This is a genomic window from Streptomyces sp. NPDC005483 (assembly GCF_040606035.1).
Lineage (GTDB): Bacteria > Actinomycetota > Actinomycetes > Streptomycetales > Streptomycetaceae > Streptomyces.
This window is the reverse complement of record NZ_JBEXEA010000028.1, coordinates 1-57,158: the sequence shown is the minus strand read 5'-3', so window position 1 is coordinate 57,158 and position 57,158 is coordinate 1. Positions and strand designations below refer to the sequence as shown.

The window sequence follows — 57,158 nt, the reverse complement described above, 5'->3', positions numbered from 1 at the left end:
GCCCGGATCAGCTCTCCGCCCGAGGTGTCCCCGCTCAGCTCCCAGAAGAAGGTGCCGCCCAGGCCCTGCTGGTTCTTGTACGTCATCTTCGTCGCGATGGTCGCGGGGGTGTCGTAACTCCACCAGTTGTTCCCGCACTTGGCGTACGCGGTGCCGCCGACCGTCCCCGTCGCCGGGCACTTCGCCTTGAGCACCTTGTAGTCGTCGATGCCCTGCTCGTAGGTGCCCGCCGCCGGGCCCGTCGCGGTGCCGCCGGGCGCCGACTGGGTCACACCGGTCCAGCCGCGACCGTAGAAGCCGATGCCGAGCAGCAGCTTCGAGGCCGGGATGCCGAGGCCCCTGAGCTTGGCGATGGTCGCCGAAGTGTAGTAACCCGCCCTGGGGATCCCGGAGTAGGAGTTCAGCGGCGAGTGCGGGGCCGTCGGTCCTGACGCGTCCCAGGCGCCGAAGTAGTCGTACGTCATGGGGTTGTACCAGTCGACGTACTGGGCCGCGCCCGCGTAGTTCGCCGCGTCGATCTTGCCGCCGGCCGTGGCGTCCGCGGTGATCGCGGCGGTGACCAGCGAACCGCTCCCGAACTTCGAACGCAGCGCCGCCATCAGCTTCTTGAACGCCTCTCGGCCGCTGGTGTCACAGGTGTTGCCGCAGGCGTTCGGGTACTCCCAGTCGATGTCGATGCCGTCGAAGACGTCGGCCCACCGGGAGTTCTCGACCAGGTCGTAGCAGGACTGCGCGAACGCGGCGGGGTTGCGGGCGGCCTCACCGAAGCCGCTCGACCAGGTCCAGCCGCCGAACGACCAGATGACCTTCAGACCCGGATGCTTCTTCTTCAGCTCGCGCAGTTGGTTGAAGTTGCCCCGCAGCGGCTGGTCCCAGGTGTCCGCGACCCCGTCCACGGATTCGGCCGCCGTGTAGGTCCGGTCGGTCGCCGCGTAGGCGTCGCCCATCGCGCACTTGCCGCCGGTGACGTTGCCGAAGGCGTAGTTGATGTGGGTCAGCTTCGCCGCCGAGCCGGAGGTCTCGATGTTCTTGACGTAGTACTTGCGGTCGTAGGTGCCCCATTCGGTGAAGTAGCCGACGACCTTGGAACCGGCCGCCTTCGGTGTCGCCCGGGGGGTGGCTGAGGGGGCGGCCGCGGTGGCGTTGCTCGCGCCGGCCAGCAGGCCCGCGCTGAGGACCGCGCAACACGCGGCGGAGATCAGCGCCCGGAAGCGGGCGCGGTGGGGAAAGTGCATCGGTGTCTCCTCGTGGGGGAGAGGGGAACGCCAGCCGATTGGCATGAACGCGGTGAAGCGTTGCGGGAACAGTAGGAGGACTAGACCACCTCGTCAATGGTTCGGACCAATACCGGGTGGATGCGAGGCCGGTCGCCATTGCGCCGGTATATCTTGAAGTGAGCGGTCGTTAACCAGTGACCGGGTGTCTCCTTTCGGGCATACTCACAGGGCGCAGCCGCTGGTCAGCAGCTTCCGTGACCCGGGAGACGCGAGCAGCGACCGGCGCCCAGTGAGACCTGCGGAGCCGCCCCACCCCACGGCGTGCGCCCGCCAGCGCCCTACAGGGAGGAGAGCGTCGCCATGCCCGACCGCGCCCCGCAGCCGGTGGACCGGCAACTGCCCACGGATGAGGCCCGGGACCTGATCTCGCTCGTGCGCGACATCGCGCAGCGTGAGATCGCCCCCGAGGCGGCCGAGGAGGAGGACGCCGGGCACTTCCCGCGCGAGGTCTTCACCCTGCTCTCCCGGACCGGACTGCTCGGTCTGCCCTACGACTCCGAGCACGGCGGGGCCGACCAGCCGTACGAGGTCTACCTCCAGGTCCTCGAAGAGCTCGCCGCGGCCCGCCTCACCGTCGGCCTCGGTGTCAGCGTGCACACCCTCGCCTCCTACGCGCTCGCCACCTACGGCACCAAGGAGCAGCAGGTCGAACACCTGCCCGCGATGCTCGGCGGCGGCCTGCTCGGCGCCTACTGCCTCTCCGAGCCCTCGTCCGGCTCGGACGCGGCCTCGCTGCGCACCAGAGCGATGCGGGACGGCGCCGACTGGGTGATCACCGGCACCAAGGCCTGGATCACCCATGGCGGGGTCGCCGACTTCTACACCGTCATGGCCCGCACCGGCGAGGAGGGGGCGCGCGGGATCACCGCGTTCCTGGTGCCCGCGGACGCGGAGGGCGTGAGCGCCGCGGCCCCGGAGAAGAAGATGGGCATGAAGGGCTCGCCCACCGCCCAGGTCCACTTCGACGGGGTGCGCGTGCCGGACGGGCGGCGCATCGGCGACGAGGGGCAGGGCTTCGCGATCGCCCTGTCCGCGCTCGACTCGGGGCGGCTCGGCATCGCGGCCTGCGCGATCGGAGTGGCCCAGGCGGCCCTCGACGAGGCGGTCGGCTACGCGACCGGGAGACTGCAGTTCGGGCGGCCGATCGCCGACTTCCAGGGGCTGCGCTTCATGCTCGCCGACATGGCGACCCAGATCGAGGCGGGCCGGGCGCTGTACCTCGCGGCGGCCCGGCTGCGGGATGCCGGACGGCCCTTCGCCAAGCAGGCGGCCATGGCCAAGCTGCACTGCACCGACACCGCGATGAAGGTCACCACCGACGCCGTCCAGGTCCTCGGCGGCTACGGCTACACCGCGGACTTCCCGGCCGAGCGGTACATGCGCGAGGCCAAGGTCCTGCAGATCGTCGAGGGCACCAACCAGATCCAGCGGATGGTCATCGCCCGTCACCTAGCGGGTCCGGAGACGCGCTGAACTCACCCGGTCTGACCTGCGGCGCCGCGAGCCGTGCCCACTCCGGGTCGTGGCGCCCCGGCAGGGTCCGGCCGCGGGTGGCCCAGGTGTGCATCAGGTCCCGGTAGATGGGCGGGTCCTGGAGCGGCGGCGGGGCCGGACGAAACGGCGACGGGGCCGACGGGGCCGACGGGGCCGACGGGGCCGATTCTGCGACCGGTGCATACGTACGGGTCATACCGGGGCAACGCGAAGTTGGCTGCCGGGTCACCGGTGTCCGCAATCGAGCGTGAGTTCACGGACGTCCGGCCGGACATCTGGCCACGCACGGCGGTCTGACGTACCGTCAGCCAACCGCAGGCAGGGAGGTTGGCCATGACCGACGACCGCCCCGTACCGCTCGACGAGTACCCCGTGCACCAGGTGCCCCTGTCCATGAAGTACGTGGCGACGGGGGACCGCAACGCCTACGACCGCTGCATCTTCCATGTCCTCGACCACGACGGACGCGCCCTGCTGATCCTCGGGCTCGGCGTGTACCCCAACCTCGGCGTGATCGACGCCTATGCGACCCTGCGCCTCGGCGACACCCTCCACGCGGTCCGCGCCTCGGACGCCCTGCACGACGACTCCCGGACGAACCTGGCCGTCGGCCCCCTGCGCATCCTCGTCGAACGCCCCCTGCGCGACTTCGTGTTGAGCTGCGATGCGGACCCGGACGACCCGGACGGGCTGTCGTACGAGATCAACTGGACCGCCGACTTCCCGGCCCTCTGGGAGCCGCACCACCTCCAGCGCCGGGGCGGCCGGCTCACCCTGGAGGGCAGGCGGTTCGTGCAGGCCGGGCACTGCGACGGCTGGATCCGGGTGGGCGGGCGTGAGCTGCGCGTGCGGGGCTGGACCGGAACCCGGGACCGCAGCTGGGGGGTGCGGCCGGTGCCGGGGGAGGAGGGGGGCCGGTTCGCCGAGGAACATCCGACCTCGGGTTTCCACTGGATCTGGTGCCCGGTCCGCTTCGAGGACCGCTTTCTCATGGTGATCGTCCAGGAGGACGCCGACGGCCACCGCTCGCTCAACGACGCGACCCTGGTCCGCCCGGGCCACCGCGACCGTCAACTCGGCTGGCCCCAGGCCGAGATCACCTACCGCTCCGGTACCCGCCACCCCGAACGCGCCCTCGTCCACCTCGGTGACCTCCGCAAGCCCATGGAGCTGGAGGTGGAGATCCTCACCTCCTCACCGCTCGCGCTCGGCGCAGGCTACCCGCCGGCCGACGACTGGCAGCACGGCACCTGGCAGGGCCGCGACTGGACCGACCGCCGCGCCTATGACCTGACCGAGCCGCACCCCCTGGCCGCCTTCGGCGTCACCGACCACGCCGCCCGCTTCCGGCTGGACGGCCGGATCGGACACGGCATCTTCGAACACGGCTCGTTCGGACGGCACGAACCGAGCGGCTTCACCGGTTTCGACTCGGTGGCCCCTTGAAGCAGCCTGGTTCGTAAGGGAGTTGACGACATGGCCACGGCACCCCGCCCCCGCACCACCACCCGCGACCCGGAGGAACTCGCCCACCGTCTCACCGCCTGGCTCGCCGAACGCCTGCCCGGCGCGAAAGCCGTCGGCCTCACCGTCCCCGCCGCGAACGGCCTGTCCAGTGAGACCCTGCTCTTCGACATCGAACACCCCGAACCGCCCCTGCGGTCCTGCGCGTTGCGGCTCGCCGCGGACCCCTGGGCGTACCCGGTCTTCCCGGTCTACGACCTGGCCCGCCAGTACCGCACGATGCGGACGGTGTCTCGCTGCACGGACCTTCCCGTGCCGAAGGTGCGGTGGCTGGAGGAAGACCCGGGTCCGCTCGGGGCGCCCTTCTTCGTCATGGAGCGCGTGCGGGGACGTGTACCGCCGGACGTCATGCCCTACACCTACGAGGGCAACTGGCTGCATGCCGCGAGCGACGCCGAGCGAGAGCACCTGGAGGCGGCCACGATCGGTTTGCTGGCCCGTCTGCACGACCAGGTCCCCACGGCTGAAGCCGAGTTCCTGGAACAGCCCGGCGAGGGAGACGCGCTGCGCCGCCATGTCGCCGCCCAACGCGCCTACTACGACTGGGTGGTCGAGGGACTCGCCCGCTCACCCCTCATCGAGCAGGCCTTCGACCGGCTGGAGGAACTCTGGCCGCCCGACCCGGGGCTACCCGTCCTCAACTGGGGCGACGCACGCATCGGCAACGTGATCTACGACGGCTTCGAGCCCGTCGCCGTACTGGACTGGGAGATGGCGGCCCTGGCCCCGCGCGAGGTCGACCTGGGCTGGACCGTCTACCTGCACCGCTTCTTCCAGGACCTGACGGTCGCCTTCGGCCGGCGCGGACTGCCCGACTTCCTGCGCCGGGACCGGATCGAGTCCCGCTACGCCGAACTCACCGGCCACACCCCGCACGACATGGACTTCTTCACGCTGTACGCCGCGCTGCGGCACGCGATCGTCATGCTGCGTATCGCCTACCGCCAGGCGCACTTCGGCGAAGTGGCCGTACCGGCGGACCCGGACACACTGATCCTGCACCACGGCAGCCTGCGGGCCATGGTGCAGGGCAGCTACTGGGGCTGAGCGCGGTGGCTCAGGCGGCCTGGCGGCGCATCACCGGCATGCGCATGGGGCGCGAAGCCGGGCCACCGACGTGCGAGAACGGCTGGGTCCGCCAGTCGAGTCCCTGAGGGAGCGTCAACAGCAGGGCCGTGTCCTGCTCCTGGGGCTCAGCCGACTCGTCCGCCGACCGGGCCTCGGCGGCCTTGCGACCCGTACCGGCGCAGACCGTGAGGCCGAACGGATTCCACGGCGAGGCGCACAGCGCGTGCTCCGGCAGCACCTCCTCGTCCGCCAGTAGGGCGATGGGCTGCGCGCAGTCCGGGCAGATCACCCGGTACATCTCGAAGGTGTCGTACGCGTCGAACTCCTCGTCGAGAACGTCAGGTTCGACACTCTCCGGCTCGGACTCGGCAACCGCCTGGAGGCGCTTGGGCGCGGTGCGACCAGGACGCTGAAGACTCTGCATTGGGTTCTCCCCCTCGGACTGGGCCGTGAAGGCGCTGCGGCCTCGACCACAGCAAGCACTTCCCGTCCCGTCATGGCGGTAATCACGAGAACATCACGGAGGCCCTCGCGGGGGTGTGGCCTTCGTCACATGCCACTCGCAGATGCCCGTGGCGGCCCGTTTGTCCCTCAGGCGACGCACAGGCACCTCGCCGTCACATCACGAACCGGGCATGACCTGGGGCACTCAGGTATCCGAGGAGATCAGGCGCACTGTAGGTTCTTGCGCCATGGAGGAGCTGGACCGACAAATCGTGCAGCTGCTCGTCAAGGACGGGCGGATGAGTTACACGGACCTGGGCAAGGCCACGGGCCTGTCCACCTCGGCCGTGCACCAGCGGGTGCGACGGCTGGAGCAGCGGGGTGTCATCCGCGGGTACGCCGCGGTGGTCGATCCCGAGGCGGTGGGCCTGCCCATGACCGCCTTCATCTCGGTGAAACCGTTCGACCCCAGCGCCCCCGACGACATCGCGGACCGCCTGGCCGGCGTCCCCGAGATCGAGGCGTGCCACAGCGTGGCGGGCGACGAGAACTACATCCTCAAAGTGCGGGTGGCGACTCCGCACGAGCTGGAGGAGCTGCTGGCTCGCCTGAGGTCGCTCGCGGGCGTCTCGACGCGCACGACGGTGGTGCTGTCGACCCCGTACGAGGCAAGGCCGCCTCGCATCTGATCAGGCGGTGTCCGTTCCCTTGACCGGGCAACCCGCGCCCCGGAGGCGGGACGGCCCCTGGAACACTGTCCCTCATGAGTGAACCGAACACCGTCCTCCTCCGCCGCGGCGAGGTCCACAGCCCCGCCGACCCTTTCGCCACCGCGATGGTCGTCGAACGCGGACAGGTGGCCTGGGTCGGTTCCGAGGGTGCCGCCGACGCCTTCGCCGACGGTGTCGACGAGACCGTGGACCTGGACGGAGCTCTGGTCACCCCCGCGTTCACGGACGCACATGTGCACACCACCGCGACGGGGCTTGCCCTCACCGGCCTGGACCTCTCCGACGCCCCCTCCCTGGACGCGGCGCTGACCCTCGTACGGGAGTTCGCCGCCGCCCGCCCCCACGACCGCGTCCTCCTCGGCCACGGCTGGGACGCCGCCCGCTGGCCCGAGAACCGGCCGCCCGCACGCGAGGAACTCGACGAGGCCACCGGCGGCCGCCCCCTCTATCTGAGCCGCATCGACGTCCATTCGGCGGTCGCCACGACAGCCCTCCTCGACATGACGTCCCTCGGGGCGGTGGACGGACCCCTCACGGCGGACGCCCACCACACGGTCCGTGCCAAGGCTCTCGGCTCCGTCTCGCCGGTCCAGCGCGCGGAGGCGCAGCGCGCCGCCCTCACCCACGCCGCCTCCCTCGGCATCGGCACTCTTCACGAATGCGCAGGCCCCGAGATCTCCTCGGAGGACGACTTCACGGGGCTGCTGCGGCTGGCGAGTGAGCAGCCGGGCCCGAGGGTGGTCGGCTACTGGGCGGAGCAGGACGTCGACAAGGCGCGCGAGCTCGGCGCGCTCGGCGCCGCCGGAGACCTCTTCGTCGACGGCGCCCTCGGCTCCCACACCGCGTGCCTGCACGAGCCGTACACCGACGCCGACCACACCGGCCTCGCCTATCTGGACGCCGCCGCCGTGGCCACCCATGTCGCGGCCTGCACCGAAGCGGGCCTGCAGGCCGGCTTCCACGCGATCGGTGACGCGGCGGTGACCGCGGTGGTCGACGGCGTCCGCGCCGTGGCGGAGAAACTCGGCCTCGCCCGCGTCCGGGCCGCCCGGCACCGCGTCGAGCACGTCGAGATGCTGTCCCCCGAGGCCATCGCCGCCTTCGCCGAACTCGGTCTGACCGCCTCCGTTCAGCCCGCCTTCGACGCCCTGTGGGGCGGCGAGGACGGCATGTACGCCCGGCGCCTGGGCCGGGAGCGGGCGAGCCGTCTGAACCCCTTCGCGGCCCTCCTGCGCGCCGGTGTCCCGCTCGCCTTCGGCTCCGACAGCCCCGTCACCCCGCTCGACCCGTGGGGCACGGTCCGCGCGGCCGCCTTCCACCGGACCCCCGAGCACCGCGTCTCCGTGCGCGCCGCGTTCACCGCGCACACCCGCGGCGGCTGGCGGGCGGTCGGCCGGGAAGACGCGGGCGTCCTGGTGCCCGGCGCCCCGGCCGACTACGCCGTGTGGCGCACCGGCGAACTGGTCGTGCAGGCCCCTGACGACCGGGTCGCCCGCTGGTCCACCGACCCCCGCTCCGGCACCCCCGGCCTGCCCGACCTGACGCCGGGCCGTGACCTGCCCGTCTGCCTGCGGACCGTGGTCGGCGGACGGACGGTCTTCGTACGGCCGGGCGAGTGATCTCCGGGGGTGGCGGGGTGACGATCGCCCGCCGTCCCGCTGTCGCGCGACCTGCGCATCCTCCGCCCTGACCAGCGGGTTGTCTGCAGATGTGCAGGTCGAACGACTGTTGACAGCCGACGGCAGGGGGCCGGTAGGTTCGGCCGGGTCCACCACCGGACGCCCGACCGGGGAACCTCCGCCCAGTCGTCGCAGCGCCGCTGGGTCAGGGACGGTGTGCCGCACCGGAACACCGCCACTGGGAGCCAGGCTCAGCGCTTGCGCCACGGCGAGGGAACGTTCTGTCCGGCCGGGGAGGTGTGACCCGGGTGGGGCCCGGGCGCTCAGTAGACAACGGCTTTCGGTCGACCCGCAGCCAGCGGGCCCCAGGTCGGCCCGAAGGGCGCCGGGCCCCCATCCGCAGCGAGGGCGGCAATTCCGCCAAGGTGGCCGAAAAGTCCTATCCTTACCCCGCTCTTGTGGAAACGACACCAGCATACGAACGCCTTGTCACGTCATCGCAGGCCGTGCGCACTATGGTGGACGCCTGCGCATTGACTCGAAGGGGCAGCAGTGAACGACGGTGACGGGACCCACACGGGCCAGGAGAGGCGATTCGGCCCGCTCGGCACGGCGTTGGTGATCATTCCGACCTACAACGAGGCGGAGAACGTCAAGGCCATCGTCGGCCGCGTCCGCAAGGCCGTCCCGGAGGCACACGTCCTGGTGGCCGACGACAACAGCCCCGACGGCACCGGCAAGCTCGCCGACGAACTGGCCGTCGAGGACGACCACGTCCAGGTCCTGCACCGCAAGGGCAAGGAGGGCCTCGGCGCCGCCTATCTCGCGGGCTTCCACTGGGGTCTGGAGAACGGCTACGGCGTCCTGGTCGAGATGGACGCCGACGGCTCCCACCAGCCCGAGGAACTGCCCCGCCTGCTGACCGCCCTCAGGAGCGCCGACCTGGTCCTCGGCTCCCGTTGGGTGCCCGGCGGCCGGGTCGTGAACTGGCCCAAGTCCCGCGAGTTCATCTCCCGCGGCGGCAGCCTCTACTCGCGCGTCGCCCTCGACCTGCCCCTGCGTGACATCACGGGCGGCTACCGGGCCTTCCGCCGCGAGACCCTCGAAGGTCTCGGCCTGGACGACGTCGCCTCCCAGGGCTACTGCTTCCAGGTCGACCTGGCCCGCCGCGCGGTAAAGGCCGGCTACCACGTCGTCGAGGTGCCCATCACCTTCGTCGAGCGTGAACTCGGCGACTCCAAGATGAGCCGCGACATCCTCGTGGAAGCCCTGTGGCGGGTCACCACCTGGGGTGTGGGGGAGCGGGTCGGCAGGATCACCGCACGCGGGAAGCGCGCACAGCCGTAGGCCTACGACCTCACAGGCGTGGTTGATCGTCCCCTTATGCCGTGTTGAGCCGCGCCCAGGCACACTGGACGCATGACGACAGGCGCTCCGACCCCCACCTACCCCGCCCGGCCCCGCCGCTCCCGTGTGCGCACCTTCCTGCCGCTGGGCCTCGCCGCCTGGCTGGTGCTGGAGATCTGGCTGCTGACCGTGGTGGCGGGCGCGGCGAGCGGATTTGCGGTGTTCCTGCTGCTGGTCGCCGGCTTCGTACTCGGCTCGGTGGTCATCAAGCGGGCCGGCCGCCGCGCCTTCCAGAACCTGAACGAGGCGCTCCAGCGGGGCGGGGCCCCGTCGAGCTCCGGCAGCGGTGGCAACGGCCTGATGATGCTGGGGGGCCTGCTCCTGATGATCCCCGGCCTGCTCTCCGACGCGGTGGGACTGCTCCTGCTCGTCCCGCCGGTCCAGAGGGCCGTCGGCCGCTACGCCGAGCGCACCTTCGACCGCAGGCTCCGCGCCGCCGCCCCCGGCACCCTGGGCGACGCGTTCCAGCAGGCCCGTATGCAGCGCCCGGACGGCAAGGTGGTCCAGGGCGAGGTGATCGTCCGGGACGAGCCGGGCGACGACACCCCGCAGGGGCCGCGCCCGCCGCTCACCCGCTGACGCGGGGAAGCCGGCCGGGGGCAGCCGCAAGCAGCACAAACCGCGGGCGCGGTACGTGAATCACGTACCGCGCCCGCGGTTACTTGTATGCGCTGTGTTCCCGCTCAGGCCGACTTGCGGCTGTCCCGGGGATGAACAGCGATGTTCATCGCGCCGGAACGCAGAACCGCCAGACGCTCCTCAAGGACCTCTTCGAGTTCCTCTCGGGTGCGTCGCTCCATCAGCATGTCCCAATGCGTACGCGCGGGCTTGGCCTTCTTCTCTTCAGGGCCGTCGCCGTCCACGAGGAGTGCCTGGGCCCCACAGACCTTGCACTCCCACTCCGGCGGAATCTCCGCCTCGACCGAGAAGGGCATCTCGAAGCGATGTCCCTTCTCGCATGCGTACTCCACGGCCTGGCGCGGGGCCAGGTCGATGCCGCGGTCCGTCTCGTAGCTGGTCACCACGAGGCGCGTGCCGCGAAGAGCTCGCTCACTCATGAATCGTGCCTCCCGGGCTTGTCGCCCACAGGACAGGTGTCGCTGTCGTCGTCATACCGGTCAACGTCCGGTCGGCGGTAAAGATTCCCGTTCCGGGTCCCGTCCCGGGCAATGCGTCGCCGTCGTAGCCGCCCCTTGTTGTACCCACCAGCGCCCGGTTTGTCACATCTGCAAGCAGATGTCACCCAGCGTTTCGTCATCTTTGACGCGCAGTAACGGTACGCCTGGCAGGCCAAACGCGTACACTACAGCGCTTTGGTGTTGAACGCTAAATCCTTTCGGGTACAGGGTTGCCCGCGTCGCTGATCGCCCGCCGTACCGGAACCCGCGCGAGCAGGGCGAATCCGATGACGAAGAAGGCCACCAGCGAGATGATCGCGTCCCGATAACTTCCCGTCAGCTGGTAGGTGATCCCGAACAGCAGCGGGCCCAGCCAGCTCATCCCGCGGTCGCTCATCTCGTACGCCGAGAAGTACTCGGCCTCCTTGCCGGGCGGGACGAGATGGGAGAACAGGGAGCGGGACAGGGCCTGGCTGCCGCCGAGCACGAGCCCGATGCCGGCGGCCAGCACGAAGAACCACCCGGGCGCGCCCGCGGGCAAGAAGAACCCGGCCCCCAAGACCACCGCCCAGGCGACCAGCGAGCCGAGGATCGTGCGCTTGGCCCCGTAGGTCCGCGCGAGCCGGCCGAGCGCCAGCGCTCCCGCCACCGCGAGCACCTGGACCAGGAGCACGGCCGCGATGAGCGTCGACTGCCCGAGATCCAGTTCCTCGGAGCCGTAGAGCGAGGCCTGGGAAATCACGGTCTGGATGCCGTCGTTGTAGATCAGGTACGCCAGGAGGAAGGCGAGCGTGAGCGGGTGGCGGCGCATGTCGCGGACGGTGGCGGCGAGCTGGCGGAAGCCAGGGGCCGTGGACTCCTTCGCCTCCCGCGCGACCGGCCCGCGGTCGCGCAGCCGGCGCAGCGGAATCAGCGCGAACGCGCCCCACCACAGCCCCGCCGAGGCAAGGCAGATGCGGACGGCGGCGCTCTCGGAGAGGCCGAAGGAGTCGTGGCCCATGTAGAGAACGAGGTTCGCGACCAGCACCAGGGCGCCCGCGGCATAACCGAAGGCCCAGCCCTTGGAGGAGACGGCGTCGCGCTCCTCGGGCGGGGCGATCTGCGGGAGGTAGGAGTTGTAGAGCATCGTTCCGACCGACTGCGCCGCGTTCGCGACGACCAGGAGGACGCCACCGAGGAGATAGCGGTCGCCGCCGAGGAAGAACATGCCGGTCGTCGCGGCGGCCCCGGTGTAGGCGGCGGCCGCCAGGAGGGGCTTCTTGCGGCCGCTGCGGTCGGCGGCGGCACCCACCAGGGGCATCACCAGCACGGCCACGATCACCGACAGGGACACCGAGTACGCGAAGAAGGAGCCGGCCCGCACGGGGATGCCCAGGGGATGGACGTATCCGTCCGCGTCCGCCGCGTGCTTCGCGACCGACGTCAGATAGGGGCCGAGGAACACGGTGAGCACGCTCGTCGAGTAGACGGAGCACGCCCAGTCGTAGAAGTACCAGCCGCGTTGCTCACGCCGCCGGTCGTCGGCCGCGTCGGCCGCGTCCGCCCGCACGGTGTCGGTGCCCACCCGTGCCCTCGCTTCCCCGTGAAGTGCCGTGCGCGGACCGGGGAACGAGCGGGTCGGACGTGGGTCAGACCCAGACGCCCCGGTCCTCCATGACCTTGCGCAGTGTGTCGATGTGATCGGTCATGATGCCATCCACTCCCAGGTCCAGAAGCCGGTGCATGCGATCGGGCTCGTTGATGGTCCACACATGCACCTGCAGCCCGCGCGCGTGGGCGGCACGCACGAAGCGGTGGTCGACCACCTGGATGCCGGACTGTGCCTCGGGCACCTGGGCGGCGACCGCCGAGCGGCGCAGCGCGGCCGGGACTCCCCACGAGCGCAGCCGCAGGTTGAGCACCCCCCGGATGCCGTACGACGTCGCCAGGCGTGGTCCGGCCAGCCGCTGGGCGCGCATCACCCGCGCCTCGGAGAAGGAGCCGACACAGATCCGGTCCCAGGTGTTGGTGCGCTCGACGAGGTCCAGCAGCGGCTGGAGGGCCGGTTCGGCCTTGAGGTCCACGTTCCAGCGGGCGTCGGGGAAGGTCTCCAGGAGCTCCTCGAACAGTGGCACGGGCTCCTTGCCCGCCACGCGCGCGTGACGTACCTCCGCCCAGGACAGATCCGCTATCCGGCCCGCCCCGTCGGTCACCCGGTCCAGGGTCTCGTCATGGAAGGCGACCAGCTTGCCGTCCGTCGTGGCGTGGACGTCGGTCTCCAGGTACCGGTAGCCCGCCTCGACCGCCCGCCGGAACTGGAACGCGGTGTTCTCCAGGCCGTCCGCCGCCCCGCCCCGGTGGGCGAAGGGGATGGGGCCGGGATGGTCGAGGTAGGGGTGGCGTATCCGCGAGGTCACGGACGCAGTATCGCTCCGCGCGGTTGCCCGGTGGCAACGACCGTGCTGCCGTCGGATGCCGGGGGAACGGCGAACACGCGCAGGAAGACCTGGGCGAGCGGGCCGATCGACACCGCGTAGAGGACGGTTCCGACGCCGATGGTGCCGCCGAGCGCGAATCCCGTGACCACGACGGCCACTTCGACCGCGGTACGCATCAGCCGGATCGAGCGTCCCGTCCGCCGGTGCAGCCCGGTCATCAGACCGTCCCTCGGGCCCGGGCCGAAGCTGGCGGCGATGTAGAGGCCGGTGGCCACACCGTTGAGCACGATGCCGACCATCAGGAGAGGGACGCGCACGGCCAGACCGTGCAGGTCGGGGACCGCGGCGAGGGTGGCGTCCATGGCGATGCCGACCACGAAGACGTTGGAGACCGTGCCGAGGCCCGGCCGCTGGCGCAGCGGGATCCACAGGAGCAGCACCGCCGCCCCCACGATGATCGACACGACACCGATCGACAGCCCCGTCAGCTCGGCGAGCCCCTGGTGCAGCACGCCCCAGGGCTCGAGGCCGAGGCCCGCCTCGACGAGCAGCGCCGAGCTGGCCCCGTACAGGGCGAGTCCGACGTACAGCTGGATCAACCGTCGTCCCAGACGGCTCTGCGTGGACAAGGCTGGTCCCCCTGTGGTGGTAGTGGCCTGACGCATGACACCCTGTGGCTTGGGATGACACGCCATCCATGGCCAATTCGGGGAAGGTGGACTGATTTCAGTGGCGCAGTGGACCTCGGCGGTGGGTGCGGCGCAGCTCGCCCGGCTGCTCAACTCTCAACAGGACCGGCCGGCGGGCCCCGGCACGCGCCGCCCGCCGGCCTATCGCGCGCTCGCCGACGGCATCCGCCTGCTGGTCCTGGAAGGGCGAGTTCCGGTCGCCGCCCGGCTTCCCGCGGAACGGGAGCTGGCCCTCTCCCTGTCCGTCAGCCGTACGACCGTGGCGGCGGCCTACGAGGCGCTGCGGGCCGAGGGCTTCCTGGAGTCCCGGCGCGGCGCGGGCAGCTGGACGGCCGTACCGGCCGGGAACCCGCTCCCCGCGCGCGGTCTCGAACCCCTCCCGCCCGAGGCCCTCGGCTCGATGATCGACCTGGGCTGCGCGGCACTGCCCGCCCCCGAACCGTGGCTGACGCGTGCGGTGCAGGGGGCCCTGGAGGAACTGCCGCCGTACGCCCACACGCACGGGGACTACCCGGCGGGTCTGCCGGCTCTGCGCGCGATGATCGCCGAGCGGTACACCGCGCGCGGGATCCCGACGATGCCCGAGCAGATCATGGTCACGACCGGGGCGATGGGCGCGATCGACGCGATCTGTCACCTCTTCGGGGGCCGGGGCGAGCGCATCGCGGTGGAGTCCCCGTCCTACGCGAACATCCTCCAGCTGATGCGGGAGGCGGGCGCCCGGCTCGTGCCGGTCGCGATGGCGGAGGGGCTGACCGGCTGGGACATCGACCGCTGGCGCCAGGTGCTGCGGGACGCGGCGCCGCGGATCGCCTATGTCGTCGCCGATTTCCACAATCCGACCGGTGCGCTGGCCGGCGAGGACCAGCGGCGGCAGTTGGTGGAGGCGGCGCGGTCCGCGGGGACCGTGCTGGTGGCGGACGAGACGATGAGCGAGCTGTGGCTGGACGAGGACGTCTCGATGCCGCGGCCGGTGTGCGCCTTCGACCCCGCCGGATCCACCGTGGTCACCGTCGGCTCCGCGAGCAAGGCGTTCTGGGCGGGGATGCGGATCGGGTGGGTCCGGGGGGCACCGGACGTGATCCGCAGCCTGGTCGCCGCGCGGGCCTACGCCGACCTCGGGACGCCGGTCCTCGAGCAGCTCGCCGTGAACTGGCTGTTCAGCACCGGGGGGTGGGAGCAGGCGGTCGAGCTGCGGCGATGCCAGGCCCGGGAGAACCGGGACGCGCTGGTGGCGGCGCTGCGCAAGGAACTGCCCTCATGGGAGTTCGAGGTACCGCAGGGCGGCCTGACGTTGTGGGTGCGGGCCGGGGGCTTGTCCGGGTCGCGCCTGGCGGAGGTCGGTGAGCGGGTGGGCGTGCGGGTGCCGTCGGGGCCGCGGTTCGGGGTCGACGGCGCTTTCGAGGGGTATGTGCGACTGCCGTTCACCGTCGGGGGTGCGGTGGCCGACGAGGCGGCGGCCCGCTTGGCCGCTGCGGCGAGGGTGGTGGAGAGCGGCGGGTCGGGGGCGGGGGAGCCGCCTCGTACGTTCGTGGCTTGACTCGGGTGATCGGACGCGTTCAGGGGCGCGGGGCTGCATCGATTTGCAGCTCCGCTGCGGGGCGCGAGAAGGCCCGCGCACCGGTAGCCGCCCGGACAACCCCCGGAGTCACGGTGCTTCCGCGACCATCGCTTCTGAGGGCGCGGCTTCCGAGGGCGCGGCTTCCGGGGGCGCCGCTTCGGAGGGGACCGTCTCCGCATCGGCCGGAGTCGTCCGCTCCGGCAGCAACGCCAGCACCGCCTGCCGGTCCGTCTCGCTCGTCGCGTCGTCGTACGGATCCGGAGTCGCCGGCACCTGGAGGCGATGCACGGGCCCCGTACCGAGCCGGGCGTAGCCGCGGCCCGGCGGAACCTGGGACACCGGGGTGGTGTGCGGAGGCGCCCCCAGGACGGCCTCCAACTGGTCCGACGTCGCGGGCCCCAGCACGACACGCGCGCGCGTGTGCTGTCGTACCGGATCGCTCAACGCCTCCGCGCTGTCGAACTGGTCGGCCACCACCACCGTGACGTTCGCCGCACGCCCGTGTCGCAGCGGGACCTGGAGCAGGGACTGCGGATCCTTGCGGCCGTCCGCGGCCGCCAGGTGGGTGAAGGCGCTCGGACGGTCCAGGAGGATCCACAGCGGGCGCTTGGTGTCGTCGGGCGCCGGTTGGCCGGCCTGCCGGGCGCGGTTGGTCGCGATCAGACGGCGCTCCGTCTCGGTCGCCGCCCACTCCAGGCTCGCCGTCGCTCCCGCCAGCCCGCACTCGACCGCGAGGACCCCGTCCCGTCCGGTCAGGCACGCGTACTCGCCGGTGGCGCCGCCGTCGACGATGACGACGTCGCCGTACTGAAGAGCCTGGATCGCGATCGAACGCAGCAGGGTCGAGGTGCCGCTGCCCGGCTGGCCCATGACCAGCAGATGCGGCTCGGTGGAGCGGATGCCGGTGCGCCAGACGACCGGCGGGACGTCGCGCTGCCCGTCGCCGTAGCCGAGCGGAAGCGTGCGCTGGACCTGGGTGGGGTCGGTGAAGCCGAGGACCGTCTCGCCGGGGGCGGTGACGAAACGCTGGGCGGCGATGTCGGTGGGCAGCGGGGTGAGGACGGTGACGGTGAGTTCGTTGCCCTCCTCCTCCCAGCTGAAGTGGTACTCGCGGCCGCGGCCCGACTTGGCGTGCAGCAACTGCTCGATGCGGGCCCGGGACTCGGCCTCGCCGTCGGTGAAGTACGCCGGGTAGCGGACCAGCAGGTGGGTGATGCGGCCGGTGCTGTCGAAGTCGTACGCGGGGAAGGCCTTGTCCCACTCGCCGCCGTGGGTGTACAGCGGGGCCGGGTCCTCGGCCGCCGAGAAGTACGGGACGAGTGCTTCGTACAGCGACTGGAGGCGCTGTGTCTGCGACTCGTCGGGTCCGTCCGGCTCCGGCGGCTTGCGGTCCCGGCCCTGCCAGGCTGCCGCCGCCATCAGGCTGATGACGGCGAGCAGCGGACCGTACGGAGCGAGCGCCACGACCAGGATCACCGAGGCCACCAGGAACAGCAGCGGTCCGCGCCTGTCCTTGGGGGTCTCCGCCCACCTGCGCCGCCCGGCCGAGGCCAGCCGGCGCAGACCGCGAGTGATCGTGATCAGCGGGTGGAGGACGTCGGTGGCGCTGTCGGCCGCCGTCCGGGCCAGCTCCCGGCTCCGGGCGATCTGCGCGCTGCCTGTGCTCAGGATGCGGGGGAGGGGGCGGCGGACCACTGCTGTCTCCTGGAGGTGCGTACGGACGGGAGGGGCGGTGTCAGAACTTGATGCCGCCGAGGAGGCTCGCCAGGCTCTCGCCGCCGGCCTTGATGCTCGGGGCGATGGCCGTGCTGGCCAGGTAGAAGCCGAACAACGCCGAGATCAGGGCGTGGGACCCCTTGAGCCCGTCCTTGCGGAAGAAGATGACGACGACGATGCCGAGCAGTACGACACCGGAGATGGAGAGGATCATTGCGGTGCTCCTGGTTCGTGGGGACAGTCACCATGAGTACTTCCAGCATCACAGCATGTATCCATACGATAAAAGGTGCAAATGGATGGATTTCTCGCGATTTCACTTGGTTGGCGGAGTCGTGGTGATCCCTACCTCCGGCACTTCGGGTCATCTGCCGTGCGAGCCAGTACCCTTGCGATTCACCTGAACGGTTGTATGAGAGGCGGTCCGGCCGATGACTGAAGCCCCCGACCCCGAGGTCGTGGAGCTGGCGACCAAGATCTTCGATCTGGCCCGGCAGGGGCAGTCCGAGGCGCTCGTGGCGTACGTCGACGCGGGGGTTCCGGCAGGCCTCACCAACGACCGCGGGGACTCGCTCGTGATGCTCGCCGCCTACCACGGTCACGCGGACGCGGTGCGCGCGCTCGTCGCCCGCGGGGCGGCGGCCGGCGGGGTCAACGACCGGGGGCAGACGCCCCTCGCCGGGGCTGTATTCAAGGGCTCCACGGATGTCATCGAGGCCCTGCTGGAGGGCGGCGCCGATCCGGCCGAGGGCACCCCCTCGGCGCTCGACACGGCCCGGATGTTCGGCAGGGCGGAACTGCTCGAGTTGTTCGCCGCACACTGATACGTATGTTCTGACCAGCGAAAACACAGACAACGGGGGAGGCGGTACAGGGCCGCCGAAATTTCGGTCGCGGCAGACGGAAGTGCCGGGTCATCATGACCTCGTGGTTCACGGACGTGATGGCAGGGCAGGTGATGCCGCACCGCGCGGACCGTGACGCGGGTCCGCATGGGCCACCGACGAGAGGCAGAGGAAGATGGCTTACAGCAAGCAGGAAACGGCGGGCGCCCCGACGTGTTGTCACGCGGCCAGGTAATGCAGGTCCCCGGTTGCGTCGACGCTTGATGTGAGGCTGTTTCCCATGTTCGATCCGGTCATAGCGCCCAGCGGTACGCTGCTCGGCCTGCTCCAGCGGGGCCGCGGCGACGGCACACTGCACGCGCTCACCGCCCCGCGCGCCGAAGCGCTCGCGGCCCTGAACCACTGCGTGCTGCGCGATCCCCGCCACGACTGGCAGGTGGAGAACCGCTCGCTGTACTACGCCCGTCTCTTCCTCGACCTTGGTGGTGAGCTGGACGAGATCGAGGCACACCTCTTCGAGGTGGACGACGTCTTCGACACCGAGGAGTCACGCACGGGCCTCGCCCTCGCCGTCCTCGGCCACCTCGCCTCCTACGGCAGGCGCGACGCGCTCGAACTGCTGCGCAGGTACGCCGCCTCGGGCTCCAACTGGGCCTGGGCGCTGGACGAACTGGCGTTGCGGGACGACGACGCCGGTCTGCGTGCCCTCGCCGCGCCCGTGCTCGCACGCTTCGCGACCGATCCCGAGGGCGAGGCCGAACTCGCCGTCACGGTCCGCGACGCCTTCGAGCCGAGGCCATGGCGGCTCTGGGCCGACGATCCCCGCGAATCCGTCTCCACCCGCGTGCGTGCCGCTCAGGAGGCCGGCTGTTTCGACCGCTGGCAACGCCAGATGCGACCCGCCGGACCCCGCCCGGGCTGGAGCGTGCAGGCCGTCTTCGAATGGGCCCAGCAGGGCATCGAGCGGGGCGCCGCGCTCCATGTGCCGGCCGCCCGCTGTCTGACCGCCGTCGCCGGGCCCGAGGACCGGCAGGAGATCCTCATGGCGGCCAAGGACGGCACCGACGGGGCGCGGTCCACCGCGCTGCGCTATCTCGCCGACAGCAATGATCCCGACGCCTTCGATCTGATCGAGTCGGCCGTCGCCACCGGCTCGCCGACCGTGGTGGAAGCCGCCCTCGACTCATTCGAACGCATGCGCAGTGTCGCCGCCGTCGACCGCGCGCGCGGCTGGGCCCGCCGACCCGATCCGCTGGGCGCCGCCGCCGGACGCATGCTCGCCTGCCTGGGCGGAGCCCAGGACCGGGACCCCGTGCTCGCGGCCCTCCGGGAGGCCGTACGGGGCGAGGGCCCCGACGCGCCGACCCTGTGGACCCTCGTCGACGGCACCGGACGGCTCGGCATCGTCTGTGCCGCGCCCGTGCTGCGCCACATCTACCGGGAGACGGCCTCCTCCCACCTCCGCGGCCGCGCCGCCCGCGCGCTCGCCGCCACCGACCCCTCCTTCGCCACCGGCTTCGCCGTCGAATGCCTCTGGGACTGCGAGGAGACCACCCGCGAGATCGCCGCCCGGCATGCCGAGACCGGCGACGCCCGGGTCGTGGAGCGACTGCGCCGGCTGGCCGCCGACCCGGCCGAGGAGGCCGAGGTCCAGACGGCCGTCCGCAGCCGTATCGGACCGGACGCCGCAGCCATGTGAGACATGTGGAACCACCCTCGGGTGTGAATCTCCGGGGCCTGTCACACCCGTCCGGTGAACTCGGGGTGACCCGCGGGTCAGGTCGGCATGGACACGGCCTGACCTGCTCGGGTGTGCAGCGCAACGCTCACGGGACGTTCATCGTTCGCAAAGATCCACGTTGACGCGGGCACGTCCAGCGCGGCGAGAACACCCGTATGCGTGTCGTCATAGTGACCGAATCCTTTCCCCCCGATGTGAACGGCGTGGCCCACTGCGCGCTCCAGACCGCCCGGCACCTCGTAGATCGCGGTCACCTTCCGCTCGTCGTCGCGCCGGCCACCGCCGCCGGTCCCGGGTCCGGTGTGGACGCCCTCGCGCCGTGCCCCGTCGTCCGTGTCCCCTCCCTCCCCCTCCCGGGCTACCCCCAGGTCCGCGTCGCCCTCCCCAGCAGGCGCGTGGCCGCGGCGATCGCCGAGCACCGTGCCGACGTCGTCCACCTGGCCAGCCCCTTCGTCCTCGGCGTGCGCGGCATGGCCGCCGCCGCCCGGCTCGGCATCCCCGCCGTGGCCGTCTACCAGACCGACCTCGCCGGATACGCCCGCACCTACGTGCACGCGGGAGAAGCCGCCGCCTGGCGCCGTATCCGCTCCGTCCACGCCGCCGCCGACCTCACCCTCGCCCCCTCCAGCGCCTCCCTGCACGACCTGGCGGCGCACGGCGTGCCCCGGGTCAAGCTGTGGCCCCGGGGCGTGGACACCGTCCGATTCCGCCCCGACCTGCGCGACGAGGCGCTGCGCCGCCGACTCGCCCCGAGCGGCGAGACGATAGTCGGCTACGTCGGCCGGCTCGCCCCCGAGAAGCACATCGAACTGCTGGCCGACGCGTCCCGTCTGGAGGGCGTCAAGGTCGTGGTGGTCGGCGACGGACCGAGTCAGCCGCATCTCGAACAGGCGCTCCCCGGCGCGGTCTTCCTGGGCCGGCGCACGGGCGATGAACTGGCCCGGATCTTCGCCTCCTTCGACGTCTTCGCGCACACCGGCCCCTTCGAGACCTTCTGCCAGACCGTGCAGGAGGCCATGGCCAGCGGTGTGCCGGTCGTCGCACCCGCCGCCGGCGGTCCCCTGGACCTGGTCGCCCACGGGCGCACCGGGTTCCTGGTCCCGCCGCGCGACCCGGCCGCCGTACGGGACGCCGTGTGGTCCCTGGCCGCCGACCCCGAGATGCGCGCCTCGTTCGGCGTCGCCGCGCGGGCCATGGTCGAGGGGCGCACCTGGGCGGCCGTCGGCGACCAGCTGATCGGGCACTACGCCGCCGTGCTCACTGGCCGGAAGACGGCGGTGGCGGCATGAGCGGACAGTCACTGCGGATCGTTCGACTCGCCAACTTCGTCGCTCCCGCCTCGGGCGGCCTGCGCACCGCCCTGCGCGAGCTCGGCAAGGGCTATCAGGCGGCCGGACACGAGTCCGTGCTCATCGTGCCCGGCGACCGCGCGAGCGACCGCCGGACCGAGCAGGGCCGGATCATCACCCTGCCCGGCCCGCTGCTGCCCGGCACCGGCGGCTACCGCGTCCTCGCCGACAAACGGCGTGTGGCCCGGCTCCTGGAGGAGCTCGCCCCCGACCGCCTGGAGGTCTGCGACCGTACGACCCTCAGGTGGACCGGCAAATGGGCCCGGCGCGCCCGCGTCCCCGCCGTGATGGTCTCCCACGAGACCGCCGACGGCGTGCTGCGCACCTGGGGCCTGCCGGAGGGCGCGGCCCGGCGTACCGCCGACACCCTCAACGTCCGGACGGCGCACACGTACGCGCGCGTGGTGTGCACCACCGAGTTCGCGGAGCGGGAGTTCGTGCGGATCGGCGCGCGCAATGTCGTACGGGCCCCGCTGGGCGTCGATCTGGTGGAGCGGCGCCCGGCGCTGCGCGACGCGGGACTGCGGGCCCGGTACGCCCGCGAGGACGAGACGCTGCTCGTGACGTGCACCCGGCTGTCCGTCGAGAAGCGGCCCAGCACCGCGCTGGACGCCCTGGAGTCCCTGGTACGCCGGGGGCGGCGGGCCGTGCTCGTGGTGGCCGGAGACGGGCCGCTGCGGCCGCGCCTCGAACAGCGGGCGCGGGAGCGCGGGCTGCCGGTCACCTTCCTCGGGCATGTCTCCGACCGCGGGCTGCTCGGTGCGCTCCAGGCCTCCGCCGACGTGTGCCTGGCCCCTGGGCCGGCCGAGACGTTCGGGCTGGCCGCGCTGGAGGCCATGGCGTGCGGCACGCCGGTGGTGGTGAGTGCCTCCTCCGCGCTGCCGGAGGTCATCGGATCCGCCGGGGCCGTCGCCGCCGACCGCGGGGAGGCCTTCGCGGACGCCGTGGACATGCTGCTGGAATGCTCCGAGATCGAGCGGCGCGAGACCGCACGCGCGCGTGCGGAGTGCTTCGGGTGGGACACGGCGGTCCGGGCGTTCCTCGCCGCGCACGACGCGGACGTCTTCGTACGGCCCTCCGTGCCCGGAGGCGTGGCATGAGCGGGGACACGTCATGAGCGGGAGCGTGTGCGTGAGCGGGTGCGCGTCATGAGAGGCCCGCGTTTCGTCGCCCTCGGTGACTCGCTCACCGAGGGCGTGGGGGATCCCGTGGGCGACGGATGGCGCGGCTGGGCCGCGCTGCTCGCCGACGGGCTCTCCCGCGAGGACGTGGAGTTCACCAACCTCGCGGTGAGCGGGGCGCAGACCCGGGACGTGCTGGAGCGGCAGCTGCCCGCGGGGCTCGCAGGGCGGCCGGATGTCGTGTCCGTGGTCGTCGGCGTCAACGACACCCTGCGCTGCACCTTCGACATCCACGCCGTGGCCGCCCGGCTCGACACGATCTACGCGGCCTTCCGAGCGCAGGGCGCCGTACTGCTGACTGCCTGTCTGCCGGACCCGGGCACGATGCTCGGTCTGCCCGGGGCGCTGGCGCGGCCCCTGGCCCGGCGGCAGCGGGCGGTGAACGCCGTGGTGCACGCGTTGTCCGAGAGGTACGGGGCGGTGCATCTGCATGCCGCGGAGGGGGGTTGGACCACCGAGCGGGCGATGTGGAGCTCGGACCGGTTGCATCCCGGCGAGCGCGGGCACCGGCAACTGGCCGTGCGGTTCCATGAGTTGCTCGCGGAGCGGGGGATCGCGACCGGAGTCGCGCCCTCGGCCGAGCCGGAGTTTCCCGTGCCCGCCAGGTCGGCGAGTCTGCGGTGGCTGGCCACGGCGGGGACGGGGTGGGTGGTGCGGCGCTGTACCGATCTGCTGCCTCAGCTGGTGACCCTGGCCGCGGACGAGATGCGGCATCGGGCGCGAGGGACGAGCGGGCGGCTCGATCTGCGGGCGGCGCATGCGGTGTCCATGGCGTTGGCCGCGCTGTCCGTGCAGGAGCGTCCGGCCGAGGCGGCTTGAGCGCGATGCCGGGTGCGGGTGCGTGGGTCGAGCAGTTCTCCGCGCTCCTGGGTGGGTCAACGGCGGCGTACCTCCACGAAGCGCACCGGGGTTCCCGGCACGGCCTGGGCCGCGGCTGGGAGGTCGCTCTCGCGGACCACTCCGATCACCGGGTAGCCGCCGGTCGTCGGGTGGTCGGCGAGGAAGATCACCGGCCTGCCGTCGGGCGGTACCTGGACCGCGCCCAGGACCATGCCCTCGCTGGGGAGTTCGCCCGTCAGAGCCCTCTCCAGGGCGGGCCCTTCCGTCCGCAGGCCGATGCGGTTGCTCGCCGCGGACACCTGGAAGGCGCGCGAGGTGAAGACCCGCACCGCTTCCGGTGTGAACCAGTCGTCACGAGGGCCCAGCGTGACGCGTAGGACCAGTTCCGCGGGGGGTGCGGGCTGCGGTGCCGCGTCCACGCGTGTGTGGAGCGGTGTCGGTGCGCCAAGAGGGAGTACCGCGCCGTCGGTGAGGGGAGTCGGGCCCAGGCCGGACAAGAGGTCCGTGGAGCGGCTGCCCAGCACCGGCTCCACGGCGATCCCGCCGGAGACGGCCACATAGCTGCGTACGCCTTTCAGGGCCGTCCCGATGGTCAGGAGTGCCCCTGCCGGTACGTGCACCGGTGCGCTCCAGGCCGCTGGTCGCCCGTCGACCGTCACGGGGCAGGGGGCCCCTGTCACGGCCACGGTCACCGTCGAACGGGGCCGTAGCGCACAGCCGTTGAGCGTGGTCTCCAGGACGGCCGCCTCGGGGCGGTTGCCGACCAGACGGTTGGCGAGGTCGGCCGCCGGACCGTCCAGGGCGCCCGAGTGCGGGACGCCGAGATGGGCGTGGCCCGGACGGCCCCGGTCCTGGACGGTGGTCAGTGCTCCGGCCCGGACGACGGAGAGGGCGCGGTCCGTCATGCCGCCCCCACGAAACGCACCCGTGTCCCCGGCGACAGCAGTGCGGCCGGCACGCGCGCGTGGTCCCACAGAACGGCGTCCGTGGTCCCGATGAGCTGCCAGCCGCCCGGCGACGAGCGCGGGTAGACGCCGGTGTACGGGCCCGCGAGCGCCACCGAACCCGCCGGGACGGCCGTGCGCGGGGTGGCCCGGCGCGGGACGTCGTAGCGGGCGGGCAGGCCCGTGAGGTAGCCGAAACCGGGCGCGAATCCGCAGAAGGCGACCGTGAACTCGGTCCCTGAGTGGATGCGGGCCACCTCCCGGCAGGAGACGCCCCAGTGCGCGGCCACGTCGGCCAGGTCCGGGCCGTCGTAACGCACCGGGAGTTCGATCACCTCACGCGCGCGTGAGGGAGCGGGCGGTACCTCGGAGGCGGTGAGTTCGGCGGCCAGGCGGGCCGGGTCGGTGAGGCCGTCGAGGAGGACCGTGCGGGCTGCGGGGACGATCTCGCGGACCGACAGCGAGCCCTCCGCGCGGCGGCGCACCAGCTCGGCGTGCAGCGCCTGGGCCTCCTCGCCCGAGGACACCTCGACGAGCAGGGCGCGGTCCCCGACCGGCAGAGTCCTCATACGAAGGCCTCCACCCGGATGCCGGAGGTCTCCAACCGCTCCCGGACCCGTCGGGCCAGCTCCACCGCGCCCGGTGTGTCGCCGTGCAGGCACAGGGAGCGGGCCTCGACCTCGATACGGGCGCCGGAGCGGGCGGTGACCGAGCGGTCCCGGGCCAGCCTCAGGGAGCGTTCCACGACCGTCTCGGGGTCGGTGACCACCGCGCCCTCCTGGCCGCGTGGCACCAGCGTGCCCTCCTCGGTGTAGGCGCGGTCCGCGAAGGCCTCCGTGACGCCGGACAGGCCCGCCTTGCCCGCCGCCTCCAGCAGACGCGAGCCGGGCAGGCCGAGAACGGGCAGGGTGGCGTCCGCGAGGAGCACACCGTCGACGACCGCTGCGGCCTGCTCCTCGTCGTGGACGACCCGGTTGTAGAGCGCGCCGTGCGGCTTGACGTACGACACGCGCGTGCCCGCCGCGCGGGCGAAGACCTCCAGGGCGCCGATCTGGTAGGCCACCTCGGCCGTCAGCTCGGCGGACGGCACGTCCATCGCGCGCCGCCCGAATCCCGCGAGGTCCCGGTAGGAGACCTGGGCGCCGATCCGGACCCCGCGCGCGGCCGCCAGCTCGCACACCCGCCGCATGGTGGCCGCGTCCCCGGCGTGGAACCCGCAGGCCACGTTGGCGCTGGTGACGACGGAGAGCAGTTGCTCGTCGTCGGTCAGCTGCCAGCGGCCGAAGCCCTCGCCGAGGTCGGCGTTCAGATCGATCGAGGTCATGACGGTTTTGTGGCTCCTTCCATCGCTTTTCGGCCATTCTCAGTGGTTTTCGATGGTTTCATCGGTTTCACGCCACTCGGTACTGTTCGTCGCGTGCGTCCGTCAGGAACATCTGCCCCGGCGCGTGGGTGATGGCGAACGGTGGGCGCGAGGCCATCACCGCGGCCTGCGGGGTCACACCGCAGGCCCAGAACACCGGGATGTCGTCCGGTTCGGCGTCCACCGGATCACCGAAGTCGGGGCGGCCGAGGTCGTCGATGCCCAGCCCGGAGGGATCGCCGCAGTGCACCGGGCTGCCGTGCACGGCCGGGAGCAGACTGCTCTCGCGCAGGGCTGCCGCCAGGTGCTGCGGCGGCACCGGGCGCATGGAGACCACCATGGGTCCGTGCAGCCGCCCCGCGGGACGGCACTGTCGACTGGTCATATACATGGGAACGTTCCGGCCCTGCTCGATGTGCCGGATCGGGACGCCCGCCTGCGAAAGTGCCCACTCGAAGGTGAAACTGCACCCGATCAGGAACGAAACGAGGTCGTCCCGCCAGTGTGCGCGCACGTCCGTCGGCTCGTCCACCAGCACGCCGTCCTCCCACACCCGGTAGCGAGGGAGATCGGTGCGCAGATCGGCGCCCTCCGCGAGGACGGTGGTCCATTCACCGGCGTCCGTGACATCGAGGACCGGGCACGGCTTGGGGTTGCGCTGGCAGAACAGCAGCATGTCGTACGCCCAGTCGGCGGGCACCGAGATCAGGTTGACCTGGGTGTGGCCGGCCGAGACCCCGGCGGTGGGGCCGGTCAGGCCCGCCCGGAAGCGGGCCCGTGCCTGGGCCGGGCTCCACGCGTGCGCGTGCTCGTCGACGAGGGTCAGCGGACGGTCTTCCGTGCGGTTCACGCGAGTTCCTTCCCACGGGTCTCCGGCAGCCCGAGCAGGGCCAGTGCGGCGATGCCGTAGCCGATGGCGCCGAAGACCAGCGCCCCGCCCACGCCCCAGCTGTCGGCCAGGAAGCCGACGGTGGTCGGGAAGACCGCGCCGACCGCGCGGCCCGCGTTGTACGTGAAGCCCTGTCCCGAACCGCGCACCGCCGTCGGGTACAGCTCGCTCAGATAGGACCCGAAGCCGCTGAAGATCGCCGACATGCAGAACCCGAGGGGGAAGCCGAGGACCAGGAGCCAGGTGTCGGCTCCGCTCGGGATGTTGCCGTACGCCACGATGCAGACGGCCGACAGGAGGGCGAAGAGCCAGATGTTGCGCCGCCGGCCCAGTCGGTCGGTGAGGTAGCCGCCGGTGAGATAGCCGAGGAACGCGCCGGAGATCAGGAAGGCCAGATAACCACCGGTGCCGACGACCGACAGTCCGCGATCGCTCTTGAGGTACGTCGGCACCCAGGTGGCGAGCGTGTAGTAACCGCCCTGGACCCCGGTGGACAGCAGCCCCGCGAAGATCGTCGTGCGCAGCAGGTCCGGCTTGAAGATCGCTGTGAACGACCCCTTCCCGGCACTCTTCTCACGCACCGCGATCGCCTCGGGGGCGTCCTGGACCTGGCGCCGCATCCAGACGACCAGCAGGGCGGGCAGCGCACCCGTCCAGAACATCACGCGCCAGGCCATGTCGGCGTCGAAGACCGAGAAGACCAGCGTGTACACGATCGCGGCCAGCGCCCAGCCCACGGCCCAGGAGCTCTGGATCGCGCCCAGGGTGCGGCCGCGGTGCTTGGCGCTCGCGTACTCGGCGACCAGGATCGCGCCGACCGCCCACTCGCCGCCGAACCCGAGGCCCTGGAGGGCGCGGAAGACCAGCAGCGACTCGAAGTCGGGCGCGAAGCCGCAGGCCACGGTGAAGATCGCGTACGTGACCACCGTGATCATCAGCGCCCTGGCCCGGCCGGCCCGGTCGGCCAGCACCCCCGCCAGGGCGCCGCCGATGCCGGAGGCCAACAGGGTGACGGTGGTGAAGAGACCTGTCTGGCCGCTGTCCAGGCCGAAGTAGGCGGCCAGCGCGACCATGCTCAGCGGGAGCGTGAAGTAGTCGTAGGAATCGAGGGCGTAGCCGCCGAACGCACCGGCGAAAGCGCGTCGGCCGCGTGGACCGAGGGCGCGGAACCAGCCCAACGCCCCGTCTTCGGCGGGATGTTCGGTCGGTGTGGGGTGGTCGGTCAGGGCCTGTGGGGGCGGGGTCGTGCTCATGAGCACCTCGCAGTGGGAGGACGGAGGTCGCGGAGCTGAACCGTGCGGTGAGAGTAACGTAGAGGATCGTTCAACGATCCTTCAATACCTGTGTTGTTTCGTTCTCGTGTCTGCGGTTGAATTCCGGGCATGGCAGAGCAGCTGAGCGGACTGGCCGACGATCGCGCCCTTCTGGGCCGCACCAGCACGGCCGAGCGGGTCTCGGACATCCTCAGAAGCCGCATCGCCGAGGGCTACTTCCCGCCGGGCACACGGTTGTCGGAGGACAGCATCGGAGGGGCACTGGGCGTGTCCCGCAACACGTTGCGCGAGGCGTTCCGGCTGCTCACGCACGAGCGACTGCTCATCCACGAGCTGAACCGCGGCGTGTTCGTCCGGGTTCTGGCCGTCGAGGACGTCGAGGACATCTACCGCACCCGCGCGCTCGTGGAGTGCGCCGTCGTCCGGGGCCTCGGCGAGCCGCCGTACGTCCTGGACGCGCTTGCCGAGGCGGTCGTGGAGGGCCAGCGGGCGGTGCGCGAAGGCGACTGGAAAGCACTGGGCACCGCCAACATCCACTTCCACCGCGAACTCGTCGCCCTCGCGGGCAGCGACCGCACCGACGAACTGATGCGCAGCGTCTTCGCCGAACTCCGGCTCGCCTTCCACGTCGTGGACGACCCCAAGGCCCTCCACGAGCCGTACCTGGCCCGCAACCAGCAGATCCTCGGCGCGCTCCAGGCCGGTGACAAAGTGGAGGCCGAAAGGCTGCTGGCGGTCTATCTCGGCGACTCGTTGGAGCGAGTGGTCGATGTGTACCGGCGGCGGGTGAGCGCCCCGTAGGGGCGCGGGGAACTGCGCGACCAGCCCCCACCGGCCCGCAAGACGACGAACCACCGTTGGCCACCCGTCCAACCGCCGGAGGCGATCCGCGCCGTTTGGGGAGTTGTCAGACCTAGCACCTAGTCTGTGCACCGTGACTTCGCCTGCGACGACGGACAGCGTTCCGCCCCAGTTCAGCGCGGGGCCGCGCCCCGCACCGGGCCCGGCCGCCGACGAGGGACTGGCGCGTCGGCTGCGCGCGCTCGCCTGCACCGCGCCGCTGCACGACCTCGACACGCGCAAGGCCAATCTCGCGGGCGAGTACTCGGTGTACGGCATGGCGGAGGTGGCCCTGGCCGCCATCGACCTGGTCACCCTGAACATGGACTTCGACACCGGCGCCGACCACGACGAGATCGTCGCCCGTCTCATCCCGCGCATCGCCGCGCAGGCGCCGCAGAGGCCCGTCGCCGAGCACGAGCGCGTGGCCCGCTGGGTCCTGGAGAACCTGATCAACGTCGGCAGCGTCGACCGTGGATTCCGCGCGGTCTACGGCACCTTCGCACCGGACGGGACCTACGTCCGGCGTGACTACGACTTCAAGCTGATCGAGGAGGTGCCGGGGCCCGGCGGCTCGGTGTACCTCCGGACCACGGACGAGGCGGTCAACGTCCTCGTCGGTGCCCTCGACACCGACGTCACCAGCGCCCAGATCGCCGCCGAGGTCAAGCTGGAGGTGCTGATCAGCCGCGGCCGCCTCGCCGACGCCCAGCTCGCCGCCGAGCAGGCCCGGTACCGGACCGTGCAGTACTCCGAGACCCTGCGCCGGGCGCTGGACGCCACCCGGCGCAATGTCCGGGCCGTCGACTGGCTCAACTCCGTGCCCGACATGATCGCCGAGGCGCTCGACCACGTCGCCGACCGGTACCGCCACGAGAACGCGATCCTGACCAACATCCGCAAGGCGCGCGACGAGTCCGAGGACGCAGAGCAGAAGCGGCGGGCCGCCGAGCTCGTCGACATCGTCAAGGACTGCATCCGGCGCCACACCCAACTCCAGTCCAGGCTCCTGGAGGCAGGCCCGCTGTTCCGCGCCGAACAGGACCGGCAGGCCTTCGCCACCCCCATGACGACATCGGGGATAGACCTGTACGGCCACCTCGTCGCGCCGGTGCTGCCCCTGCCGTTGGAGCAGGCCACCCGGGTCACCGACGCGTTCTTCGCGCGCGGGACCGGCCTGCGTACGCCGGTGTCGGTCCGGGTGGGCGACCTCGTCGACATACTGCTGACGCCCCCCGCGGAACGGGAGCACCTGGGCGCGGAGATGCCGGAGCCGGACCTCATCGCCACGCCGGACGACAGCCGGTTCAGCGAGGAGCAGCTGGCCTTGGCGAAGGAGCTGCTGGACCTGCCGGCGGACGCGCCGCGACGGCTCTCGGGACTGCTCGCGCAGGCTCGCCGGACCGGAGGGTTCGATCTCGCCTACCTGGTCGCCCTGTTGGCGATCCACGCGGCCAGCCCCGCCGTCGGCACCGCCTACCGCCAGGGCGAGCAGAAGCTCCTGTTCGCCGTGGACGACGGAACGGAACTCGACGATCCGGACTTCGGTGGCGCCGACCTCATCGTCGGCACAGCCCTGCTGGACGCCGCGGGCATGGCGGCGGACCGGACGGAAGCGGCATGAGTGAGGTCAGGCCGGACGGAAGCGGCATCGGTGAGGTCAGCCCGGACGGATGCAGCATGAGCGAGCAAGAGCGTGACAAGGAGCCCCAGCCGTGAGTGAGCATGTCGAGTGGAGCGACCCGGAGGCCCCGACCCCGTCGGCGCCCGCCGCCGTCACCCCCGCCGACGCCGCCGACGCCGCTCGGCTCGTCGCCTTCGGGCTGCAGCCCAAACTGCAGCCCGCGCGGGACCAGGAGTACGCCGAGCTGCTGCGGCGCTATCGGGAGGACTCACCGTTCGCGCGGCTCGCCGACGCCGTCGCCGCCGGACTCGGGCTGGTCGTGCTCGAAGTGTCCCCGCGCGCGGGGATGGCCGTGACCGCCGCCGAGGACTCCGTGTTCGCGGTGCGGATGGGGGACTACGCGCGTCGTACGTCGGCCGACGGCGGCGACCGGTTCCTGCACGGCCTCGCCCATCTCGCCGTGGCCGCCATGGCGTTCCCGCGCCCCGAGGACCTCGCCGACGACGGATACATCGGGCGCGTCTCGGTCAACGGCGTCGACGCCTTCGTACGGCAGGCCTGCCGGCGCCTCGAGGAGCGCGCCGAGGAGGTCGGCGAGAACACCGACCCGGCCACGGACGCCCCAGGTCTGGAGGCGGCCTGGCGGATCTGGGCGAGACGCAGCGCGGCCGGTGCCACCAAGGACGCGCGCCGGCTCGCCGGGTCCACGACCGGCATCGTGGGCAAGGCCGCCGCCTTCCTCACCGACTCGGGATTCCTCCAGCGCACCGGGGACGACAACGGCGGTACCTACCGGACCACGGCTCGTTACCAGCTCCAGGTGCGGGACATGGCCGGAAGCGCCGCCATGGCCGAACTCCTCGAGCTGGGTGTCGTCCCGGTCACCGACGGCACGCCGACGCTGCTGCCGCCCCAGGACGGCGACGACCTGGAGCTGGCCGCCGATGCCGGGCTGCCGTTCCACTCCTGAACTTCCCTGATCTGCCGAAGACTTACGAGAGTCCGCCATGTACGAGCTGTCCCGGGTCCGCCTCTACTCCATCGGTCCCGCCGGTGCGCGCTACGCCGACACCGTGCTTGACCTGCGCGGCGTCGGCGCGGAAGTGCCCGACCCCGCGCCCACTCAGGCGGAGTTCTTCGAGGAGGAGCCCGTCGGCCCGCCGCGCCGGCCCGCGCCCGCCGGAGTGCTCTTCCTGGAGAACGGCGGCGGCAAGTCCGTCCTGCTCAAGCTGATCTTCTCGGTGATGCTGCCGGGCCACCGGAACACGCTCGGCGGTGCCAGCTCCGGTGTGCTGCGCAAGTTCCTGCTGGCGGACGACTGCGGGCACGTGGCCCTGGAGTGGCAGCACACCCTGACCGGCGAGTGTGTCGTCGTCGGCAAGGTCAGCGAGTGGCGGGGACGCCAGGTCTCCAACGATCCGCGGAAGTTCGCCGAGGCCTGGTACTCGTTCCGGCCCGGACCGGGACTCAGCCTCGACAGCCTTCCCGTCGCCGAGTCCACCGCCGTACGGCCGCCCGCCGAGGGCCAGTCGGCCGCGCAGGGCCGTCGCCGCACGATGAAGGGCTTCCGGGACGCCATCACCGAGGCGGGCAAGGCGTATCCGCATCTGGAGGTGCACTGGGAGGAGATCCACGACCGGTGGATCGAGCACCTGGGCGACCTCGGCCTGGACCCCGAACTCTTCCGCTACCAGCGGGAGATGAACGCCGACGAGGGCGAGGCCGCCGGCCTGTTCGCGGTGAAGAAGGACTCCGACTTCACCGACCTGCTGCTGCGGGCCGTGACCGACACCCGCGACACCGACGGGCTCGCCGACCTGGTCAGCGGTTTCGGGAACAAGCTGGGGCGACGCGCCGAACTCATCGCCGAACGGGACTTCACCGCGGGCTCCGTGGACCTGCTGGGCCGGATCGTCGAGGCCGCCGGGGCCCGCTCACGCGCGCGGGACGTCCACACGGGCGCCGAACGCCGTACCCGGACGCTGGCCCGCCGACTGTCCGCGCGGGGCGTCCAGGAGCGGGTACGGGCAGCGGACCTGGCCCAGCGGGTCACCGCGGCCGCGTACGCGGTCACACACGCCGAGGCGGGCCGTGAGCGCAGTGCGCTCATCGCCGCCCAACTCGCCTACCGGCACGCCTCCCTGGCGCTCGCCGCCGCCGAGAAGTCGGCCGCTGCACAGAAACGGGAGCTCGCCGAGGCGCGCACCCTGCACTCCGCCTGGCAGGCCGCCGAGGCCGTACTGCGCCACCGCGCCGCCGCCGACCGGGTCGCGCGCGTGGCCGCCGCCATCCAGGAGGCCGAGCGGGACGCGGCCCCCGCGCTCGCCGCCCGCGCCAAGGCCGCCGTCGACCTCGTACGAGCCCTGCACGCGGCCGCCGGGAGCGCCGAGACGCTCGCCAACGAGGAGGAGGAGCGGTCCGCCGCTCTGCAGGAGGTCAGCGACTCGGCCCACCGGGACGCCACCTCGGCCGCCACCGAGGCGCAGCGCGCCCGCAGCGAGATCGGCCATCTGCGCCAGCGGCTGACCGAGGTCGAGCAGGAGACCGCCGAGGCGGTACGCGCGGGCTGGCTCGACGACAGCGCCCCCGACGCCGACCCCGCCCGCGCGGCCCTCGCCGCGAGCGACGCCGAGAAGACGGCCGTGGCCGCCTGGGACACCGCCCGCGAGGCCTCGCACCGGGCCGCCGAACACGCGCGTGAGGCGGCCGCCGCCGAATCCCGTGCGGAGCTCACGGCCGCCCGCGCGGAGGACGCGGCCACGGCGGCCGCGCGGTCCTACGAAGCCGAACGGCGCCTGGCCGAAGGGCTGGCGGGGGAGGAGCGGCTGGCGGAGCTGCTGAGCCTGACCGGAACCGTCGGGACCTCAGGGACCGTCAGGAGCGTGCCGGGACCGCGCACCGGGGCCGAGGGCACGAGGGCGAACGGCGCGGCCGGGCGCGAGAGTGCCGGGAGCGGCGCCGATCCGCACGCCGGCTCCCTGGGCCCTTTCGCCGACGGCGGCCTCACCCCCGAGGATCTCGACCGGTTCGCCGACGAACTGCGTGAGCTGCTCGACGACTCGGTCTCCTCGGCCGAACGCCAGCTCTTCGAACTGCGTACGGCCGCCGCCGACGACTCCCGGATCCTCGGCGCGCTCGGCGACGGCGGTCTTCTGCCACCGGGGCCGGACGTACTGGCCACGGTCGAGTTCCTCGGGGAGAACGGCATCCCCGCCCTGCCCGGCTGGCGCTACCTGGCCCAGGCGGTCGACCCCGCCGACCACGCGCGTGTACTGGCCGCCCGGCCGGAACTGGTCGACGGCGTGATCATCACCGACCCCGACACGCACGCGCGTGCCCGCGAGGCACTGAACGACGCGGCCCTGCTCCCGCGCTCCGCCGTCGCCGTGGGCACCGCCGCCGCTCTGCTGGCGCCGACCCCGGCGACCGATTCCCAGAGCGCCGACGTCTTCCTCGTACCGCCGAACCCGGCCATGCACGACGAGCACGCCGCCGACGAGGAGCGCCATGCGCTGCGCGCGCGGGCCGGTGAGCGGGACGAGGAGATCCGGTCGCTCGCCGCGCGCCTGGGCAAGGACCGTGAGCTGGCCGCCCGGCTCGCCTCCTGGCGCACCGGGTGTCCGGCCGGCCGGCTCGTCGAGCTGGCGCAGGCCGCGCGGGACACGCGCGTGTTCGCCGAGGAGGCGGAGGCCGAGCTGGCCGAGGCGCGGACGGTGCGGGCCGAGGCCGACGAAGCCGCCGCCGAGGCCGCGCAGACGCGCGACGAGCGACAGGAGGCCGCGCAGAAGGCCCGGCGCGCCGCCGATGCCCTCGCCGGGCTGGCCTACCGGCTGCGCGAGCGGGCCGGCTGGCAGGCCAAGCTGCGCGAACTGGCCGACGAGGCCACCGAGTCGGAAGCCCGCGCCCAGACCTGCCTGGATCGCGCCAGGGCCGCCGACGAGGATCGGCGCGGGGCCCAGCGGGCCGCCGACGACGCCCGCCGCACCGCGCGTGCGCTGCGTGCCGAGCGCGCCGAGATCGCCGGCGCCCCCGACGACGTACCGGACAGCGACCCGGATGCCTCCAAGGCGTCCCTGCCCGCGCTCCGCGAGGCCTACCGGGCCGCCTCCCAGCTGTACGAGAAGGTGGGGGTCGGTGCCGATCTGCGGGCCGAGCAGGCGCGGGCGGAGAGCGACGAGAGCGCGGCCCTGACCGAACTGGACCGGCTGAGCAACAAGGTCCGTACGCGCGCGGAGCAGTTGCTCCAGTCGCCCGACGGCTCCGACGGGCCCTCCCGGCAGGCAGCCGCCGCCCGTGCGGAGGAGCTGGTGCAGCTCCTGGAGACCCGTATGTCGACCGCGAGCGAGCAGCTCGGGCGGCTGCGTGGTGAGGCCGAGCGGCACGCGCCCGAGGACGGCGAGGCGCACACCGAGCTGTCGCCGGAGCTGGAGCCGCGCGACGCCGAGCACGCGCAGACACTGTTGCGTACGGCCGCCGCCGAACTCGCCTCCCGCACCGAGGCCTTGGCGCAGGCCAGGGAGGCGCACGCGGAGCTGCTCGGCTCGCACCGGGCCGCCGAGGACGCGGCAGGCGGATTCGACGAGATCGCCGCGATGCTGCGCGACCTGCTGCGCGAGCACGCCATGGAGGACGAGCAGGACGAGTCGGAGCCGTACCCGGGCAGCCCCGAGGAGGCCCGGCAGGCCGCCGCCGAGGCCCGTCGGTCCCTGCGTGGCTGCGCCGCCGACCTCTCCGCCGCCGAGTCCGCCGTGCGCGAGGCCGGCGACGTACTCGTCCGGCACGCCAACTCCACGCGCTACGAGCAGGTCCGCACTCCCGCGCGGCAGCAGATCCGCGAGCTGCCCGCGTCCGCGCTGCCCGAGCACGCGCAGAAGTGGGCGGACGCCTTCGCGCCCCGACTGCGGGTCCTGACCGATGAGTTGGCGCAGCTGGAGCGGAACCGGGACTCGATCGTGGACCGGCTGCGGGGCCTCGTGGAGTCCGCGCTCGCCACGCTCAGGTCCGCCCAGCGCCTGTCCCGGCTGCCCGAGGGGCTCGGCGAGTGGTCCGGGCAGGAGTTCCTGCGGATCCGCTTCGAGGAGCCCGACCAGGCGACGCTGACCGAGCGGCTCGGCGAGGTCATCGACGAGGCGACCAGGGCCGCGGTGAAGAAGAACTCCGATCTGCGGCGTGACGGGATGTCCCTGCTGCTGCGGGGAGTCGGGGCGGCGCTCCAGCCCAAGGGGGTGGCCGTGGAGATCCTCAAGCCGGACGCCGTGCTGCGCGCCGAGCGGGTGCCCGTCGGACAGATGGGTGACGTGTTCTCCGGCGGCCAGCTGCTGACGGCGGCCATCGCGCTGTACTGCACCATGGCGGCCCTGCGGTCCAACGACCGGGGCCGGGACAAGCACCGGCACGCCGGCACGCTGTTCCTGGACAACCCGATCGGCCGCGCCAACGCGACGTATCTGCTGGAGCTCCAGCGCGCGGTGTCGGACGCCCTGGGGGTCCAGCTCCTGTACACCACCGGCCTGTTCGACACGACGGCGCTCGCCGAGTTCCCGCTGGTCATCCGCCTGCGCAATGACGCGGACCTCAGGGCCGGCCTGAAGTACATCAGCGTGGAGGAACACCTGCGCCCGGGCCTGCCGCAGCAGCCACAGGCCGACGAGGCGGGGCACAGTGAGATCACGGCGACCCGGATGTTCAAGCGTCCGACGCCCGCGACTCCGTGATCCGGCGCCCGTGACTCCATAAGGGGCGCGGAGCCGCGTCCGGTACGCGGCTCCGCGGAGCGGGCACGCTCGCCGGACTCAGGAGTGGGACAGCTGTCCCCTGCTGCCGCCCTGCCGCCGTATCCGGGCCTGGGCCCGCTCGGTGAGCCGCGCCTGCCGCCTGGCCTTGCGCCGCTCACGCCGCAGCGCACGCGCGGTGCTGCTCGGGGTCGACACCACGCCGTGGCGCTGGTTCCACACCTGGCGGGTCACCCAGACGTCCAGGGCGCCCCAGGTGGCCACGACGGTGCTGGCGACACTGCTCAGCACCATCGGGAACGCCAGCCAGGAACCTGCCAGGGTGCACAGGAAGGCCACCATCGCCTGAAGCAGGGTCACCGCGATGATCAGCACCGCCCGTACCGCGGAGGTCCGCACCGGGTCCGGCAGCCGACGCCTGCGCGCGGGCTCCTCGACCCACAATGGCCGGTACGGCTCCTCCCGGGCCGCGCCCCGCCCGCTGGGCGCGGCCGCCGCCGACGGTATGCCGAGACGCCGGGTATCGGGGCGCCGCGGCGGCGCCGGACTCGCTGTCTCCACGCCGGTTCCCGGCGCCTGCTGTCGTTCCGCCGTGCCCATCACCGTGTCACTCCCCACCGCCCGCAGACCCTCGTCCCGGTGTCCGTGAACCGGGCTTCAAAGGTGGCTGCCCGGCTTGCGCTGCTTTACGCCGCCCAGTTGCAGATGCGGCTCCTGTGGCCGAATCCACCGCCATTTCCCGAAGAGAAGGACGAACAAGACCTCTTCAAGATTCCCCCGCGATGTCAAAGAAACGAAAAAATCCAGCCAACCGCCCACCCTGGCCGATCGGTTCCGGTCGGACACGGACCACCAGGTCGCAGGAGGCAATCTCCCGCAATGGGGGGACAACTCCCCATGTCTCGATTCCGGAGCGGAAGTTCGTGTTCCGGACGCAACTTCAAGTTACGTGTGCGTCGGTAGTAGGCTCGCGCCGTTTGTTGACGTACATGTGTACCCCCGGCCGGCGGGGGTCGAGCTGGGGGAGGCCATGCGCTTTCGCGGGAAGTCCATCCGCCGGAAGATCGTGGCGCTGCTTCTCGTGCCGCTGGTGTCCCTGATCGCGGTCTGGGGCTTCGCCACGGCACTGACGGGACGTGAGGTCGCCCAGCTCTTCCAGGTGTCCACCGTCACGGAGAAGCTCGGTTATCCCATCGAGGACACCGTGCGCGTGCTCCAGCAGGAACGCCGCCAGACGCTCGTCTACCTGGCCGACCCGCGCGCGTCGGACGCCCTGTCCGCGCTGCGCACCACGAGGAACGCCTCGGACGACGCCATCGCCAAGTTCCGGAAGAACGCGCACGATCCCGATGTCCGCGACGGCCTCGACCAGGACGACGACGAGCGCCTCACCGCCGTCCTGGACGCCTTCGACGGCATCGACGCGCTGCGCCGGAGTGTCGAGGACGGCACCGTCTCCAGGCTTCAGGCCCTCGACCAGTACAACCGCCTCGTCGACCCCGCCTACGCCCTCCTCGCCACCCTCGACGGCATCGACAACGTCGAACTGGACAAGCAGGCGCGGGCGTTGGTCAACATCACCCGTGCCCGCGAACTGCTCTCCCGCGAGGACGCCCTCCTCGGTTCCGGCCTCGTGGTGGGGAAGCTCACCCGCGACGAGATCCGTGACGTCTCCGACCTCGTCGCCCAGCGGGCCCTTATGTACGACATCAGTCTGGGAGTGCTGCCGGCCTCGGAGCGCGAACGCTACGAACGCTTCTGGAAGAACGCCGGCACCGCTCCGCTGCGCTCCGCCGAGAAGTCCGTCTCCACCGCGGAGCCCGGCACGACCGGCAGCGTCAGCGCCAAGAGCTGGGACGCCGCCGCGGGCGGTGTGCTCGACGAACTCGCCAAGCTCGACGACCAGGCGGGCGACCGCCTGCAGGACCGTGTCCGGCCGGACGCGATGGGCGTCATCGTCAAGGCCGCCGCCGTCGGCGTCCTCGGCCTGATCGCCCTGCTCTTCTCGCTGGTCCTGTCCGTGCGGGTCGGCCGCGGTCTCATCCGCGACCTGAGGCAACTGCGCCTGGAGGCCCACGAGGCCTCCGGCGTACGGCTGCCCAGCGTGATGCGCCGCCTCTCGGTGGGCGAACAGGTCGACATCGAGACCGAGGTCCCACGCCTGGAGTACGACAAGAACGAGATGGGCGAGGTCGGCCAGGCCCTCAACACCCTCCAGCGCGCCGCCGTCGAAGCCGCCGTCAAGCAGGCCGAGTTGCGCGCCGGCGTCTCCGAGGTCTTCGTCAACCTCGCCCGGCGCAGCCAGGTGCTGCTGCACAAGCAGCTCACCCTGCTCGACACCATGGAGCGCCGCACCGAGGACACCGACGAACTCGCCGACCTGTTCCGCCTCGACCACCTGACGACCCGTATGCGCCGGCACGCCGAAGGCCTGGTGATCCTCTCCGGCGCCGCCCCCTCCCGGCAGTGGCGCAAACCCGTCCAGCTCATGGACGTCGTGCGCGCCGCCGTCGCCGAGGTCGAGGACTACGAGCGCATCGAGGTCCGCAGGCTGCCCAGGGTGGCCGTGACCGGCCCGGCCGTCGCGGACCTCACCCATCTCGTGGCCGAACTCCTGGAGAACGCCACGGTGTTCTCCCCGCCGCACACCGCCGTCCAGGTCCTGGGTGAGCGCGTCGCCAACGGCTTCACCCTGGAGATCAACGACCGCGGACTCGGCATGGCCGCCGACGCGCTGCTGGACGCCAACCTCCGGCTCGCCGAGACACCCGAGTTCGAACTGTCCGACACCGACCGCCTGGGGCTGTTCGTGGTCAGCCGGCTCGCCCAGCGGCAGAACGTCAGGGTCTCGCTGCAGCCTTCGCCGTACGGCGGCACGACGGCGGTCGTCTTCATCCCCGACGCGCTGCTGACCGACGACGTCCCCGACACCAACGGCATCGGCTTCCGCCTCGACCGCCCCCGGCCGTCGAAGGAGGCCGAACTGGAGCAGGCCCAGCGCGTCTCGCTCACCAGGGGACCGGCCCAGCTGCCGGGTATGCCGCCCGCGATCCTGGACGGCCCGGTCGAACTGGAGGCTCCCGTCGACCTGGACACCCTGAGCGACCTTCCGGGGGTGCTCGAGTCCGAGGACAGTGAGCGCGGCGGACTGTTCCGACCGCGCCGCTCCCTGGCCCAGGTCGAGGACGCGGCGCCCGGAGCCGACGGGGCGGACCTCGGCGACGACGGCCCGGGCGCCCCGGTGTCACTGTCCCGCCGGCGGACCCCCAAGCTGGTCAGCTCCCACGGACGCCCCGTCACCGACGAGCGGCCCGGACGCGGGGAGACGGACCTGCCGCCCGCCATCGGCCCGGGCGCCTCCCGGCCGCAGACCACTCCCTCGGCGGGGCCCACGCGCTCCGAACCGCCGACCCTGCCGAGCCGCCGCCGTGCCGCCGCCCTGCGCCGCAGCACCGACGTGGCCGACCGCCTCGACGAACTGACGCAGACACCGGCCCCATCGGCGTCCCCTGGTCGTGAACTCGGCGGGGCCCCCGGAGCCCCTGCTCTGCCACGGCGCACCCGGCGTGCGGAAATCGCGTCGAGCGGCCCGGCCGTGGACGACTCCGCCACCGATGCCACCGGCGGGCAGGAGTCGGGTACGTCCCCTCTCGGCGCCGTGGGTCCGGCCGTGGACGCCCACGGGAGGGACGGCGCTGCCGGCTCCGCCCCGGGCGGCGTCGTACGACCCGGATGGGGCGAGTCCGCCCGCGGTGCCTCCCAGGCATCCGGCTCGGGCAGGCCGCCCCTCGGCGCCGCCCGCGGGCCCGCCGGCTCCGGCAGCGCTCCGCTGCCGCGCCGGGTACGACAGGCCAGCCTGGCCCCGCAGCTCAAGCAGGCCCCGGAGCGGCGCCCCCAGAACCAGGCGGAACCCGCCGAGCGGGACGCCGACGAGGTACGCAGCCGAATGGCCTCGCTCCAACGGGGCTGGCAGCGCGGCCGTGAGGAGAACGCCGTGGTCGACGACACGTCCGGCGGCACAGCACCACAACGAACGACTAAGGGGGACGGTCGATGACCGCACCGAAGGCGACCGACAAGTCCGGCGAGCTCAACTGGCTCCTCGACGACCTCGTGGAGCGTGTCGCGAGCATCCGCAAGGCCCTCGTGCTCTCCAGCGACGGCCTCCCGACCGGCGTGTCCCAGGACCTGACCCGCGAGGACAGCGAGCACCTGGCCGCCGTGGCCTCCGGGTTCCACAGCCTGGCCAAGGGCGTGGGCCGGCACTTCGAGGCGGGCAGCGTCCGGCAGACGGTCGTGGAACTGGACGACGCGTTCCTGTTCGTGACGGCCGCGGGCGACGGCAGCTGCCTCGCCGTCCTCTCGGACGCCGACTCGGACGTGGGTCTCGTCGCGTACGAGATGACGCTCCTGGTCAAGCGGGTCGGCGCACATCTCGGTGCCGCCCCGCGCACCGATCTGCCTCAGGGCGGGTAGTGAGATGACATGAGCACAGACGGTCAGGGAAGAAGCCACTGGTTCGACGACGAGGCCGGACCGGTGGTCCGTCCGTACGCCATGACACGCGGCCGCACCACAAGTGCCGGTCAGCACCGTCTCGACCTGATCGCGGTCGTCGTGGCCGAACCCCACTCGGACGATCCCGAAGGGGACCACTCGCTGTCCCCCGAGCACGTGGACATCGTCGACCTGTGCCGGGACACCCCGCAGTCGGTCGCCGAGCTCTCCTCCGAACTCGACCTGCCCATCGGGGTGGTACGGGTCCTCATAGGCGATCTCGTCGCCTCGGAGTGGGTCCATGTGAACCGACCGGTGCCCCCCGCGGAGCTTCCGGACGAGAGCATCCTGCGTGACGTGATCAACGGCCTCCGGGCCCTGTGAACGACCTCCGGCCCGCGCCTGAACGACACCCCCCAGCAAGCAGGAGAAGAGACCCATGATCTTCGGGCGTTCTGAGCGCGGAAAGCCCCCGGTCGAGCCCGTCACGCTCAAGATCCTCGTGGCCGGCGGCTTCGGCGTGGGAAAGACCACGTTCGTGGGCGCGGTCAGCGAGATCAGACCGCTGCGCACCGAGGAACTGCTCACCGAGGCAGGGCGCCCGGTCGACGACACGAGCGGTGTCGAGGGCAAGCGCACCACCACCGTCGCCATGGACTTCGGGCGCATCACCCTGCGCGAGGACCTGGTGCTGTACCTGTTCGGCACACCCGGACAGGAACGGTTCTGGTTCATGTGGGACGAGCTCTCCGAGGGCGCCCTCGGAGCCGTCGTGCTCGCCGACACGCGTCGCCTGGAGGACTGCTTCGCCGCGATCGACTACTTCGAGCGGCGTTCCATACCGTTCATCGTCGGTGTCAACTGCTTCGAGGGAGCGATCCGTTACCCGGAGGACGACGTACGGCAGGCCCTCGACCTCGACGACGACGTACCGATCGTGCTGTGCGACGCCCGGGACAAGCAGTCGGTCAAGGACGTGCTCGTAGGCGTCGTCCAGCACGCGATGGCGTACTCGGCACAGCGCCGGCAGACCGTCTCCAGCTGAGCCGGGGGGTGCGGCCCGTACCCCCGCCGACAGGGGTACGGGCCGCGGCTTCACAGCGCCACGCGCGCGTGCCTAGTTCTCGCCGTCCTCCTCCCAGCCGAAGCTCTTCTCCACGGCCTTGCGCCAGTTGTGGTACTGGCGGTCCCGTACGGACGCGTCCATGTTCGGCGTCCACTCGACGTCCTTCCGCCAGTGGGACTTCAGCTCGTCCAGGTCGTTCCACACGCCTGTGGCGAGCCCGGCGGCGTACGCGGCGCCCAGGCAGGTCGTCTCGGAGACCATCGGCCGGACCACCGGCACGTCGAGCACATCCGCCTGGTGCTGCATGAGCAGGTTGTTCTTGGTCATGCCGCCGTCCACCTTCAGGGTGGTGATCTGCACCCCGGAGTCCTGGTACATGGCGTCCACGACCTCGCGCGTCTGCCAGCTCGTCGCCTCCAGTACGGCCCGCGCGAGATGCGCCTTGGTGACGTACCGCGTGAGACCGGTGACGACACCGCGCGCGTCAGAGCGCCAATAGGGCGCGAACAGACCGGAGAAGGCGGGCACGATGTACGCGCCGCCGTTGTCCTCGACGCTCGCGGCAAGAGGCTCGATCTCGTCGGCGGTACGGATGATGCCGAGCTGGTCGCGGAACCACTGCACCAGGGCGCCCGTGATGGCGATCGAACCCTCCAGGCAGTACACCGGCGCCTCATCGCCGATCTTGTAGCCCATCGTCGTCAGCAGCCCGTTCTTCGACGGGACCGGCCGGTTGCCCGTGTTGAGCAGCAGGAAGGACCCCGTGCCGTAGGTGTTCTTCGCCGTGCCCACGTCGTAGCACGCCTGACCGAACACGGCGGCCTGCTGGTCGCCCAGCGCGGAGGCCACCGGTACGCCCGCGAGCTGGCCGACCGCGGTGCCGTAGACCTCGGCGGACGACCTGATCTCCGGTAGGACGGCCTCGGGCACGTTCATCGCGGACAGGATCGACTGGTCCCACTGGAGGGTCTGCAGGTTCATCAGCATGGTCCGCCCGGCGTTGGTCACATCCGTGACGTGCCGCCCGCCGTCCGTGCCGCCGGTGAGGTTCCAGATCAGCCAGGAGTCGATGGTGCCGAAGGCGATCTCGCCGTTCTCGGCACGCGCGCGCAGACCCGGCACGTTGTCGAGCAGCCAGGCCGCCTTCGGCCCCGAGAAGTAGGTGGCCAGCGGCAGGCCGGTCTGCTCGCGGAACCGGTCCTGCCCGTCCGAGCCGCCGAGCTGGTGGGTGAGGGCCGCGGTGCGGGTGTCCTGCCACACGATCGCATTGTGCACGGGCTTGCCCGTGGCGCGGTCCCACAGGACCGTCGTCTCACGCTGGTTGGTGATGCCCAGGGCGCTGAGCTGGTCGGCGCGCAACCCGGCCTTGGCGATCGCCCCGGCGACCACGGCCTGCACCTTGGACCAGATCTCGGTGGCGTCGTGCTCCACCCAGCCGGGCTTGGGGAAGATCTGGCGGTGCTCGCGCTGGTCGACGGCCACGATCGCGCCGTCCTGGTTGAAGATGATGCAGCGGCTGGAGGTGGTGCCCTGGTCGATGGCGGCGACGAACTTGTCGGTCATGACGTCCCCTTCGTCGGTTCCTGCACAAGGCGTGCTTCACAAGGGCTGCGTGTCACAAGGGCTGTCTTTCAGAAGGCTGCGTTGAAGATGACCCCGGACAGCGCCCCGCCGATCAGGGGTCCCACCACCGGGATCCACGCGTAACCCCAGTCCGAGGTGCCCTTGTTGGGAATCGGCAGCAGGGTGTGGACGATGCGCGGGCCCAGGTCACGGGCCGGGTTGATGGCGTACCCGGTGGGCCCGCCGAGCGACAGGCCGATGCCGACCACCAGGAAGGCGACCACGAGGACCGCGGTACCGGACTCGCCGAGACCCTTGGTGAGTCCGAAGGCGAGGATGGGCAGGACCAGGCCGACGGTCGCGATGATCTCCGTGACCAGGTTCGCCACCGGATTGCGGATCGCGGGCGCGGTGGAGAAGATCCCGAGCGTCGGCTGGGCGAGCTCCTCCTCGGCGTTGGCCCGGAACTGCGCGTAGTAGGTCAGCCAGCACAGGACCGCCCCGAGCATGGCGCCGACCATCTGCCCGGCGATGTAGACCGGCACCTGGTCCCAGTCCCCGGTGTCGACGGCGATCCCGATGGTCACGGCGGGGTTGAGATGCCCGCCGGACAGGGGCGCGGCGGTGTACGCCCCGGCCAGCACGCCGAAGCCCCAGCCGAACGCGATGACGACCCAGCCGGCGTCCTTCGCCTTGGAGTAGTTGAGAACGACGGCGGCGACCACGCCGGCGCCGAAGAGGACCAGAATCGCCGTACCGATGACCTCACCGAGGAATACGTCTCCGTTGCTCATGGCGGCTCCTAGGCCCTGGCCCGGAACATTCCCGCCCCGGTCCACCGTGCAGGGTTGCGGTTCCCTTGGCGAACTGCCCGGGGGCAGGGAGGATCCCGCGCCCCGCCCGGCGTCCGCGACGAGCGTGCCGTCGCAGCCGAATCGCCCGTGGGGGGTGGGGCCTTGGCTCATGGGGGCCCGCGCGGCGTGGTGCCTGGAACGCCGAGAATGTACGGCGATGTCGACCGACACCCGAAGTGTTCACCGGGCCCCGGGGAGCGTCAAGGTCGGCGACGGCAACGGTTGGGACGGGCGGCAGAACCGCCTCGGTCGACGGGCGCAGGGCCGACCGACCTCCTGTTCGGACCCTGTCCGAACAGAACGGCGCCTTACCGGCCGTTCTTCAGGCCGTCCGCGGGTCCGCCACGGCATACCCCGTCGAGTCCGCCTGTGCTCCCAACCGCCTTGGTCGACGGGCGCAGGTCGGTCGAGCCCCGTTCGGCCACTACGGCGTCCTCCCGGTTTCCCCTTCAGGCCGTCCCCGGCTCCGCCACGGCATACGCGGTCGAGGCCGCGTGTGCCTCCGAACCGCCCTGATCGACGGGCGCACGGTCGGTCGAGCCCCGTTCGGCCCTGTGCGGCCAGTGCGGCGTCCTCCCGGCCGCTCTTCAGCCCGGCCCCGGCTCCGCTACCGCATACCCCGTCGAGGCCGCCTGCGCCCCCGTCCCCCGCCGGATCTCGTGCCCCGGCAGCCCCGCCCGTCCCACGACCCAACTCGCCCCGTTGAGCGCCTTCGCGGCCTTCTTCAGCGGCGCCAGACATGCGGCCGCCTCCCGGTGGCCCGCAACACTGCCCGGCAGGCACACCACCGTGGCCAGGGACAGCGTCACGGGCCGTCCGCCCGCGGCCCAGGGCGCGTCCAGGAGGGAGGCGGCCAGCGGAGCCAGTTCCTCCAGGTCCGTCAGTACCAGGAAGTCGTCGCCGCCGATGTGTCCCACGCGCGCGGTGCCGGTCGCCGATTGCTGCAGCGCCCGCCCCACCTCGCGGATGAGCTCGTCGCCCGCCGCGAACCCCGCCCCGTCGTTGACCTGCTTGAAGTGGTCGATGTCCAGCCAGCTCAGCGTCAACGTCCGCCCGGCCGCGATACGCCGGTCCACCTCGCCCGTGATCGCGTCCGAACCGGGCAGCCGCGTCAGCGGGTTGAGCCCGACCGCCTCCTCCACCCGCGTCTCGCTCAGCGCCCGTACGAGGTCCGCGAGCCGTACGACTCCCACGCAGCGCCCGTACCGGTCGACGACGGCGACGTCGTCCGACGTACGGTCCCGGCCGCCGACGGCGACCACGTCCAGGACCTCCCACGCGGTGGCGTCGATCCCCACCGTCCGCGGCGGATCGCCGAGTTTGGCCGCGGGGCGGTCGGCGTACAGGGCGTGTCCGTAGCGCCCCGACATCGACAGCAGGAAGCGCGACCGGTGCACCGACCGGAACGGCACCCCGTCCCGGTCCACGAGCAGCACCCCGGACACGTCGGGCGAACCGGTCAGCAGTGCCCGCACCTGCCCCGCGGAGACGGTGGCCGGCAACAGCGCGGCGGGGCGCACGAACTCCCGTACCGAGGGGCCGGACCGCGGGGGCGCCGCATCGGCGGGCGAGCGGGGCGGGACGTACACCTCCGCCGCGGGAAGCCGGGACGGCGGCGCGAACAGCGCGCCCTGTGCCAGTTGCGCCCCGGCCGACAGCGCGGCCCCGTACTGCAGTTCCGTCTCCACCCCCTCCACGCACAGGAGCGCTCCCAGCTCGTCGCACAGGGTCCGCATCGCCCGTACCGCCGACGGCCGGACCAGCAGCGACGCGTCGAGCTTCACGAGGTCGGGCGACATGTCGACAAGCAGTCTCAGCGGTACGTCCCCGTCCCCGACGCCGTCCGCGCTGATCCGGAAGCCCTGTCCCCGCAACTCCGCGAGCGCCTCCAGCAGTGCCTGGTGCGGCACATGCGTGTACGGCGGGCCCACGTCGAGGGTGACCTCCCACGGCATCCGCCCCACCTCACGGACCGCGTGGTGCAGGGGGGTGAGTCCGCCGAGGTCGGCGAGCGTGCCCGCGAACACGTTGACGTGCAGCGGCAGCAGGGTTTCCCTGCGGGCCGCCGCCCGCACCGCCAACACGGCGAGCTGCCCGTCGAGTTCGGGGTCGCGGCGGGCCTCCGCGAGGATGTCGCCGGTCTCCGGGCGGGCGAGTATCTCCAGCCCCGCGACTGCGCCGGTGGCCAGATTGACCACGGGTTGGAAGGCGAAGCGGAGAGTGTCCGTCCAGGAGCGCACGGAAGCATGATGGCGTCATGCGCGCACGCCCAAGCGCAGTTCATGAGACGTTCACGCAGGATTCCGGGCCGCTCACACAGCGTGTGGGAACCCCTTTCACTCCGGTCGTCGCACTCCGGTCATCGCACGGCGATCACCGCCGACCCGTGCCCGAACAGCCCCTGGTTCGCGGTGATCCCCGCGCGCGCGTGCTCGACCTGGCGGACACCCGCCTCGCCCCGCAGCTGCCAGGTGAGCTCACACACTTGGGCGATGGCCTGGGCCGGCACCGCCTCACCGAAGGAGGCGAGTCCGCCGCTCATGTTGACGGGTATGCGCCCGCCCGGCGCCGTCTCTCCTTCGCGCAGCAGCTTGGCCCCCTCGCCCTCCCCACACAGCCCGAGGTCCTCATACCACTGCAACTCCAGGGCGGTGGACAGGTCGTAGACCTCGGCGAGGGAGAGATCCCGCGGCCCGACACCGGCCTCCTCGTAGGCCGCGCGGGCGATCGACGCGCGGAACGTCTCGGCGGCGGGCTCGACCGCGGCGGCGGAGTCCGTCGCGATGTCCGGCAGATCCAGCACTGTGTTCGGATACGTCGGCGTCACCGTGGACACCGCCCTGATCCGCACGGGCTCCGCCACGCCCCTCCGACGCGCGAACTCCATGCTGGACAGCACCAGCGCCGCCCCGCCGTCCGAGGTGGCGCAGATGTCGAGCAGCCGCAGCGGATCGGCCACCACGGCGGATGCCGCGACCTCGTCCGCGCTGACCCGCTTCCGGTACCGCGCGTACGGATTCAGTGCGCCCAGGGCCGAGTTCTTCACCTTGACCTGCGCGAAGTCCTCCACCGTGTCCCCGTGCACGGCCATGCGCCGACGCGCGTACAGCCCGAAGTAGGTCGGGTTGGTCGCCCCCAGGACCCGGAACCGCAGCCAGTCAGGATCGTCGGGCCGGTCGCCGCCCGCGGGCCGGAAGAACCCTTTCGGAGCCGCGTCGGCGCCCACCACCAGCACCACGTCCGCCAGTCCGGCCAGGATCTGGGCCCGCGCGGCGGCCACCGCCTGCGCCCCGGAGGCGCATGCCGCGTACACGCTGGCGACCCGGGCCCCCTGCCAGCCCAGCGCCCTGGCGAAGGTCGCCCCCGCCACATAGCCCGGATAACCGCCCCGCACGGTGTCCGCGCCGACGATCGATCCGACGTGCCGCCACTCCAGGCCGGCGTCGGCCAGCGCCGCCCGAGCCGCCGCCACGCCGTACTCGACGAAACCGCGCCCCCACTTGCCCCACGGGTGCATGCCCGCGCCGAGCACCGCCACCTCTCCCGTCATGCCGTCACCCCCGTCGGCCGCCACTGCCACGTCGTCCAGACCGTCTCCCCGTCTTCATGAAGCACACCGGGGGCGATTTCCACCTCCGCGCCCACCGTCAGATCGGCGACGGTGACCCCGGGAACCGCCTGCCCCAGCACCACGATCCGCTCGGCGGCCAGCTCCACAGCGATCAACGTGTACGGCTCCCACGGAAGTTCCGGATCGGTCACATAGGGTGACGGAGGCCGGTACCGGCTGTCCGTGTACGACCAGACGCGACCGCGCCGCGAAAGGGGAATCTCCGCCAGATCCCCACCGCCGCATCCGGGGTTGCGGCAATGGCCGTCCTCGCGCGGGAAGAAGACCGAGGCGCAGGCGGAGCACCGGGTCCCGAGAAGCGTGAAGTCGTCTCCGTCACCGGCGAACCACCCGGCGACCACAGGCGTGCGCGTGCGCGGCAAAGTCCCTCCCCGGGAACGGAATTGACGGAACGTCAGAAGTGTCGCACGGGCGGCCGCAAAGAGGCAGAGGGCCCAACGGAACCGGAGCACTGATGATCGGATACAGTCCGCGGCGTGTCCGAAACTCAGCACTCCACCCCCAACTCCGCGCCGGGCTCCCACTGTTCGAGCTGCGGAGCGCCCTACGGAGAGGGTGTCGCGGGCTGGCCCCGCACCTGTCCCGTCTGCGACACGGTGGCCTACCGCAACCCCCTGCCGGTCGCCGTCGCACTCCAGCCCGTGTACGACACACAGGGCACGGCCCTGGTCGTCATCACCCGAACCATCGCCCCCGCGCGCGGAGGTGTCGCGCTGCCCGGCGGATACATCGACGACCGCGAGGACTGGCGGCACGCCCTGGTCCGTGAACTCAAGGAAGAGACCGGCATCGACGCGGCGAGCCGCGACGTACGGCTCGTCGACGCGCTGAGCTCGACCGACGGCCACCTGCTGCTGTTCGGGGTGTTGCCGGAGCGTCCCGCCGACGGCCTGCCGCAGTCCGCCACCACGGACGAGACGGAGGGCTGGCACCTCCTGCGCAGGCCGGAGGAGCTGGCCTTCCCGCTGCACACGCTGGCCGTACGGGCCTGGTTCGAGGGCCGCTACATCTGAGTCTCAGCGCGCTCCCAGCCCGCGCAGCCGCACCGGGCGGGACGGCTCGCTCAAGCCGTCCTCGCCCTCCCTCTGAACGACCACCTTCCGGCCCTCCCAGCGGGCGACGTAACGTTCGATCTCCGGCTCGTCCCAACCGTCGCCCGCGTCCTCGACGACCAGCCCGCCCCCGCTCCGTCCGCGGGCGGGCGCCCACACCTCCAGTTCGAGACCACCGTCGTCCCCGCGCACCGGGACGACGGCGCCCGCGCGCGCGAGCACCGGGATCCGCGACAGCGGAGCGTCCACAAGAACCTGTCCCGGCCCCTCGTACATCTGCTCCGTGGTCGTGTCGTACCAGCGCCCCCGCGGCAGCTGCACCGCACGCCGGTCGCTTCCCGGATCGAGCACCGGTGCCACGAGCAGGCAGTCACCGAGCAGGAAGGCGTCTTCGCAGTCCCGCAGGGCGCGGTCCTCGGGCGCGGACCACCACAAGGGCCGCACATAGGGCGCGCCGGTCCGCCGGGCCAGCTGTGCGAGCGTCCGGAAGTACGGCAGCAGCCGCCGGCGCTCCACGAGGGCCACGCGCGCGTGCTCCAGCACCTCGGCCCCGAACTCCCACGGCTCCCTGCGCCCCGCCCGCAGACTCGCGTGCGTACGGAACAACGGCAGAAACGCGCCGAGCTGCAACCAGCGCAGATACAGCTCGGGCGACGGGTGCCCGTCGTAGCCGCCCACGTCGGGCCCGGAGTACGGCACCCCGCACAGCCCCAGCCCCATCACGAGCGACAGCGAAGCCCGCAGGCCCGGCCACCCGGTGGCCACGTCACCGGACCAGGTACCCCCGTACCGCTGCATGCCGGCCCATCCGGAACGCGAGAACAGGAAGGGCCGCTCGTCCGGCACCAGTTCGCGCAGACCCTCGTACCCGGCCCGTGCCATGCACAGGGCGTAGACGTTGTGCGCCTCCCGGTGGTCACCGCCGCGGCCCTCCAGAGAGTGCCTGGCCGACCGCGGCAGGGTGGACTCCCCGAACGCGTTGAAGGACGTGGGCTCGTTCATGTCGTGCCAGAACCCCGTGAACCCCGCCGTGAGTCTCTCCTGGTAGAGGCGCCCCCACCACGCACGCACGCGTGCGTCCGTGAAGTCCGGGTAGACCGCCTCACCGGGCCACACGACCCCCTCCACGAGCCCCCCTGAGGCGTCCCGCACGAAGGCGTCCACGGCCGTCCCGCTGTCATGGACGGCGTTGCCGGGGGCTGCCTTGACCGCCGGGTTGACGATCGACACCAGCCGGATCCCGTCCCGCAGCAGGTCCCCGGCCAGTTGGCGCAGCTTCGGGAAACGCTCCTGGTCGACCGTGAACACCTGGTGCTCGTCGTAGTGGTCGATGTCCAGGTGGACGGCGTCGAGCGGCAGACCGCGCTCCAGGTACCCGGCGACGATCCGCCGCACCTCCTGCTCACTGCCGAAGCCCCAGCGGGCGTGATGATGACCGAGCGCCCAGGACGGCGGCAGCGCGGGCGCACCGGTCAGCGAGACCCAGGCGAGCAGCACGCGCGCGGGAGTGCCCACCATCACCCAGCAGCGCAACGGGCCGCCGGCTATCCGCAGCTCGGACATCCCCGCCCGGTCATGTCCGGAGCCGGCGCCCTCCTCGCCCTCCCGCAAGGTCACGGTGCCGTCCCACGAGGTGTCGTGGAACACGAGATGGGTGGCGGCGTCGGCGACCACCAGCTGAACCGGCATCGTGACGTACAGCGGATCGTCTCCCGGCCCGAACGCCCGGCCGGGGTCGGTGTTCCACAGCCGATACGTCCCGTCCCGCAACCGAGGCCCCGAGGCCCGGCCTCCCAGCCCGAAGAACCGGGCGTCGGCGGCCACCTCCGACCGCTGCATCCAGCGCGACTCGCCCCCGCCCACCGGCTCCCACCAGCGGGGCGGCAGATCCCGGCGCAGGGTCACCCCGCCGGGCGTACGCACCTCGACCGCCCCGTGCCGCGACACCACGACCGTCGCCCGCTCGGCCACGACCCGCCAGCCGCCGTCCTTGTCCGGCTCCAGGACCGCCCGCGGATCCGGCTCGGGGCAGCGGCCGGCGAGCGCGTACGACGGCTCCGGCCCGGCCCCGTCCCACCCCCAGAAGACCGCCCCGCTCACCGTGACCACGATCCGCAGCTCGGAGCGGCTGAACCGGACGACACCACCGCCGGGACCCGGCTCCACGTCCTGTACCGGCCCCGGCACCCGCGCTCGCTCGGCCCCCCGCGCCGGCAACCCGAGCGCGTCGGTACGCCGCCTGCGCCACGCGGCACGCACGGTGCGCAGCCCCTGGGGCGCCCCCGCCGAACCAACCGCCTTCACCGAACGCACCAGGTCACGACCGTTCATGCTGCTCACCCTGCCACTCACTGCCTCACCCGCGCGTGCCGTTCAACTGCCGTTCACCCGTGCCGGGGCCACATCTTCACGACGCGGACTATGTGGGGCGCGCCCTGGCGTAGAAGTTGATCACATGGCATCGTCCCTGTCAGCCGCGTCACGCGCACACCCCTGGCCCGTGCGCGGGAGACGCACACGACGCGCACAGTCCGGGAGCCCCCATGTCGACCGTGAACCCCCAGCCGCTCTGGCAGCCAGATCCGCAGCGCATCGCCCGGTCCCAGGTCACCAGGTTCCAGGCATGGGCGGCCGAACACCATGGCGCCCCGGCCGACGGAGGCTACGCGGCACTGCACCGCTGGTCCGTGGACGAGCTGGAGCCGTTCTGGGAAGCCGCCACGCAATGGTTCGACGTACGGTTCTCGACGCCCTACGCGCGCGTACTGGGCGACCGCTCGATGCCCGGCGCCGAGTGGTTCCCCGGCGCCACCCTCAACTACGCCGAGCACGCCCTGCGCGCGGCCGGGACCCGCGCGGACGAACCCGCCCTCCTGTATGTCGACGAGACCCATGATCCGACCCCGGTGACCTGGTCCGAGCTGCGCCGCCAGGTCGGCTCCCTGGCCGCCGAACTGCGCGCCCTCGACGTCCGTCCCGGCGACCGCGTCAGCGGCTACCTCCCGAACGTCCCGCAGGCCGTCGTCGCCCTCCTCGCCACCGCCGCCGTGGGCGCCGTCTGGACCTCCTGCGCCCCCGACTTCGGCGCCCGCAGCGTCCTGGACCGCTTCCAGCAGGTCGAACCGGTCGTCCTGTTCACCGTCGACGGCTACCGCTACGGCGGCAAGGAGCACGACCGCCGAGAGACGGTCACCGAACTCCGCCGCGAACTGCCCTCCCTGCGCGCAGTCGTCCACATCCCGCTCCTCGGCACCGAGGCTCCTGAAGGCGCCCTGGAGTGGGACGCCCTCACGCGCGCGGACACGGAGCCGGTCTTCGAACAGGTGCCCTTCGCACACCCCTTGTGGGTGCTCTACTCCTCGGGCACGACGGGCCTGCCCAAGGCGATCGTGCAGTCCCAGGGCGGCATCCTCGTCGAGCACCTCAAGCAACTCGGCCTGCACTGTGACCTCGGCCCCGAGGACCGCTTCTTCTGGTACACCTCCACCGGCTGGATGATGTGGAACTTCCTCGTCTCCGGCCTCCTCACGGGCACGACCGTCGTCCTGTACGACGGCAGCCCCGGCTATCCCGACACGGGCGCCCAGTGGCGGGTCGCCGAACGCACGGGCGCCACCTTCTACGGCACCTCGGCCGCGTACGTCATGGCCTGCCGCAAGGCCGACGTGCACCCCGGACGCGACTTCGACCTCTCCCAGGTCAAGTGCGTGGCGACCACCGGCTCACCGCTCCCGCCCGATGGCTTCCGCTGGCTGCACGACGAGGTCCGCGAGGACCTCTGGATCGCATCCGTCAGCGGCGGCACGGACGTGTGCTCCTGCTTCGCGGGCGCCGTACCGACCCTGCCCGTCCACATCGGCGAGCTCCAGGCCCCGGGCCTGGGCACCGACCTGCAGTCCTGGGACCCGAGCGGCAAGCCCCTGATCGACGAGGTCGGCGAGCTCGTCGTCACCAACCCCATGCCGTCGATGCCGATCCGCTTCTGGAACGACCCCGACGGAAGCCGCTATCACGACAGCTACTTCGACACCTATCCCGGAGTGTGGCGGCACGGCGACTGGATCACCCTCACCTCGCGTGGCTCGGTCGTGATCCACGGCCGCTCCGACTCGACGCTCAACCGCCAGGGCGTCCGCATGGGTTCGGCCGACATCTACGAGGCCGTGGAGCGACTGCCCGAGATCAAGGAATCCCTGGTCATCGGCATCGAACAGCCGGACGGCGGCTACTGGATGCCGCTGTTCGTGCAACTGGCTCCGGGGGCCGTCCTCGACCAGGCACTCCTCGACCGCATCAAGCAGACCATCCGCGAGAACCTCTCACCCCGCCACATCCCGGACGAGGTCATCGAGGTCCCCGGCATCCCGCACACCCTCACCGGAAAGCGCATCGAGGTCCCCGTCAAGCGCCTCCTCCAGGGCACCCCGCTGGAGAAGGCGGTCAACCCCGGCTCCATCGACAACCTCGACCTGCTCCACTTCTACGAGGACCTGGCCCGCAAACGCGCCTGACGGAGCCGGTCAGCCACCGTAGGTGGCCTCGGACTTCGCCGAGCACGCCGACGAAGTCCGAGGCCGGCCGCGCCGCATCGGCCGACTCCCGCACCGCGGCCGTGATCCGCACGCCCGGCCCGGCCGACCACCGGAACCGGGCCCCGGCCGCGACCACCAGCCGTACGACCGCAACCCGTTCACCACGGGCACCCACACGTCCATCCCGCTCGCCCCGGGGCTCCGGCCCGCGGCGGCGGCCCTGGCGTTCGGCACCAACACCCCCCACCAGTGGCTCCTCACGGGCGACGCCCTGTCCTCCGTCGCCTCAGCGCTTCTCACCCTGCGCTGCGGCGTGCCCCCGTCCCGCTCTCCGCCACCTTCGGCGTAGCCATCGCTCTGACCTGCGCAATCCAGCACCTACTGGTCCGGGGACACCTCACCCACACCTCATTGTCAGTGCCGCCGGTTACTGTGAGTGAGCATTGATCGACTGCGCACAGGGGGAAAGATGGCGCACACCGACCACCAGACGATGCGACGCGTCCTGCGCCGCGAAATCGCCGGCACCATCGGGCTGCTCACCGACGAACACGACTTCCGCGCCATGCGGCGCTACCGCAGTTTCACCTTCGAAGACCACGCAACCTACCTGCAGCAGGTCGAGGACCTGCTGAGGACCCGCGCCGCACAGGGCAGCCACACCACCGTCGCCCTGTTCGACCCCGAGGAGTACGCCGAGTTCTGCGAGGAAACAGGCCTGAACCCGGACGTACCGTCCAGCCGCACACGCTTCACGGCCGAACTCGCCAACACGGGACCGACGCTCCCGTACGAGGGCCAGCCCCTCACCGACCTCCTGCCGGCCCTCGTCGACGAGGCCGTCCGACAGGCCACCTGGGAGTACGCGACCACACTCCTCGCCCGTCTCGGCGCCTGCGGTTCCTGCGGAGAGGACATCGGCCGGGCGGCCTTCACCCGCGCCTCGGACCTCCTCGTCCGGATCCTCGACACAGCCCTGCCGGGCGAACACCACCTCGTGTGCAGCGTCACCGGCACCCCGGAAACCCTCGTCGCCGTCCTCCACTCCGACGAGAACACCGACGGAGCCGTACAACTCGACGAGGCCGAAGCCCTCGAATTCACCACGGTCCTCGCGCTCGGCATCGCCACCCAGTGCCCCGGCGGACTCGTCATGCGCACCAGCGCCCCCGGCACCACCGACCGCATCTACGGCTGGCGCCTGCGCGACGACGGCCTCGAACCCCTCACCGCGGGAGAAGTCTTCGACGCCTACTGCACCGACGTCGACTCCGGCGACCTGATCTCCCCGGAATCGAACGTCGACTACTGCGTGCCCCCCGACCTCGGGCCGGAAGGACGGACACCGCGCCACCGCCACTGAACCCAAGGAGGGCGCCCCACCCACAGGTGGAGCGCCCTCGGAAACCGTCAGTCGACCGATTCGCCGCTACTCGCCCGACAGCACCGCCTGAGCCGCGCCGCGCGCCTCTTCGGCACTGTCGGCGGCCCGCGCGGCCGCGGCAGCACGCTCGCACTGCGCCAGCGTGTACTTGGCCAGGGTCGCCCGGACATAAGGAAGGGAGGCCGCACCCATGGAAAGCGAGGTGACACCAAGACCGGTCAGCACACACGCGAGCAGCGGGTCCGACGCGGCCTCACCACAGACACCACAGCTCTTGCCCTCGGCCTTCGCCGCCTCGGCGGACAGCGCGACCAGGTCGAGCAGCGCGGGTTGCCACGGATCCTGCAGCCGCGACACCGCACCCACCTGACGGTCGGCGGCGAAGGTGTACTGCGCGAGGTCGTTGGTCCCCAGCGACAGGAACTCGACCTCCTGCAGAATCGACCGCGCCCGCAGCGCGGCCGAGGGGATCTCCACCATCGCGCCGAACTTCGCCTGCAACCCTGCCGCACGGCACGCGTCGGCGAACGCCTTGGCGTCGGCACGGTCCGCCACCATCGGGGCCATGACCTCGAGGTAGACCGGCAGTCCCTCGACAGCCTTCGCGAGCGCTGTCAGCTGCGTCCGCAGTACCTCAGGGTGGTCCAGCAGCGTCCGCAGACCACGCACGCCCAACGCCGGGTTCGGCTCGTCGGACGGCGTCAGGAAGTCCAGCGGCTTGTCCGCGCCCGCGTCCAGGACACGCACCACGACGCGCCCCTCGGGGAACGCCTCAAGGACCTGCCGGTAGGCCTCGACCTGCTTCTCCTCCGACGGAGCGCTCTTGCTGTCGTCGAGGAAGAGGAATTCGGTACGGAAGAGACCCACACCCTCGGCCCCCGCCTCGACCGCGGCGGGCACGTCCGCCGGACCACCGACGTTGGCCAGCAGAGGAACCTTGTGACCGTCGGCGGTGGCACCCGGACCCGTCGACGCGGCGAGCGCGGCCTTGCGCTCGGCGGCAGCGGCCTCCAGCTCGGCCTTCTTCTCGTCGCTCGGGTTCACGAAGATGTCGCCGGTGCTCCCGTCGACAGCGATGACCGTGCCCTCGGCGAGCTCACCGGCACCCGGCAGCGCCACGACGGCCGGCACACCGAGCGCCCGCGCCAGAATCGCGCTGTGACTGGTCGGCCCGCCCTCTTCGGTCACAAACCCCAGAACGAGCGTCGGGTCCAGCAGAGCGGTGTCAGCGGGCGCGAGATCCCGCGCCACCAGAACGTACGGCTCGTCGCTGTCCGGGACACCCGGCATGGGGACCCCGAGCAGACGGGCGACGATACGATTCCGCACGTCGTCGAGGTCCGCGACGCGACCGGCAAGGTACTCACCGGCGCCCGCCAGCAGCTCGCGGTACGCGGCGAACGCGTCGTACACGGCCCGTTCGGCCGTGCTGCCGACGGCGATACGCCGGTCCACATCCGCCATCAGCTCGGGGTCCTGGGCCATCATGGCCTGCGCCTCGAGCACCGCCTGGGCTTCACCCCCCGCCAGATTGCCGCGCGCCATCAGGTCGGCCGCCACAGCCTCCACGGCCTTGCGGGCGCGCCCCTGTGCACGCTCCGCGTCCTCCGCCGGAATCTGCTTGGCAGGCGGCTCCAGCACCGCCGTTCCCATGTGCCGAACCTCGCCGATCGCCACACCGTGGCTCACGCCGACGCCTCGCAGCGTTGTCTCCATCTCACCCGTCTCCGATAGTGCGGCGGGCCCCGCCGCCGCGGTGGTTGTCGTCCCTACTTGCCGTCGTGCGACGGCACTGACGTCACTTCCAGCCGAAGAGACTGTCGCCGGCCTTCACATCGCCGTTGTCTCGGAGCTCGGAGAGGGCCTCGGCCGTGGCCTCCAGTGCCACGACCGGGCAGACCGCGGACTTGCCGGCGGCCTCGACGGCGGCCGGGTCCCAGCGCACGATCGACTGACCGCGCGTGACGGTGTCGCCCTTGTTCACGAGCAGCTCGAAGCCCTCACCGTTGAGCTGCACGGTGTCGATGCCGAGGTGGACGAGCACGCCGTGCCCCTGCTCGTCCACGACGACGAACGCGTGCGGGTGGAGAGAAACGATCACACCGTCCACGGGCGCCACGGCCTCGGACGGTTCGCGCACGGGATCGATCGCGGTACCAGGGCCGACCATGGCCCCGGAGAAGACCGGATCCGGCACGGCGGCCAGTCCGATGGCGCGTCCGGCTAGAGGGGACGTCACGGTGGTCATGGGAAGCCTCCCAGGGGTGGAGCTGCGTATACGGGCCGTCACTGCCTGTCTCGGACGGCTCTGCCCAGCAGCGTATGTCAGATGAAGTGCGGGTTCCGCATGGAAGATACCGGCTGGTGGTCTAGACCACCAGCCCAATCGATTTGCACCGCCTCCGAGGCCCCGTGTACAGTCGTACTTCTGCTTGAGGCTGAGCGGCGCGACCAAGCGCCCTTGCCTGGCAGCATCCAACTTGTCAGATCCCCTCTCGGATCGCTTTCTGCATGCCTGCAGAACGGTGGTCGGAGTGCCGGAAAAACACTGATAGAGTTTGGAACAACGAAGGGAAGCGCCCGGAGGAAAGCCCGAGAGGGTGAGTACAAAGGAAGCGTCCGTTCCTTGAGAACTCAACAGCGTGCCAAAAATCAACGCCAGATATGTTGATACCCCGTCTCCGGCCGTCATGGTCGTAGATGAGGTTCCTTTGAAGAAAAAACACAGCGAGGACGCTGTGAACGACCGCCTTATTCCGGTGGTCGTTCCGCTCTCGTGTGTGTGCACCGGATATCCGGTAAACATTCACGGAGAGTTTGATCCTGGCTCAGGACGAACGCTGGCGGCGTGCTTAACACATGCAAGTCGAACGATGAACCACTTCGGTGGGG

The 57,158-nt window shown here is 71.8% G+C and carries 48 protein-coding genes and 1 rRNA gene (1 of these 49 running past the window's edge); 26 read left to right on the top strand and 23 right to left on the bottom strand.

Going from position 1 to position 57,158, the window contains the following annotated elements:
* On the bottom strand, positions 1-1,235 hold the 5' portion of the coding sequence (locus ABZT06_RS37815; RefSeq protein ID WP_355751742.1) for a glycoside hydrolase family 18 protein. The gene continues 10 nt to the left of window position 1, outside the view; 1,235 of the gene's 1,245 nt are visible here — the first part of the coding sequence; the start codon lies at positions 1,233-1,235; its stop codon lies off the left edge, out of view.
* 342 nt (positions 1,236-1,577) lie between these two features.
* Between ABZT06_RS37815 and ABZT06_RS37810 the strand changes: the two genes are divergently transcribed.
* Positions 1,578-2,750, top strand: a complete 1,173-nt coding sequence (locus ABZT06_RS37810) for an acyl-CoA dehydrogenase family protein (RefSeq protein ID WP_355751740.1) — start codon at positions 1,578-1,580, stop codon at positions 2,748-2,750.
* On the opposite strand, the gene ABZT06_RS37805 is transcribed toward ABZT06_RS37810, so the two are convergent.
* On the bottom strand, positions 2,713-2,967 hold the full coding sequence (locus tag ABZT06_RS37805; protein WP_355751738.1) for a hypothetical protein: 255 nt from the start codon (positions 2,965-2,967) through the stop codon (positions 2,713-2,715). The two genes, ABZT06_RS37810 and ABZT06_RS37805, sit on opposite strands and share 38 nt — an antisense overlap.
* Positions 2,968-3,104: 137 nt before the next feature.
* On the opposite strand from ABZT06_RS37805, the gene ABZT06_RS37800 reads away from it, so the two are divergent.
* Both ABZT06_RS37800 and ABZT06_RS37795 read left to right on the top strand, forming a co-directional pair.
* Positions 3,105-4,217: a hypothetical protein gene (locus ABZT06_RS37800; RefSeq protein ID WP_355751737.1), complete on the top strand. Its 1,113-nt coding sequence runs from the start codon at positions 3,105-3,107 to the stop codon at positions 4,215-4,217.
* A gap of 30 nt (positions 4,218-4,247) precedes the next feature.
* Positions 4,248-5,342 (top strand): phosphotransferase family protein, encoded by a 1,095-nt coding sequence (locus ABZT06_RS37795; protein WP_355751736.1) that lies wholly within the window; start codon positions 4,248-4,250, stop codon positions 5,340-5,342.
* A gap of 10 nt (positions 5,343-5,352) precedes the next feature.
* Here ABZT06_RS37795 and ABZT06_RS37790 read toward each other — a convergent pair whose 3' ends face one another.
* Positions 5,353-5,787 (bottom strand): hypothetical protein, encoded by a 435-nt coding sequence (locus tag ABZT06_RS37790; protein ID WP_355751734.1) that lies wholly within the window; start codon positions 5,785-5,787, stop codon positions 5,353-5,355.
* Positions 5,788-6,055: 268 nt separating this feature from the next.
* On the opposite strand from ABZT06_RS37790, the gene ABZT06_RS37785 reads away from it, so the two are divergent.
* From ABZT06_RS37785 to fxsA, 4 genes are all read left to right on the top strand, one after another.
* On the top strand, positions 6,056-6,496 hold the full coding sequence (locus ABZT06_RS37785) for an Lrp/AsnC family transcriptional regulator (protein ID WP_004002750.1): 441 nt from the start codon (positions 6,056-6,058) through the stop codon (positions 6,494-6,496).
* 74 nt (positions 6,497-6,570) lie between these two features.
* Positions 6,571-8,157, top strand: a complete 1,587-nt coding sequence (locus tag ABZT06_RS37780) for an amidohydrolase (RefSeq protein ID WP_355751732.1) — start codon at positions 6,571-6,573, stop codon at positions 8,155-8,157.
* A gap of 552 nt (positions 8,158-8,709) precedes the next feature.
* Positions 8,710-9,504: a polyprenol monophosphomannose synthase gene (locus tag ABZT06_RS37775; RefSeq protein ID WP_355751730.1), complete on the top strand. Its 795-nt coding sequence runs from the start codon at positions 8,710-8,712 to the stop codon at positions 9,502-9,504.
* A 72-nt stretch (positions 9,505-9,576) separates the two neighbouring features.
* On the top strand, positions 9,577-10,143 hold the full coding sequence (fxsA, locus tag ABZT06_RS37770; protein WP_355751728.1) for an FxsA family membrane protein: 567 nt from the start codon (positions 9,577-9,579) through the stop codon (positions 10,141-10,143).
* 104 nt (positions 10,144-10,247) lie between these two features.
* On the opposite strand, the gene ABZT06_RS37765 is transcribed toward fxsA, so the two are convergent.
* The 4 genes from ABZT06_RS37765 to ABZT06_RS37750 form a co-directional block, all read right to left on the bottom strand.
* Entirely contained in the window at positions 10,248-10,622 is a 375-nt protein-coding gene (locus ABZT06_RS37765; RefSeq protein ID WP_003977404.1) for an RNA polymerase-binding protein RbpA, read from the bottom strand.
* Between the two features lie 268 nt (positions 10,623-10,890).
* The gene (locus ABZT06_RS37760; RefSeq protein ID WP_355751726.1) at positions 10,891-12,246 is read right to left on the bottom strand and encodes an MFS transporter; all 1,356 of its coding nucleotides are present in this window, start codon (positions 12,244-12,246) and stop codon (positions 10,891-10,893) included.
* 64 nt (positions 12,247-12,310) lie between these two features.
* Positions 12,311-13,078 carry a glycerophosphodiester phosphodiesterase gene (locus tag ABZT06_RS37755; protein ID WP_355751724.1) on the bottom strand — a complete coding sequence of 256 codons (768 nt, stop codon included), beginning with the start codon at positions 13,076-13,078 and terminating at the stop codon, positions 12,311-12,313.
* On the bottom strand, positions 13,075-13,764 hold the full coding sequence (locus ABZT06_RS37750) for a hypothetical protein (protein WP_355751722.1): 690 nt from the start codon (positions 13,762-13,764) through the stop codon (positions 13,075-13,077). Before ABZT06_RS37750 ends, ABZT06_RS37755 begins: the two co-directional genes overlap by 4 nt.
* Positions 13,765-13,828: 64 nt before the next feature.
* Here ABZT06_RS37750 and ABZT06_RS37745 point away from each other — a divergent pair, with 64 nt between their 5' ends.
* Complete coding sequence (locus tag ABZT06_RS37745) at positions 13,829-15,328, top strand: PLP-dependent aminotransferase family protein (protein ID WP_355751720.1); 1,500 nt, start codon at positions 13,829-13,831, stop codon at positions 15,326-15,328.
* A 108-nt stretch (positions 15,329-15,436) separates the two neighbouring features.
* Here the strand turns inward: ABZT06_RS37745 and ABZT06_RS37740 are convergent, their stop codons facing one another.
* Together ABZT06_RS37740 and ABZT06_RS37735 are read right to left on the bottom strand one after the other, a co-directional pair.
* Entirely contained in the window at positions 15,437-17,044 is a 1,608-nt protein-coding gene (locus tag ABZT06_RS37740) for a hypothetical protein (RefSeq protein WP_355751718.1), read from the bottom strand.
* A 40-nt stretch (positions 17,045-17,084) separates the two neighbouring features.
* Positions 17,085-17,279 (bottom strand): hypothetical protein, encoded by a 195-nt coding sequence (locus ABZT06_RS37735; protein WP_355751716.1) that lies wholly within the window; start codon positions 17,277-17,279, stop codon positions 17,085-17,087.
* A gap of 217 nt (positions 17,280-17,496) precedes the next feature.
* Between ABZT06_RS37735 and ABZT06_RS37730 the strand changes: the two genes are divergently transcribed.
* From ABZT06_RS37730 to ABZT06_RS37710, 5 genes are all read left to right on the top strand, one after another.
* Entirely contained in the window at positions 17,497-17,889 is a 393-nt protein-coding gene (locus ABZT06_RS37730) for an ankyrin repeat domain-containing protein (protein WP_355751714.1), read from the top strand.
* A gap of 301 nt (positions 17,890-18,190) precedes the next feature.
* On the top strand, positions 18,191-19,609 hold the full coding sequence (locus ABZT06_RS37725; protein ID WP_355751712.1) for a HEAT repeat domain-containing protein: 1,419 nt from the start codon (positions 18,191-18,193) through the stop codon (positions 19,607-19,609).
* 197 nt (positions 19,610-19,806) lie between these two features.
* The gene (locus ABZT06_RS37720; RefSeq protein WP_355751710.1) at positions 19,807-20,940 is read left to right on the top strand and encodes a glycosyltransferase family 1 protein; all 1,134 of its coding nucleotides are present in this window, start codon (positions 19,807-19,809) and stop codon (positions 20,938-20,940) included.
* The gene (locus tag ABZT06_RS37715; RefSeq protein ID WP_355751708.1) at positions 20,937-22,100 is read left to right on the top strand and encodes a glycosyltransferase; all 1,164 of its coding nucleotides are present in this window, start codon (positions 20,937-20,939) and stop codon (positions 22,098-22,100) included. The genes ABZT06_RS37720 and ABZT06_RS37715 overlap by 4 nt, the downstream gene beginning before the upstream one ends.
* 48 nt (positions 22,101-22,148) lie before the next feature.
* Positions 22,149-23,000 carry an SGNH/GDSL hydrolase family protein gene (locus tag ABZT06_RS37710; RefSeq protein WP_355751706.1) on the top strand — a complete coding sequence of 284 codons (852 nt, stop codon included), beginning with the start codon at positions 22,149-22,151 and terminating at the stop codon, positions 22,998-23,000.
* 56 nt (positions 23,001-23,056) lie between these two features.
* On the opposite strand, the gene ABZT06_RS37705 is transcribed toward ABZT06_RS37710, so the two are convergent.
* From ABZT06_RS37705 to ABZT06_RS37685, 5 genes are all read right to left on the bottom strand, one after another.
* Complete coding sequence (locus tag ABZT06_RS37705) at positions 23,057-23,926, bottom strand: biotin-dependent carboxyltransferase family protein (protein WP_355751704.1); 870 nt, start codon at positions 23,924-23,926, stop codon at positions 23,057-23,059.
* Positions 23,923-24,534, bottom strand: a complete 612-nt coding sequence (pxpB, locus tag ABZT06_RS37700) for a 5-oxoprolinase subunit PxpB (protein ID WP_355751702.1) — start codon at positions 24,532-24,534, stop codon at positions 23,923-23,925. The genes ABZT06_RS37705 and pxpB overlap by 4 nt, the downstream gene beginning before the upstream one ends.
* Complete coding sequence (locus tag ABZT06_RS37695) at positions 24,531-25,289, bottom strand: 5-oxoprolinase subunit PxpA (RefSeq protein WP_355751700.1); 759 nt, start codon at positions 25,287-25,289, stop codon at positions 24,531-24,533. Before ABZT06_RS37695 ends, pxpB begins: the two co-directional genes overlap by 4 nt.
* Before the next feature lie 67 nt (positions 25,290-25,356).
* Entirely contained in the window at positions 25,357-26,178 is an 822-nt protein-coding gene (locus ABZT06_RS37690; protein ID WP_355751698.1) for a putative hydro-lyase, read from the bottom strand.
* A complete protein-coding gene (locus tag ABZT06_RS37685; protein ID WP_355751696.1) occupies positions 26,175-27,470 on the bottom strand; it encodes an MFS transporter in 1,296 nt (431 codons plus the stop codon). The genes ABZT06_RS37690 and ABZT06_RS37685 overlap by 4 nt, the downstream gene beginning before the upstream one ends.
* Positions 27,471-27,599: 129 nt before the next feature.
* Between ABZT06_RS37685 and ABZT06_RS37680 the strand changes: the two genes are divergently transcribed.
* From ABZT06_RS37680 to ABZT06_RS37665, 4 genes are all read left to right on the top strand, one after another.
* Positions 27,600-28,292, top strand: a complete 693-nt coding sequence (locus ABZT06_RS37680) for a GntR family transcriptional regulator (protein ID WP_355751694.1) — start codon at positions 27,600-27,602, stop codon at positions 28,290-28,292.
* A 133-nt stretch (positions 28,293-28,425) separates the two neighbouring features.
* Positions 28,426-29,955 (top strand): hypothetical protein, encoded by a 1,530-nt coding sequence (locus ABZT06_RS37675; protein ID WP_355751692.1) that lies wholly within the window; start codon positions 28,426-28,428, stop codon positions 29,953-29,955.
* A gap of 91 nt (positions 29,956-30,046) precedes the next feature.
* Positions 30,047-30,925, top strand: a complete 879-nt coding sequence (locus ABZT06_RS37670) for a hypothetical protein (protein ID WP_355751690.1) — start codon at positions 30,047-30,049, stop codon at positions 30,923-30,925.
* Between the two features lie 37 nt (positions 30,926-30,962).
* A complete protein-coding gene (locus ABZT06_RS37665) occupies positions 30,963-35,669 on the top strand; it encodes a hypothetical protein (RefSeq protein WP_355751688.1) in 4,707 nt (1,568 codons plus the stop codon).
* A gap of 78 nt (positions 35,670-35,747) precedes the next feature.
* Here ABZT06_RS37665 and ABZT06_RS37660 read toward each other — a convergent pair whose 3' ends face one another.
* A complete protein-coding gene (locus ABZT06_RS37660; protein WP_355751687.1) occupies positions 35,748-36,287 on the bottom strand; it encodes a hypothetical protein in 540 nt (179 codons plus the stop codon).
* A gap of 430 nt (positions 36,288-36,717) precedes the next feature.
* On the opposite strand from ABZT06_RS37660, the gene ABZT06_RS37655 reads away from it, so the two are divergent.
* From ABZT06_RS37655 to ABZT06_RS37640, 4 genes are read left to right on the top strand one after another with little or no spacing between them, the layout of a single operon-like run.
* A complete protein-coding gene (locus tag ABZT06_RS37655) occupies positions 36,718-39,744 on the top strand; it encodes a nitrate- and nitrite sensing domain-containing protein (RefSeq protein ID WP_355751685.1) in 3,027 nt (1,008 codons plus the stop codon).
* Positions 39,741-40,163, top strand: a complete 423-nt coding sequence (locus ABZT06_RS37650) for a roadblock/LC7 domain-containing protein (protein ID WP_053850301.1) — start codon at positions 39,741-39,743, stop codon at positions 40,161-40,163. Before ABZT06_RS37655 ends, ABZT06_RS37650 begins: the two co-directional genes overlap by 4 nt.
* Positions 40,164-40,172: 9 nt before the next feature.
* Entirely contained in the window at positions 40,173-40,568 is a 396-nt protein-coding gene (locus tag ABZT06_RS37645; protein ID WP_355751683.1) for a DUF742 domain-containing protein, read from the top strand.
* A 55-nt stretch (positions 40,569-40,623) separates the two neighbouring features.
* Positions 40,624-41,229: an ATP/GTP-binding protein gene (locus ABZT06_RS37640; RefSeq protein ID WP_355751681.1), complete on the top strand. Its 606-nt coding sequence runs from the start codon at positions 40,624-40,626 to the stop codon at positions 41,227-41,229.
* Positions 41,230-41,301: 72 nt separating this feature from the next.
* Here ABZT06_RS37640 and glpK read toward each other — a convergent pair whose 3' ends face one another.
* The 5 genes from glpK to ABZT06_RS37615 all read right to left on the bottom strand — a co-directional run bounded on the left by glpK (position 41,302) and on the right by ABZT06_RS37615 (position 47,639).
* The gene (glpK, locus tag ABZT06_RS37635) at positions 41,302-42,813 is read right to left on the bottom strand and encodes a glycerol kinase GlpK (protein ID WP_355751679.1); all 1,512 of its coding nucleotides are present in this window, start codon (positions 42,811-42,813) and stop codon (positions 41,302-41,304) included.
* 68 nt (positions 42,814-42,881) lie between these two features.
* Entirely contained in the window at positions 42,882-43,607 is a 726-nt protein-coding gene (locus ABZT06_RS37630) for an MIP/aquaporin family protein (protein ID WP_355751677.1), read from the bottom strand.
* 647 nt (positions 43,608-44,254) lie between these two features.
* Entirely contained in the window at positions 44,255-45,907 is a 1,653-nt protein-coding gene (locus ABZT06_RS37625; protein ID WP_355751675.1) for a GGDEF domain-containing protein, read from the bottom strand.
* A gap of 119 nt (positions 45,908-46,026) precedes the next feature.
* On the bottom strand, positions 46,027-47,217 hold the full coding sequence (locus ABZT06_RS37620; RefSeq protein WP_355751673.1) for a lipid-transfer protein: 1,191 nt from the start codon (positions 47,215-47,217) through the stop codon (positions 46,027-46,029).
* Positions 47,214-47,639 (bottom strand): zinc ribbon domain-containing protein, encoded by a 426-nt coding sequence (locus ABZT06_RS37615; protein ID WP_355751833.1) that lies wholly within the window; start codon positions 47,637-47,639, stop codon positions 47,214-47,216. The genes ABZT06_RS37620 and ABZT06_RS37615 overlap by 4 nt, the downstream gene beginning before the upstream one ends.
* A 135-nt stretch (positions 47,640-47,774) precedes the next feature.
* Between ABZT06_RS37615 and ABZT06_RS37610 the strand changes: the two genes are divergently transcribed.
* The gene (locus ABZT06_RS37610) at positions 47,775-48,311 is read left to right on the top strand and encodes an NUDIX domain-containing protein (RefSeq protein WP_355751671.1); all 537 of its coding nucleotides are present in this window, start codon (positions 47,775-47,777) and stop codon (positions 48,309-48,311) included.
* 3 nt (positions 48,312-48,314) lie between these two features.
* Here ABZT06_RS37610 and ABZT06_RS37605 read toward each other — a convergent pair whose 3' ends face one another.
* Entirely contained in the window at positions 48,315-50,681 is a 2,367-nt protein-coding gene (locus ABZT06_RS37605; RefSeq protein ID WP_355751669.1) for a TIM-barrel domain-containing protein, read from the bottom strand.
* 212 nt (positions 50,682-50,893) lie between these two features.
* Here ABZT06_RS37605 and ABZT06_RS37600 point away from each other — a divergent pair, with 212 nt between their 5' ends.
* The 3 genes from ABZT06_RS37600 (at position 50,894) to ABZT06_RS37590 (ending at position 54,245) form a co-directional block, all read left to right on the top strand.
* Positions 50,894-52,861 carry an acetoacetate--CoA ligase gene (locus tag ABZT06_RS37600; protein WP_355751667.1) on the top strand — a complete coding sequence of 656 codons (1,968 nt, stop codon included), beginning with the start codon at positions 50,894-50,896 and terminating at the stop codon, positions 52,859-52,861.
* A gap of 22 nt (positions 52,862-52,883) precedes the next feature.
* Positions 52,884-53,231, top strand: coding sequence for a hypothetical protein (locus ABZT06_RS37595; RefSeq protein WP_355751665.1), 348 nt, complete (start codon positions 52,884-52,886; stop codon positions 53,229-53,231).
* A 120-nt stretch (positions 53,232-53,351) separates the two neighbouring features.
* Positions 53,352-54,245 carry a hypothetical protein gene (locus ABZT06_RS37590; RefSeq protein WP_355751663.1) on the top strand — a complete coding sequence of 298 codons (894 nt, stop codon included), beginning with the start codon at positions 53,352-53,354 and terminating at the stop codon, positions 54,243-54,245.
* 66 nt (positions 54,246-54,311) lie between these two features.
* Here the strand turns inward: ABZT06_RS37590 and ptsP are convergent, their stop codons facing one another.
* Complete coding sequence (gene ptsP / locus ABZT06_RS37585; protein ID WP_355751662.1) at positions 54,312-55,982, bottom strand: phosphoenolpyruvate--protein phosphotransferase; 1,671 nt, start codon at positions 55,980-55,982, stop codon at positions 54,312-54,314.
* Between the two features lie 82 nt (positions 55,983-56,064).
* Positions 56,065-56,514 carry a PTS glucose transporter subunit IIA gene (locus ABZT06_RS37580; protein WP_355751661.1) on the bottom strand — a complete coding sequence of 150 codons (450 nt, stop codon included), beginning with the start codon at positions 56,512-56,514 and terminating at the stop codon, positions 56,065-56,067.
* Between the two features lie 557 nt (positions 56,515-57,071).
* Between ABZT06_RS37580 and ABZT06_RS37575 the strand changes: the two genes are divergently transcribed.
* Positions 57,072-57,158 (top strand): 16S ribosomal RNA (locus ABZT06_RS37575); the annotation flags it as partial.

Coding starts and splice junctions, on each gene's coding strand:
- ABZT06_RS37810 (WP_355751740.1), top strand. CDS start 1,578: ATGCCCGACCGCGCCCCGCAGCCGGTGGACCGGCAACTGCCCACGGAT.
- ABZT06_RS37805 (WP_355751738.1), bottom strand. CDS start 2,967: ATGACCCGTACGTATGCACCGGTCGCAGAATCGGCCCCGTCGGCCCCG.
- ABZT06_RS37800 (WP_355751737.1), top strand. CDS start 3,105: ATGACCGACGACCGCCCCGTACCGCTCGACGAGTACCCCGTGCACCAG.
- ABZT06_RS37795 (WP_355751736.1), top strand. CDS start 4,248: ATGGCCACGGCACCCCGCCCCCGCACCACCACCCGCGACCCGGAGGAA.
- ABZT06_RS37790 (WP_355751734.1), bottom strand. CDS start 5,787: ATGCAGAGTCTTCAGCGTCCTGGTCGCACCGCGCCCAAGCGCCTCCAG.
- ABZT06_RS37785 (WP_004002750.1), top strand. CDS start 6,056: ATGGAGGAGCTGGACCGACAAATCGTGCAGCTGCTCGTCAAGGACGGG.
- ABZT06_RS37780 (WP_355751732.1), top strand. CDS start 6,571: ATGAGTGAACCGAACACCGTCCTCCTCCGCCGCGGCGAGGTCCACAGC.
- fxsA (WP_355751728.1), top strand. CDS start 9,577: ATGACGACAGGCGCTCCGACCCCCACCTACCCCGCCCGGCCCCGCCGC.
- ABZT06_RS37765 (WP_003977404.1), bottom strand. CDS start 10,622: ATGAGTGAGCGAGCTCTTCGCGGCACGCGCCTCGTGGTGACCAGCTAC.
- ABZT06_RS37750 (WP_355751722.1), bottom strand. CDS start 13,764: ATGCGTCAGGCCACTACCACCACAGGGGGACCAGCCTTGTCCACGCAG.
- ABZT06_RS37735 (WP_355751716.1), bottom strand. CDS start 17,279: ATGATCCTCTCCATCTCCGGTGTCGTACTGCTCGGCATCGTCGTCGTC.
- ABZT06_RS37730 (WP_355751714.1), top strand. CDS start 17,497: ATGACTGAAGCCCCCGACCCCGAGGTCGTGGAGCTGGCGACCAAGATC.
- ABZT06_RS37725 (WP_355751712.1), top strand. CDS start 18,191: ATGTTCGATCCGGTCATAGCGCCCAGCGGTACGCTGCTCGGCCTGCTC.
- ABZT06_RS37720 (WP_355751710.1), top strand. CDS start 19,807: ATGCGTGTCGTCATAGTGACCGAATCCTTTCCCCCCGATGTGAACGGC.
- ABZT06_RS37715 (WP_355751708.1), top strand. CDS start 20,937: ATGAGCGGACAGTCACTGCGGATCGTTCGACTCGCCAACTTCGTCGCT.
- ABZT06_RS37710 (WP_355751706.1), top strand. CDS start 22,149: ATGAGAGGCCCGCGTTTCGTCGCCCTCGGTGACTCGCTCACCGAGGGC.
- ABZT06_RS37705 (WP_355751704.1), bottom strand. CDS start 23,926: ATGACGGACCGCGCCCTCTCCGTCGTCCGGGCCGGAGCACTGACCACC.
- pxpB (WP_355751702.1), bottom strand. CDS start 24,534: ATGAGGACTCTGCCGGTCGGGGACCGCGCCCTGCTCGTCGAGGTGTCC.
- ABZT06_RS37695 (WP_355751700.1), bottom strand. CDS start 25,289: ATGACCTCGATCGATCTGAACGCCGACCTCGGCGAGGGCTTCGGCCGC.
- ABZT06_RS37685 (WP_355751696.1), bottom strand. CDS start 27,470: ATGAGCACGACCCCGCCCCCACAGGCCCTGACCGACCACCCCACACCG.
- ABZT06_RS37680 (WP_355751694.1), top strand. CDS start 27,600: ATGGCAGAGCAGCTGAGCGGACTGGCCGACGATCGCGCCCTTCTGGGC.
- ABZT06_RS37665 (WP_355751688.1), top strand. CDS start 30,963: ATGTACGAGCTGTCCCGGGTCCGCCTCTACTCCATCGGTCCCGCCGGT.
- ABZT06_RS37660 (WP_355751687.1), bottom strand. CDS start 36,287: ATGGGCACGGCGGAACGACAGCAGGCGCCGGGAACCGGCGTGGAGACA.
- ABZT06_RS37655 (WP_355751685.1), top strand. CDS start 36,718: ATGCGCTTTCGCGGGAAGTCCATCCGCCGGAAGATCGTGGCGCTGCTT.
- ABZT06_RS37650 (WP_053850301.1), top strand. CDS start 39,741: ATGACCGCACCGAAGGCGACCGACAAGTCCGGCGAGCTCAACTGGCTC.
- ABZT06_RS37645 (WP_355751683.1), top strand. CDS start 40,173: ATGAGCACAGACGGTCAGGGAAGAAGCCACTGGTTCGACGACGAGGCC.
- ABZT06_RS37640 (WP_355751681.1), top strand. CDS start 40,624: ATGATCTTCGGGCGTTCTGAGCGCGGAAAGCCCCCGGTCGAGCCCGTC.
- glpK (WP_355751679.1), bottom strand. CDS start 42,813: ATGACCGACAAGTTCGTCGCCGCCATCGACCAGGGCACCACCTCCAGC.
- ABZT06_RS37630 (WP_355751677.1), bottom strand. CDS start 43,607: ATGAGCAACGGAGACGTATTCCTCGGTGAGGTCATCGGTACGGCGATT.
- ABZT06_RS37620 (WP_355751673.1), bottom strand. CDS start 47,217: ATGACGGGAGAGGTGGCGGTGCTCGGCGCGGGCATGCACCCGTGGGGC.
- ABZT06_RS37605 (WP_355751669.1), bottom strand. CDS start 50,681: ATGAACGGTCGTGACCTGGTGCGTTCGGTGAAGGCGGTTGGTTCGGCG.
- ABZT06_RS37600 (WP_355751667.1), top strand. CDS start 50,894: ATGTCGACCGTGAACCCCCAGCCGCTCTGGCAGCCAGATCCGCAGCGC.
- ABZT06_RS37590 (WP_355751663.1), top strand. CDS start 53,352: ATGGCGCACACCGACCACCAGACGATGCGACGCGTCCTGCGCCGCGAA.
- ptsP (WP_355751662.1), bottom strand. CDS start 55,982: ATGGAGACAACGCTGCGAGGCGTCGGCGTGAGCCACGGTGTGGCGATC.
- ABZT06_RS37580 (WP_355751661.1), bottom strand. CDS start 56,514: ATGACCACCGTGACGTCCCCTCTAGCCGGACGCGCCATCGGACTGGCC.